Genomic DNA, 57,671 nt, shown 5'->3' on the forward strand with positions numbered 1-57,671 from the left:
AGCCGGTCGGGACGGCAGCGGTGATCTCGGACATGGAGGTCTCCTGGTCAGACGGTCCGTGGTGGTGTCGCAGAGGTAGACCGGCGCTCGCTCCGGAACTCATCGCCGCCGGGAATGCGAGCCGAATCGCTCACCGTGCGCGGCGCTGCCGACCCCACCCCGACCGATCCCGGCCGGTCACGGACAGAGCTGGTGGAGCCTCTCCCTCGGGTAGGGGATCGTCCGGCTCGAGTGCTGGAGGGTGCGGTAGAAGTCGGTCATGACAGCCGCGACCGGGGCGTTGCGGGCGAGGACCTCGGCTGCCCCTGGCGGCGCTCCGGCCGGTGCCCTCCCCTGGGCCCAGGCTTGTATCAGCTCTCCACGATCCTCCCGGTCTCCGCCGTACAGCGCGGTGATCAGCCAGTTGACGAGGTAACTGGCCGTGTAGCAGCGGTCGTAGGCGTCGTGCTCGGCGTAGAAGTCCGCCTCGGCGGGCGCCAGGTCGAAGCGGGTGGACAGGGCCAGGCCGTAGTCGGCGAAGTACAGGCGTCGGCCGTCGGTGAGGATGTTCTCGAAGTGAGCGTCGAAATGGAGCAGCCCACGGCTGTTCATGAAGGACGTGCTGGACGTCAGTTCCCGCTCCACGAGGGCACACGCCCGGTCGAGTGCCTCGTCACCGGCTCGCACCTGCTCCGTGAGCCAGGCGTGCAGGGTCCTGGGGATGTACTCCAGGAAGAGCGCGACGCTCGCCGCCGACCGCTGCAGGGCCTCGACCCGCCGCCTCACCGCCGCACTCCCTCCCCAGTAGGCCACGACCTTCTCCACGTCGGCGAACTCCTCCGCCTGCTGGGGTGCATCGTCCGGCAACACCCGCCAGTGGTACATCAGCGGAGAGCCCTGGAACTGTCCCGACAGCGCCCAGTTCGTGGTCATGGTGTGGGCGGCGACCTCCCGCCACGCCCCGAACGCGGGCCCGCCGATGCCGTACTGGCAGACCATGGGCAGCCCGAACACGTTGGCCGTCGAGCGGTGGTGTTCCGGCCGCTGCTCCAGGTCCGTGAGGGGAACGCGCTTCACGAAGACCGGTGTACCGGACACGTCGAGCCGGGCCGACTTCCCGCCGATGCCGGTGCCCAACGGCTGCGCTGTGTCCACCAGTTCGCGCAGTTCGGCGTCCCCGAGGAGCGCCAGGGAGGTCGCGACCGTGTCGTACCGGCTCAGGCGAACTGGTTCCACTCCCCCGAGCCGGCTTTCACGCACCCCCGCTGCCCTCGCCTGTCGGCACCGCCCGCACCCATATGCGGTCCTCCGTCAGATAGCGGTCCACCTTCAGCCCCGCTTCCGCCAGCGCCTCCTCGAACTGCTCCTGGGTCAGGGGGCGCGCGCGGAACGTCTGGGTCCAGACCGCGTCCGGGAACTCGTACTCCGCGCGCACCGAATTGACTCCGTCGCCGACCGGCTCCGACGACGTGATCCGCACGGTGAAGCCGCTGGGGTCCCTGCGCTCGCGCGGCACGTTCTCGTGGTAGTCCTCGCCCTCCCGCTGGATCAGCACGCAGCCGCCCTTCGCCACGTGGCGCACGCAGGTGCGCAGCAGGCCGCGCCGCACCTCGACATCTCCCGCGTGCACGAGGAACGACGCCAGCAGCACCACGTCGAACGTCTCGCCCAGAGCCAGCTCCTCGATCGGGGCGCATATCGTCCGCGCGCCGCGCACGCGCTCCAGCATGGGGGCGGACTCGTCCACCGCTGTGACCGTGAATCCCCGCTCCAGCAGTGCGTGGGTCATGCGTCCCACCCCGCTGCCGAGCTCCAGAATGCCGGCGCCGGCAGGGACCGCCGCCGCGATGACCTCCGGTTCGTCCCCGGCGGGCAGCCGGGAGTACAGCTCCACCGCGCAGCCGTCGGGGGTGATGGCCCCGGGTCCCGTCCCCTCGTACCCCTCACGCATTTTCATCTCCATGCCCGCACAACGGACCGCGTCCGCACACCCGTTCCCGCCGACCTCCACCTTCACCTGACCGAGTGAACGAGACGGCGGAGGCGTGGAGTTGGGGCCAGGGCGTGGAGCTGTGGTGCCGGGTCACGGCGGTGAGGCCTGAACGGTGCAGCAAGGGCCTGAACGCGGATGGTCCCCGAGCGCCGGGCAACTCCGGCGTCAGCAGCGTGGCCGCCCTGACCCGGCGCAGCCCCGCCGCCTTGCCCGCTCCACCGATGCACGCCTCGTCAGACCGGCCACCGGAAGGCCCTCGTCGACCGCCGCTCGACCTTGTCGACCTTGGTGGACCGTCTTCACGAGGAGTACGTTGCAAGCAGGAGTGGTGATCGACCATGCGTACAGGCAGTGAACCGAGAACCGCACGCAGTGCCCTGCGGGCCCGCTTCTGGCTGAGCCTGTGGGGGCTGGTCTGGGCGCTCTTCGGCACGGCGGCGTTCGCCATCGCCGGGCGGACCGGGTGGGCGATCGCCTGCGGGGTGCTGCTGCTGATCGTCACGATCGATCTGGCCGTCGTCCTGCGGCACATCCGCCAGGGCCCCCACTATCAGCCGGGCCCCGACATCCCGCCCTACCAGCCGCCGGACGAGCGCCCCTGAGTCGGACGGCGGACGGCACAAGGTCCACTCCGAACACCCCTGAGGCGCACGAGGCAGGCCCCTCACGAGTCGAAGCGCGCGGCCTTCAGGAACTCCGGGTTCGGGTCGAGCGCCGCCGCCAGGCGGAAGTGGCGCTTCGCCTGGTCGGGACGCCCCTGGCGCTCATACGTACGGGCGAGCGCGAAGTGCGCGAAGGCGTTGTCCGGCTCCCGCTCCAGAACGATCTGGAACTCCAGCTCCGCCGGCCTCAGCTGCGCCGCCGCGAAGAAGGCGCGAGCACGCAGCAGTCGTGCCGCGGTGTTCTCCGGGTGTGTGGCGATGACACCGTCGAGCAGCTTCACCGCGCCCCTGGGGTCCCGCGCGGCGAGCAGTTGCTCGGCGGCACGGAAGTCGATGACATGCGTCTCCGGGGTACGTCCGGTCGAACCGCTGGTCTCGGGCACGGCTGAGTCCTTCCCTCACTGCACGGGTTCAACGCCCCCGCCGGGTGCAGCTATTCCGTGGGAGACGGCCGGGGCGTCCGCGACCTGCGCACCAGCTCGGCCCACACGTCCCGCACGCGCTGCTCCAGCCGCTCCAGCGGGATGTCGTTGTCGATCACGATGTCGGCGATCTCGCGGCGCTGCTCGCGCGTCGCCTGGGCGGCCATCCGCGCGCGGGCGTCCTCCTCGGTCATGCCGCGCAGGCGTACGAGCCGGTCGAGCTGGGTCTCGGGGGCCGCGTCGACGACGATCACCAGGTCGTACAGCGGCGCCAGGCCGTTCTCCGTGAGGAGCGGGACGTCGTGGAGGACGACCGCGTCCTCGGCGGCGGCCTCCTCGAGCTCGCGTGAGCGGGCACCCACCAGGGGGTGCACGATCGAGTTCAGAACGGCGAGCTTCTCCGGGTCGGCGAAGACGATGGCGCCGAGGCGGGGCCGGTCCAGGCTGCCGTCGGCCGTGAGGATCTCCTCCCCGAAGGCCTCGACGACCGAGGCGAGCCCCGGTGTCCCCGGGGCGACGACCTCCCGCGCGATGCGGTCCGCGTCGATCAGCACGGCCCCGCATGCGACGAGCAGCCGTGACACCTCACTCTTGCCGGCGCCGATTCCGCCGGTCAGCCCCACCTTCAGCATGCCCCGCAGCTTAGGCCCTGCCACTGACACGCCCCTCCCCCGGGCCGGACCCGCCCCGAACCGAGCTCTCGCCTTCTCGCTCCACCAGGAACTTGCAGCTGTCGCCTTCTCGCTCCGCCCCGAACCGAGCTCTCGCCTTCTCGCTCCGCCGGGAACTTTCAGCTGTCGCCTTCTCGCTCCGCCAGGAACTTCTCGAACTCCTGGCCGATCTCGTCCGCCGACGGGATGTCCACCGGCTCGGCGAGCATGTTGCCCCGGGTCTCAGCGCCTGCGACGGCGTCGTACTGGTGCTCGAGACCCTCGATGAGCGCGGTGAGTTCCTCGTCGCCCTCGCGGATCTGCCGGTCGATCTCCGTCTGGGTGCGGTGGGCACCCGAGCGCAGGGCGTGGGCGATACCGGGCAGGACCAGTCCGGTCGCCGCCGTGATGGCCTCCAGGACCGTCAGGGCCGCGTCCGGGTACGGGGAGCGGGCGATGTAGTGCGGGACGTGCGCGGCGACTCCCAGGACGTCGTGCCCGGCCTGGAGCAGACGGTACTCGATGAGGGATTCGGCGCTGCCGGGCACCTGTGCCTCCTCGAAGGGGCTGGCGTGGCCCGGGACGAGGTCGGTGCGGTTGCCGTGCGGGGTGAGGCCGACGGGCCGGGTGTGCGGGACGCCCATGGGAATGCCGTGGAAGTTCACGGAGAGGCGGACGCCGAGCCGTTCCACGATCTGCGTCACGGCGGCGGCGAAGCGCTCCCACTCCACGTCCGGTTCGGGACCGGACAGCAGCAGGAAGGGCGCACCGGTGGCGTCCTGCACTAGCCGCACCTCGAGAGCGGGGTCCTCGTAGTCGCTCCAGCGGTCGCGCTTGAACGTCAGCAGCGGGCGGCGGGCGCGGTAGTCGACGAGCCGGTCGTGGTCGAAGCGGGCGACGACCTGATGCGGCAGGGAGTCGAGCACCCGGTCGACGATCTGGTCGCCCGTCTCGCCCGCGTCGATGTATCCGTCGAAGTGGTAGAGCATGACAAGTCCGGCCGACTCCTGGGCCAGCGCCATGTCGACGACAGCCAGCCCCTTCGGCTCCCAGGCGTACAAATCCTGCGGATCAAGCACAGTGACCGCTCCTCCTCGTGTTCACACTCCACAACGCCGTTGCGGGCGCGGGCATTCCCGCAGAGGAGAACTTCGATCTTGGCAGCGGGGGCGACGCCCTGCCTGAGGGGCGCGGGGAACTGCGCGACAAGCCCTCACGGCCCGCAGGCGGCCGACGGGCCTGCTCACAGCGACACCAAGGGGCCGCACCTCGAAAGGTACGGCCCCTCAGCTATCGGCTATGCCTCAGCAGCGAGCGTTCAGCTCTGACCGCCGGCCAGCTTCTCGCGCAGCGCGGCCAGCGCCTCGTCCGAGGCCAGCGCGCCGGAGTTGTCCGGGCCCTCGGAGGAGTACGAACCGCCACCACCGGACGCGGCCGGAGCGGCAGCCTCGCCACCCTCGGCAGCGGCCTTCTCGTCCGCCTCGCGGGACTTGATGACCTGCGCCTGGTGCTGCTCGAAGCGGGTCTGCGCCTCGGCGTACTGGGTCTCCCACGCCTCGCGCTGGGTCTCGTAGCCCTCGAGCCAGTCGTTGGTCTCGGGGTCGAAGCCCTCGGGGTAGATGTAGTTGCCCTGGTCGTCGTAGGACGCGGCCATGCCGTACAGGGTCGGGTCGAACTCGACCGCGGCCGGGTCGGCACCGAAGGACTCGTTGGCCTGCTTCAGCGAGAGGCTGATGCGGCGGCGCTCGAGGTCGATGTCGATGACCTTGACGAAGATCTCGTCGTTGACCTGGACGACCTGCTCCGGGATCTCCACGTGGCGCTCGGCCAGCTCGGAGATGTGGACCAGACCCTCGATGCCCTCGTCCACGCGGACGAACGCACCGAACGGAACCAGCTTCGTGACCTTGCCGGGCACGACCTGGCCGATCTGGTGGGTGCGGGCGAACTGCTGCCACGGGTCTTCCTGGGTCGCCTTCAGCGACAGGGAGACACGCTCGCGGTCCATGTCGACGTCGAGGACCTCGACGGTGACTTCCTGGCCGACCTCGACAACCTCGGAGGGGTGGTCGATGTGCTTCCAGGAGAGCTCGGAGACGTGGACCAGACCGTCGACGCCACCCAGGTCCACGAAGGCACCGAAGTTGACGATCGAGGAGACGACGCCGGAACGGACCTGACCCTTCTGGAGGGTGGTGAGGAACGTCTGGCGGACCTCGGACTGGGTCTGCTCCAGCCAGGCACGGCGGGACAGGACCACGTTGTTGCGGTTCTTGTCCAGCTCGATGATCTTGGCCTCGAGCTCCTTGCCCACGTAGGGCTGGAGGTCGCGGACGCGGCGCATCTCGACCAGGGAGGCCGGGAGGAAGCCACGGAGGCCGATGTCGAGGATGAGACCACCCTTGACGACCTCGATGACGGTACCGGTGACGATCCCGTCCTCTTCCTTGATCTTCTCGATGGTGCCCCAGGCACGCTCGTACTGGGCGCGCTTCTTCGAGAGGATCAGGCGGCCTTCCTTGTCCTCCTTCTGGAGAACAAGGGCCTCGATCTCGTCACCGACGGCGACGACCTCGTTGGGGTCGACGTCGTGCTTGATCGAGAGTTCGCGGCTCGGGATCACGCCTTCGGTCTTGTAACCGATGTCGAGCAGGACCTCGTCCCGGTCGACCTTCACGATGACGCCGTCGACGATGTCGCCGTCGTTGAAGTACTTGATCGTCTCGTCGATCGCGGCGAGGAAGGCTTCCTCGTTACCGATGTCGTTGACCGCTACCTGCGGGGTGGTGGCGGTGGTCTCGGTGCTGCTCGTCATGTGGGAAAGGGCTCCGGTACGGACATTGAAGTCGTAGGTACTGCTACGCCGGGAGCCCGTTTCGCTCTGCAGAAGCCGGACAGCCAAGGAAGCGCCACTCAAAAACGGTGACGCCTCGACAACCGAGGGGACATACATACAGATGCGAGCGCAGCCTGCTACGTCTGAGGTGCGCAGGCCCGCAGCGCAACTTGTAGCATACGGGGGCAGCCGGGCAGGGTCAATGCGCGAAGCCGCCCACGCGGGGCGAACGCCGCATATCCGGCACAAGTCGTGTCGTCCGAGGCCACGCGCGGCGCGCGACGCCCCCCTTTACGACACAGCCGGGACCGGCCGGACAGCAGTGCCCGCACACTAGTACGAGGGAGCCGATCATCCAAGAGTCCGAAGCGTCCGAACCCGAGGCCACCCGGCGCGATGCCGATGTCACGGAAAGCTCCCGGGCCAATCGTGGCTGGTGGGACCGCAACGCGGACGAGTACCAGGTCGAGCACGGCACCTTCCTCGGCGACGACCGCTTCGTGTGGGGTCCCGAGGGTCTGGACGAGGTGGAGGCCGAACTGCTCGGCCCGCCGGAGGAGCTGAAGGGCCGGGACGTCCTGGAGATCGGCGCCGGCGCAGCCCAGTGCTCGCGCTGGCTGACCGCCCAGGGAGCGCGCCCGGTCGCCCTGGACATCTCGCACCGGCAGCTTCAGCACGCGCTGCGCATCGGGGCTTCCTTCCCCCTGGTGTGCGCCGACGCAGGCGCGCTCCCCTTCGCCGACGGCTCCTTCGACCTGGCCTGCTCGGCGTACGGGGCGCTGCCCTTCGTCGCCGACCCCCGTCAGGTCCTGCGCGAGGTGCGCCGGGTGCTGCGGCCGGGGGGACGTCTCGTCTTCTCGGTGACGCACCCGATCCGCTGGGCCTTCCCGGACGAGCCGGGTCCCGAGGGGCTGTCGGTGTCGGCCTCGTACTTCGACCGCACGCCCTACGTCGAGCAGGACGAGGAGGGCCGGGCGGTCTACGTCGAGCACCACCGCACCCTCGGCGACCGCGTCCGGGACGTCGTCGCGTCGGGCTTGCGGCTGGTCGACCTGGTGGAGCCGGAGTGGCCCGCCTGGAACACCTCGGAGTGGGGCGGCTGGTCGCCGTTGCGCGGGAACCTGATCCCCGGCACCGCGATCTTCGTCTGCGAGCGGGACTGAGCAGGACTGAGGCACGCGCGCGTGGGACCTCCACGCCGGGCGTACGACACTGAGGGCGTGATCCGTTACGACGCCCTGGAAGCCCTGCCCGTCCGCGGTGCCCTGCCCGCGCTGGCCGACGCCTTGGAGGGGCACGGCACCGCCGTCCTCGTGGCGCCGCCCGGCACCGGCAAGACGACGCTGGTGCCCCTGGCGCTCGCGGGACTGCTCGGGGAGGGGCCCGGGCGGCGGGTGATCGTCGCCGAGCCGCGGCGGATCGCCGCCCGGGCGGCGGCGCGGCGGATGGCGTGGCTGCTGGGCCAGAAGCCCGGAGAGAGCGTCGGCTACACGGTGCGCGGGGAACGCGTCGTCGGGCGGCACACGCGCGTGGAGGTCGTCACGACCGGTGTACTGGTGCAGCGCCTGCAACGGGACCAGGAGCTGGCCGGTGTCGACGTGGTGCTGCTCGACGAGTGCCACGAACGCCACCTGGACGCGGACACGGCGGCGGCGTTCCTGTGGGACGTACGGCAGACGCTGCGGCCGGATCTGCGGCTGGTGGCCGCCTCGGCCACGACCGACGCGCAGGGGTGGGCGCAGCTGCTGGGCGGGGCGCCGGTGGTCGAGGCGCACGGGACCGCGCACCCGGTGGAGACCGTGTGGGCGCCTCCGGCACGGCCCGTACGCCCGCCGCACGGGATGCGGGTCGATGCGGCGTTGCTGACGCATGTGGCGTCCGTGGTACGGCGTGCGCTGGCGGAGCGGGACGGGGACGTGCTGTGTTTCCTGCCGGGCGTGGGCGAGATCTCCCGGGTCGCCGGGCAGCTCGGGGGACTCGGGGACGTAGAGGTGCTCCAGGTGCACGGAAGGGCGTCGGCGGCCGTGCAGGACGCTGTGCTGGCACCCGGGGAGCGGCGGCGGGTCGTGCTGGCCACGTCGGTCGCCGAGTCGTCGCTGACGGTGCCCGGGGTGCGGGTGGTGGTGGATTCGGGACTGGCGCGCGAGCCGCGAGTGGACCACGCGCGCGGGTTGAGCGCGCTGACGACCGTACGGGCGTCGCAGGCCGCCGGGCGGCAGCGGGCGGGGCGGGCCGGGCGTGAGGCTCCGGGCGCGGTGTACCGCTGCTGGGCGGAAGCCGAGGACGTGCGTCTGCCGCGGTATCCGTCGCCGGAGATCAAGGTGGCGGACCTGACGGCGTTCGCGCTGCAGGTCGCGTGCTGGGGGGATCCGGACGCGTCCGGGCTGGCGCTGCTGGACGGGCCGCCGGGCGGGGCTATGGCGGCGGCGCGTGAGGTGCTGGCGGCGGTGGGGGCGGTCGACTCCGCCGGGCGGGCCACGGAGCGGGGGGTCGCTCTGTCCCGGCTGGGACTGCATCCCCGGCTGGGGCGGGCGCTGCTGGACGGGTCCGGCCCGGTGGGGGCGGAGCGGGCCGCCGAGGTCATCGCGCTGCTCAGCGAGGAGGCTCCGCGGGAGTACGGGGACGACCTGGCGGGCGCGTTGCGTCGTGCTCGGCGTGGGGGTGACGCCTACGCGTCGCGGTGGCGGAGCGAGGTTCGGCGGCTGCGGGCCGTCGTGTCCGGTGCGTCCCACGCCGCGGCGGCGGAAGCGGAGACTCCGGCGAGTCTCTCCGAGGAGCAGCAGGCCGGGCTCGTCGCCGCTCTCGCCTATCCCGAGCGGATCGCCAAGGCCGACGGCGGGTCCTGCCTCATGGTGTCCGGGACCCGTGCCGAGGTCGGGGCCGGCAGCGCGCTGCACGGTTCCCCCTGGATCGCCGTCGCCATGGCCGACCGGCCCGTCGGCCGGGGGCACGCGCGGGTGCAGCTCGGAGCGGTCGTCGACGAGGAGACGGCCCGGCTCGCCGCGGGAGCCCTGTGGGAGGAGCGGGACGAGGTCCGCTGGGACGGCGGGGACGTCGTGGCGCGGCGGGTGGAGCGGCTGGGGGCAGTGGAGCTCGCGGTGCGGGCGCTCGAGCACGCCGATCCGGACCTGGTGCGTGCCGCGTTGCTCGACGGGCTGCGGCGGGAGGGGTTCGGGCTGCTGCGATGGTCGGCGGAGGCCGGCGTTCTGCGGCAGCGGCTCGCGTTCCTGCGGTTGCACATCGGTGAGCCCTGGCCTGACGTGTCCGACGAGGCGCTGCACGCGCGCGTGGAGGAGTGGCTGGAGCCGGAGCTCGGCCGGGCCCGGCGGCGGGCCGATCTGGGGCGGATCGACGCCGGGGAGGGGCTCGCTCGGCTGCTGCCCTGGGCCTCCGGTCAGGCGGGGCGGCTCGACGAGCTGGCCCCGGAGCGGTTGACGGTGCCGAGCGGGTCGAGGATCCGGATCGACTGGTCCCGGCCCGAGCAGCCCGTGCTGGCGGTGAAGTTGCAGGAGATGTTCGGGCTGCAGGAGTCGCCCCGGGTCGCGGGGGTGCCGCTGCTGGTGCATCTGCTCTCCCCGGCCGGACGGCCGGCCGCCCTCACCGCCGACCTCGCCTCGTTCTGGAGGGACGGCTACAAGGGGGTACGGGCGGAGCTGCGGGGGCGGTATCCGAAGCATCCGTGGCCCGAGGACCCGGCGGGGGCCGAGCCGACGCGGCACACCAACGCGCGGCTCAGGCGCTGACCGACGACGGTTCCTCGGCCGCCGTGGACGCCGGGCCCGAGGGGCGGCGGCCGCGGGCCTCCAGGTACAGCGCGAGGGCCAGCAGGAGGACGCCGAGGGTCAGGAAGCCCCAGGGCAGGTAGGACGTCATCAGCAGGATGAGCAGGCGCTGGGACTTCACCAGGTCGACGGTGTGCGTGAGGTAGTCCTCGCGCATCTTCACATGGCCGGCGAAGGCGGTCACCTTGTCGCGGTCGCCGAGGAGGGCGCCGCCGCGCAGTTCCTCCCGGTGGATCTCCTCTCCGTACACGGGGGCGCCGGTGAGGGGTTCGACCCAGAACTTGCGGACCGTGGTGTACCAGCGGGTCGTGCCGGTCTGCGCCACCGCCTCCGGGGTGAGGCCCTCGACGGGCAGGGTCTTGGGGATCTTCACCTTGGTCCAGGGGATGGTCTGCTCGAAGTAGTAGACCTCCAGGCCGCGGAAGTCGCGGGTGCCCTTGTAGGCGATGGGGGCGGTGACGCGGGCCTGGGCGTCGAAGTACTCGTAGTCCCGTTTCTCGGTCAGGAAGGGCCACTTGAACTCGATGCCCTGGCGGCGCACCGGGTCGCCGTCGACCATCTCGCCGGTGGCGTGGACGGGCTCCTGGGTGTGGGCGTCGAAGATGTAGCGCTCGGGGATCTTGGAGACCATCTTGCCGTCGGGGCCGACGACGTAGGACAGGCCGTCCCAGACGACGACGTCCCGGCCCGCCGACTCCTCGATCCGCTCGGAGGCCTCCACGTCGCCCTTGAGGGTCTGGACGATGGTGACCTTGGAGACCTTCTTCGCCTTCATGGTGCCGTAGTCGAGGAGGGTGGCGTTCTTCGCCTCCAGGACCATGTCCTGGTACTGGTTCGCGGGGACCTTGGCCAGGCGTGGGAAGGCGTACCAGCGCAGCAGTGGGGACAGCGCCGCGAAGAACACGGCGAGGGCGAGCAGGACCAGGCCGGCCTTGCGGCGCATCTCGGCCTCCCTCCCGGGCGGGCGGTCAGGGGTGTGCGGGCACGGTCGTCAGCAGCGGTTTCGGGGACGTCCCGCCCGACGGGGAGCCGAGGGCGGTGAGCGTCAGGGCCACGGCGAACGCGAGGGCCAGACCGGTGGCGGCGGCGATGAGAGCGCGCATGCGGAACCTCCCCACGGGTCGCGACGGGCAGAACTGATACCCCGTCAGGTTCTTCGGCACCGTAGCAACGCGCGACGGAGATGAGAACACGTTGCACACACAACGACGCCCCTCCTTACAAGAGGGGCGTCGTCCGTCGTACTCGAGAGCTACGCGCTCGGGGAGGCCGACGGGCTCGGCGAGGACGTCTCGGCCGCGGCCACGGTCAGTTCCACCGTGAGCGTCGCCCCGCCTGCCGTGGTGATGCGGAGCAGGAACGTGCCGGTCGTGTCGTCGGCGTACAGCTCGGGCAGCTTCAGCAGGCCCTTGGCGTCCGTCTTCAGACCCGTGAGGGTGCGGACGGTCTTGCCGTCGGCGTCCTTGAAGTAGGGGCCCTTGGCGTTGGCGGTCGGGTCGTCCGCCGACTTGATCAGCGTGGCGGTGGCCGCGACGCCGTCGGCGACGGCGCCCTTGTAGGTGGCCTTCACCTCGACCCGGTCGGCGAACTCGCCGCCGGGGGCACAGGCCAGCGCGGCGTCCCCGGTACGGACGAGGGCGTCGGCCGCGCGCTCGGTCACGGTGGCCTTGTAGTCGAGCCCCGGGAGGGCACGTCCCACCACGGTGGCCCGGACGGTGACGGTGCCGGTCTTCTCGCCCGCATCGAGGGCGGGCGCCACGGCCACGCCGGAGCTGTTGGTGGCGACCGTGGCCACGCTCTCGCCGCCTGTGAACGTGGTGTCCGTGTCACCGACGATGGTGAAGCGCACCCTGACCTTGGCGACGGCCTTGCCCGCCTCGGTCTCGGCGCGGGTGCTGATCCGCCGGTCGAACGCGTCCCCGGCCATGGCGGTGAGTTTTCCGGTGCCGGCGTCCTCCAGGTGGTCCACCGTGTCGGTGGGGGTGGGGGGTGCCGTGGGCGGCGTCGACGGGGGCTCGGCGGGCGGCGTGGTGGGCGGCTTCGGGGTCGTCGCACCGCCACCGCCCGGCTTCTGGGGCCCCTCGGGTTTCGGACTGGGCTTGGGCGCCGGGCTGCCTGGAGTGGTGGTGCCCGGTGCGGTGACGCCCGGCGTGGTGGGCGTCGGGCTCGCGCCGGCGCCGTCGTCGCTGCGGTTGCCGGGCAGCGTGCCCGTGCCGTCCGGGACCTCGTGGGTGCCCTTGCGGTAGTACTCCAGCCACCTCATGACCAGGTTGAGGTAGTCCCGCGAGTTGTTGTAGCTGAGGATCGCCCGGTCGAGGTCGCCCTGCTGGGACAGGTCCCAGTCGTTGCGGCACAGGTAGTGGCCGGCGGCGAGCGCGGCGTCGTAGACGTTGTTGGGGTCCTTCTTGCCGTCGGCGTTGCCGTCGCGACCGGCCCAGGCCCAGGTGGAGGGGATGAACTGCATGGGGCCGACGGCCTGGTCGTACTTGCTGTTGCCGTCGTACGCGCCGTCGTCGGTGTCCTTGATGAGGGCGAAGCCGTTGCCGTCGAGCTCCGGGCCCAGGATCTTCTTGATGGTGGTGCCGCCGGCGTCGACGCGGCCGCCGCGCGCCTGCCCCGACTCCACCCGGCCGATCGCCGCGAGGAGTTGCCAGGGCAGGTTGCAGCCGGGCTTGGCCTCGCGCAGCGCGGCCTCCGCCTTCTTGTAGGCGTCGAGGACGGTCGCGGGAATGCCGGCTTCCGTCGTGCCCGTGCCGCCGGGGCCGGGGCCCGTGGTCGGTGACGGGTTCGGGCTCTTCAGCGGGGGCAGGTCCGTGTAGTACGGCGAGTTGCCGGTGGCGCTGCCGTGGGAGGCACTCGCTTCGGGGGAGGGCAGGGCGTCGGCGGCGGTCTGTCTGCCGTGGTCGTTCACGCCCGGAGCCTGGGAGGCGGACAGAGCCGCGACCGCCACCGCGGCCACGGCCGTCGTCGCGGCCCCCTTGCGCAGCCTCCTGCCGAATTGCGCCGCCATAGAGGAACCCCTCCCGTGGACGCCCGAGCGTCCGTCTACGTCTGCAGTGTTCGCCCTGTTGTGACGATCCAACCGCCCGAGGGGTTGCCCTCCGACGGTCACAACTCTGTTCTCGTGCGCGCTCTGTTCTTTACCGCCGTCTCGCATTCGACGCGCTCCCCGCGCGACGACTCTGGCGACCCTACGACAACTTCTTTTGCCCGGGCACCCGTTCGTGACCGTTTTTCACCAGTTGGTCATGTGCACTCGTGACGTCGTCGGCAGAGCGGCGTCCCGCATACTGGGCCACCCACCACCGGGCGCCCCGTACCTTGGTGCAACGACCTTCGCGAGGAGCCGAGTTGCCGTTCACGCTGAGCCATGCGGCAGCCGTCCTGCCCGCCGTCCGCACCGACGGCACCGGCCGGGGCCCGCTCGTGCCCGCCGTGCTCGTGGCGGGATCCTTCGCGCCCGACATGACCTATTACGCGGCAAGTGTGTTCTCCGGGGCGATGGAGTTCGGTGACGTCACGCACGGGTTCCCGGGTGTGTTCACGGTCGATGTGCTCATCGCCTGGGCGCTGGTGGGGTTGTGGGTGCTGGTGCGTGAGCCGCTCGTCGCGTTGCTGCCGCGGGCCCGGCAGGGGCGGGTGGCGGCCCTGCTGCGGTGCGGGGCGCCACGCGCGCGGGTGCGGCCGTCGCTCGTGGCGCGGTGGTACGGGTCCGCGGTGCTCGGCGCGGCGACCCATGTGGTGTGGGACGCGTTCACGCATCTCGACCGGTGGGGGATGCGGCTGCTCCCGGTGCTGGGCCGGGAGGTGGCGGGCTCACCGCTGTACTGGTACCTGCAGTACGGCGGTTCGGCGGTGGCCGCGGTCGTGATCGCCGTGTTCGTGGCGCACGCGCTGCGGCGGGCGCCGGTGGGCGAGCCGGTGGGGGTCCCTGTGCTGGCGGTGCGGGACAAGTGGGCTGCCGCCGCCGTGATCTGCGGCTTCGCGGTGGTGGGTGCGGTGCAGCGGGCGTCGCGGTGGTGGGCGTACTGGGGCTCGGCCGCGAAGCCGTGGGAGATCATTCCGACGGTGTGCTTCGGTGCGGGCGCGGGACTCGTCCCGGCGCTGCTGCTCTACGCCGTGGGGGTTCGTGTGCGGCGTCCGGCCGCGGTCCCTGTCGATCCCGCCCCTGCAGCGGCTACGGAGCCGAGCCGCCCGGCCGCTCGCTGACGACGCCGTCGGTCGTCGTGATGTACACGGTGATGGTGGTGTGCGCGGGGCGAGGACGTGGGAGCAGCGTGAGGACGAGGGTCAGGCAGTCGCGGGCCAACCGGGCCCAGGGCCGGGAGGCGTTGCCCTGAGTGCCGGGTGTGCCGGGGAGCCGGACCTCGTCGACGCCGGCGAGGGCAGGAGCGGCGCTCAGTCCGCCTTCCCCCGGGAGAGCAGTGGTGGCGGCAAGGTCGGCGGAGGAGCCGGAGGGAACGGAAGGTACGGAGATGGCGGACCGTCGTCCGCCGGCTGCCAGGCGCTGCCGGAGGCCGGCCGTCGCGTGGCGCAGGGCCGAGCCGAAGGTGGCGGGGACGCGAACCGTACTCGCGGCGGCCTCGAACGCCGGGACCGGCTGCGGTGCCATGTCCGGGCCCGTGCGACTGAGGAACGTGCGTATACCCATGCCCCGCATCTTTGCGACCGGCGGGGGCGGGGGCGCCTTCTCGGGGGCCACGCGAGTGACGGTTTCCGTGGGAGAGGCTCGGCGGGCGGGCTGGGCCGGTGGGCTGGGCCGGTGGGCTGAGCAGGCGGGTGGCCGGACCCCCGGGCACCCGCCTCGGGACGGACCCCGCGAAGCCCCGCCCAGGACGGCCTCGCGAGCCCCTGCCCAAGCAGCACCCCGGGCGCCCCGGCCGAGGCAGGACCTGACAGACGGGTGACTGTCCGAGGCAGGACCTGACAGACGGGTGACTGTCCGAGGCAGGACCTGACAGACGGGTGACTGCCGAGGCAGGACCTGACGGGTGGGTTACCGTCCGGCCGCCCTGTCCCGTCATCCCCTCGGATCCTGCCCGGGCCCCTCGCACCTCCCCCGGCCGAGCCGCGCAGCGCCTAGTGTGCTGCCGACTCCCAGTCCGCACCGGAGCCCACCGAGACGCCCAGGGGCACGCGGAGGCCGACGGCGTTCGCCATTTCCCTGCGGACCAGTTCCTCGGCGGCGGGCCGCTCCCCGGGGGCGATCTCCAGCACGATTTCGTCGTGGACCTGGAGGAGCATGCGAGAGGCGAGACCGGCGTCCTTCAGGGCGTCGCCGACCTTGAGCATGGCGATCTTGACGATGTCGGCCGCGGTGCCCTGGATGGGCGCGTTGAGGGCCATCCGCTCGGCGGCCTCACGGCGCTGGCGGTTGTCGCTGTTGAGGTCGGGGAGGTAGCGGCGGCGTCCGAAGAGCGTCGCCGTGTAGCCCGTCGCCCGGGCCTCGTCGACCGCCCGCCGCAGGTAGTCCCGTACGCCGCCGAACCGCTCGAAGTACGCGTCCATCAGGGCGCGGGCCTCGGCCGCCTCGATGTTCAGCTGCTGGGAGAGGCCGAAGGCGGACAGTCCGTAGGCCAGGCCGTACGACATGGCCTTGATCTTGCGGCGCATCTCGGCGTCCACCGCGGTCGGCTCGACCGCGAAGACCTGGGCGGCGGCCGTGGTGTGCAGGTCCTCGCCGGAGGTGAACGCCTCGATCAGGCCCTCGTCCTCGGAGAGGTGGGCCATCACGCGCAGCTCGATCTGGCTGTAGTCGGCCGTCATCAGCGACTCGAACCCCTCGCCGACGACGAAGCCGCGGCGAATGGCACGGCCCTCGTCGGTGCGGACCGGGATGTTCTGCAGGTTCGGGTCGGTCGAGGACAGGCGGCCGGTCGCGGCGACGGTCTGGTTGAACGTGGTGTGGATGCGGCCGTCCGCGGCGATCGTCTTGATCAGGCCCTCGACGGTCACGCGGAGCTTGGCCTGCTCGCGGTGTCGGAGCATGATCACCGGGAGCTCGTTGTCCGTCTGCGTGGCGAGCCAGGCGAGGGCGTCGGCGTCCGTGGTGTAGCCGGTCTTGGTGCGCTTGGTCTTGGGCAGGGCCAGCTCGCCGAAGAGGACCTCCTGGAGCTGCTTGGGCGAGCCCAGGTTGAACTCGTGCCCGGCAGCCGCGTGGGCCTCCTTGACCGCCTGCTGGACGGCACCGGCGAACATCTGCTCCATGGCCTCCAGGTGGGACCGGTCGGCCGCGATGCCGTGCCGCTCCATGCGGGCGAGCAGCGCGGACGTGGGCAGCTCCATGTCGCGCAGCAGGTCGGCGGCGCCGACCTCCTCCAGACGGTTCTCGAAGGCCTGGCCCAGGTCGAGCACGGCCCGGGCCTGGATCATCAGGGCCTCGGCCTCGGCGGCGTCGTCCGCACCGAAGGCGAGCTGGCCGTCCGCCGCGGCGGCGGGGGTCAGCTCGCGGTGCAGGTACTCCAGGGACAGCGCGTCCAGGTCGAAGGAGCGGCGGCCCGGCTTGACCAGGTACGCGGCCAGGGCCGTGTCCATGGTGACGCCCTCGACGCTCCAGCCGTGCTCGGCGAAGACGCGCATGGCGCCCTTGGCGTTGTGGAAGACCTTGGGCCGCCCGGCGTCGGCGAGCCAGGCCGCGAAGGCCTGCTCGTCGGCCTCGTCCAGCTGGGAGGGGTCGAACCAGGCAGCGGGCCCTCCGGACGCGGCGAGGGCGACCTCGGCGACTGAGCCGGTGCCGAGGGCCCACGTGTCGACCGTGGCGATGCCGAGGGGCCGGGTGCCGTGCTCGGTGAGCCAGGCGGGCAGCTCGCCGGTGCCGAGCACCGCGCCGTCCAGCTCCACGCCCTCGGCGCTGACCGGGGTGGTCTCGGCCTCCTCGGCGCCCGGGTCGACGGCGAAGAGCCGCTCGCGCAGCGACGGGTTACGGATCTCCAGGGTGTCCAGGAGCATCGCGACGGCCTTGCGGTCGTAGGCCGGGCGCTCCAGGTCGGTGACCCCCTTGGGCAGCTCCACCTGCCGCTCCAGCTCGGTGAGCCGGCGGTTGAGCTTCACGGACTCCAGGTGGTCGCGGAGGTTCTGGCCGGCCTTGCCCTTGACCTCCTCGACCCGCTCGACGAGCTCGGCGAACGAGCCGAACTGGTTGATCCACTTCGCGGCGGTCTTCTCACCGACGCCGGGGATGCCGGGGAGGTTGTCGGAGGGGTCGCCGCGCAGGGCCGCGAAGTCGGGGTACTGCGCGGGCGTCAACCCGTACTTCTCGAACACCTTCTCCGGGGTGAAGCGGGTCAGCTCGGAGACGCCCTTGGTCGGGTACAGCACCGTGGTGTGCTCGCTGACCAGCTGGAAGCTGTCCCGGTCGCCGGTGACGATCAGCACCTCGAAGCCCTCGGCCTCGGCCTGGGTGGCGAGCGTGGCGATGACGTCGTCCGCCTCGAAGCCGTCCACCGCGAAGCGCTGGGCGCCCATCGCGTCCAGGAGCTCGCCGATCAGCTCGACCTGGCCCTTGAACTCGTCGGGGGTCTTGGAGCGGTTCGCCTTGTACTCCGTGAACTCCTGGGAGCGCCAGGTCTTGCGGGAGACGTCGAAGGCGACCGCGAAGTGCGTGGGCGCCTCGTCGCGCAGCGTGTTGGCGAGCATCGACGCGAAGCCGTAGATCGCGTTGGTCGGCTGGCCCGTCGCGGTGGTGAAGTTCTCCGCGGGCAGCGCGAAGAACGCGCGGTAGGCCAGCGAGTGCCCGTCCATGAGCATCAGTCGCGGCCGGCTGCCGCCGGAGGTCTGGTCGGTCGTCTTCGCTGCTGTCTCTGCCACGCCCTCGATCCTGCCACGCCCCACTGACACTCCGCCCCGGCCCCGCGGGTGGCGGGCTCGGGCGTACCGGGCGGGGACACCGCGCTTGGCCCTACGGGCGGCCGGGGGGGGGAGGCGTACCGGGCGGGGACAGCGCGCCCCCGCCGTCGGCCCCCGTGCCGCCGACGCCCCCGCGCCCCGTACCGCCGACGCCCCGCCCGCCCCGTGCCTGCGGGGTCCCCGCCCGGCATGCCCACGACTGCCGTCCGCACCCGCCCCGCCCGTCCGCACCCGCCCGGCCCGCCCGCAACCGCTGTCACCCCCGCGTGCGAGGATTCGGAGGCTTACCTCACAGCGCAGTCGAAGGGGAGTGTGCGATGGCGTCGAAGCCGCCCAAGGGTGATCCGGTCCAGGACGCGCCGCAGGTCGCCGGGCCGAAGCACGCGGCCGCCGGGCTCCCGGCGATCGGGCACACGCTGCGGATCGCCCAGCAGCAGATGGGCGTGAAGCGCACCGCGCTGACACTGCTGAGCGTGAACCAGAAGGACGGCTTCGACTGCCCCGGCTGCGCCTGGCCCGAGCCGGAGCACCGGCACCGGGCGGAGTTCTGCGAGAACGGCGCGAAGGCCGTGGCGGAGGAGGCCACCCTGCGCCGGGTCACGCCCGAGTTCTTCGCCGCGCACCCGGTCGCCGACCTGGCCGGCCGCAGCGGCTACTGGCTGGGACAGCAGGGCCGGCTCACCCACCCCATGTACCTCCCCGAGGGGGGCTCGCACTACGAGCCGGTCACCTGGGAGCGGGCCTTCGACATCATCGGCGAGGAGATCGACGCGCTCGCCTCTGCGGACGAGGCCGTCTTCTACACCTCCGGCCGCACCAGCAACGAGGCCGCGTTCCTCTACCAGCTGTTCGCGCGCGAGCTCGGCACGAACAACCTGCCCGACTGCTCCAACATGTGCCACGAGTCGTCCGGTTCGGCCCTGGCGGAGACGATCGGCATCGGCAAGGGCAGCGTCCTGCTGGAGGACCTCTACAAGGCCGACCTGATCATCGTCGCCGGGCAGAACCCGGGGACGAACCACCCGCGCATGCTGTCGGCGCTGGAGAAGGCCAAGGACAACGGCGCTCAGATCATCAGCGTCAACCCGCTGCCGGAGGCGGGGCTGGAGCGCTTCAAGAACCCGCAGACCCCGCAGGGCATGGTCAAGGGCGCCGCGCTCACGGACCTGTTCCTGCAGATCCGCATCGGCGGCGACCAGGCCCTGTTCCGCCTGCTGAACAAGCTGATCCTGGAGACGGACGGCGCGGTCGACGAGGCGTTCGTGCGGGAGCACACGCACGGCTACGAGGAGTTCGCCGAGACCGCCCGCGCCGCCGACTGGGACGAGACGCTCACGGCGACCGGCCTGACCCGGGGGGAGATCGAGAAGGCCCTGGGGATGGTTCTCGGCTCGCAGCGCACCATCGTGTGCTGGGCGATGGGCCTCACCCAGCACAAGCACTCCGTCCCCACGATCCGGGAGGTCGTCAACTTCCTGCTGCTGCGCGGCAACATCGGCCGCCCGGGCGCGGGCGTGTGCCCCGTGCGCGGCCATTCGAACGTGCAGGGCGACCGCACGATGGGCATCTTCGAGCGGCCCGCCCCGGCGTTCCTGGACGCCCTGGAGAAGGAGTTCGGCTTCGCGCCCCCGCGTGAGCACGGCTACGACGTCGTGCGCGCCATCGGCGCCCTGCGCGACGGCGAGGCGAAGGTCTTCTTCGCCATGGGCGGCAACTTCGTCTCGGCGTCCCCCGACACGGACGTCACCGAGGCGGCCATGCGACGGGCCCGGCTGACCGTGCACGTGTCGACGAAGCTGAACCGCTCGCACGTGGTCACGGGCGCGCGTGCCCTGATCCTGCCGACACTGGGCCGCACCGAGCGCGATCTGCAGGGCGGCGGCGAGCAGTTCGTGACGGTCGAGGACTCGATGGGCATGGTGCACGCCTCCCGGGGGCGACTGGAGCCCGCGAGCCGGCATCTGCTGTCGGAGCCGGCCATCGTCAGCCGGCTGGCCCGCCGCGTGCTGGGCGAGGACAGCCGCACCCCGTGGGAGGAGTTCGAGAAGGACTACGCGACGATCCGGGACCGCATCGCGCGCGTGATCCCGGGCTTCGAGGACTTCAACGCCCGCGTGGCCCGCCCCGGAGGCTTCGCGCTCCCCCATGCCCCGCGCGACGAGCGCCGCTTCCCCACGGCCACCGGCAAGGCCAACTTCACCGCCGCGCCCGTGGAGTACCCGGAGCTGCCCGAGGGCCGCCTGCTGCTGCAGACGCTGCGCTCGCACGACCAGTACAACACCACGATCTACGGCCTCGACGACCGTTACCGGGGTATCAGGAACGGCCGCCGGGTGGTGCTGGTCCACCCCGAGGACGCGCTGACCCTGAAGCTGGCGGACGGGTCGTACGTCGACCTGGTCGGCGAGTGGAAGGACGGCGTGGAGCGCCGGGCACCCGGTTTCCGTGTCGTGCACTATCCGACGGCCCGGGGCTGTGCGGCCGCGTACTACCCGGAGACCAACGTGCTGGTGCCGCTGGACGCCACGGCGGACACCAGCAACACCCCGGCCAGCAAGTCCGTGGTGGTGCGTCTGGAACAATCGGCGACCGACTGAGCGTTCGCTCAGTGAAACAGGCAGCCGAGTGACGAGGACGAACGGAGCAGGGCCCGATGGGTGAGCAGCAGCATGTGAAGTTCCCGCAAGAGGTCATCGACGAGTACGCCGCGCTCGGCGTGGACCTCCTGGCCCTGTTCTCCGCGGGCCACCTCGGGAACCGGATGGGGGTCCAGATCTCCGAGGCGTCGGCGGACCGGGTCGTCGGGACCATGCCGGTGGAGGGCAACACCCAGCCCTACGGGCTGCTGCACGGCGGGGCCTCCGCGGTGCTGGCCGAGACCCTGGGCTCGATCGGGTCGATGCTGCACGGCGGCAGCTCCAAGATCGCCGTGGGTGTCGACCTGAACTGCACCCACCACCGCGGGGTGCGCTCCGGGCTGGTCACCGGTGTGGCCACGCCCGTGCACCGAGGGCGGTCGACCGCCACGTACGAAATCGTCATCACGGACGAAAACGGCAAAAGGGTGTGCACGGCGCGGCTCACCTGCCTTCTGCGCGACGTCAAGCCGGGCGACGAGGAACTCATCCGCGGCGCGAACTGACCCGCACACGGACCCGCGCACGGACCGGCACATCGACCGACGCATCTACCGGCGTCCTCACCGACGTCTCACCGACGTCCTCACCGACGTCCTCACCGACGCAGCGAAACCCTGAGGGGGCGGGCGCGCTCTCGCCGCGACCGCCCTCCGGGTAATGCGCTTGCCCCCACGGCCGGGTCCGCGCCGAGGGCCGGCCGGGCACGGGCGGCCCTCCAACCCCCCACTCGGACAACACCGTCCCCGCCGAGCCGCTCAACCCGCGGCGCCTGCGGGCGGGTTCGACTCCGGCGCCTCAACCGCCACCTCACCGTCCCCCGCAGCGTGTCACGCGCGGTCCCGGTCCGGTGAGCGACTCGTCGCATCCCGTGGAAATTCGCGGATTCCGAAAGCGCTCGAGTTTCCCGTGTATAGACCACGCAATTCCCGTCGTGACACTCCGTAACGCGCGCGCAATACAACGCCGCGGCCTCGCCCTGGGCCGGCTCAACTCCCCGGAACCTTTCCGATCTTGTTGGGCGCGCATGCATTCCGGCAACCGCGCGATCTCAGCCATGGCCAACCGGAAGTGCGGGTTCTCAGAATGCGGACCTCGGCGAAAATCGACCAAACCCGCCGAGAGGGTCCGCCACGGAGACCGGACATCCACCCCGTCATAACAAGAAAGTCACAAGCGAGCCCGCGCCGCTGACCCTGCCCTTACCCCGGGCTTAGAGTCACGGCCAGTCACCGCTCCATCGGGAGTTCGGTACCAGCGCGGCACTCACCCCCCGACCAGGGCGGGGCCTGCCTGTGAAAGGACTGATTGTGCGACAGCGTTCCTTGGTGATTCTTACCTCCGTTCTCACGACCGGGGCTCTGACTCTCACCGCCTGCGGTTCCCGAGACGACAGCGGTGACAAGGGCGGAGACAACGGGAGCGGCACCACGCTGACCATCGGCGTCGACGCCCCCCTCTCCGGTGAGAACTCCACCACCGGCCTCGGCATCCAGTACGGCGCCCAGATCGCCGTCGACGACGCCAACAAGAACAACTGGGTCCCGGGCGTGAAGTTCAAGCTCACGGCCCTGGACGACAAGGCGCAGCCCGCCACCGGCCAGTCCAACGCCACCAGCATCGTCGGCGACAAGACCGCCGTCGGCGCCGTCGGCCCGCTGAACTCCGGCGTCGCCCAGACGATGCAGCAGGTCTTCGCCTCGGCCAACATGGTCCAGATCTCCCCGGCGAACACCGCCCCCGAGCTCACCCAGGGCAAGAACTGGCAGACGGACAAGAAGCGTCCCTTCAAGACCTACTTCCGTACCGCCACCACGGACGAACTGCAGGGCAGCTTCGCCGCCGGCTACGCGTACAACGGCCTCAAGAAGAAGAAGGCCTTCGTCGTCGACGACAAGCAGACCTACGGCGCCGGCCTCGCGAAGATCTTCAACGAGCAGTACAAGAAGCTCGGCGGCAAGGTCGTCGGCAGCGACCACGTCAACACCGGTGACAAGGACTTCGGCTCCCTCGTCACGAAGATCAAGAACTCCGGTGCCGACCTGCTCTACTACGGCGGCCAGTACGACGAGTCCGCGCTGATCACCAAGCAGCTCAAGGACGCCGGCGTCAAGATCCCGCTGTTCGGCGGCGACGGCATGTTCGCCTCGACCTACATCGAGGCCGCCGGCAAGTCCTCCGAGGGTGACCTCGCCACCGCCATCGGTGTCCCCGCCGACACCCTGCCCGCGGCCAAGACGTTCATCCAGACGTACAAGGACAAGGGTTACAAGGGCGACTACGGCGCGTACGGCGCCTACGCCTACGACGCCACCACCGCCATCATCAAGGCCGTCAAGGCCGCGGCCGACGCCAACGGCGGCAAGGTGCCCACCGACATCAACGACCTGCGCTCCAAGGTCGTCGACGGTGTCCAGAAGTCCGACTTCGAAGGCCTCACCGGCAAGATCTCCTTCGACCAGTACGGCGACACCACCAACAAGCAGCTGACGGTCTACCAGGTCGAAAAGGGTGCCTGGAAGGACGTGGAGACCGGCACCGCCGACCTGAAGTAACACGGCCCGCCACAACGCCGCACCACGGGCCGCGCGGAAGGAGGACCCCGACCGCGCGGCCCGTTTCCACACCCCCACAGCACCTGACCACGCACACATCCAGTGCACACGACCACCAGCGACATGGAGGCCATGCGGTGAACACCCTGCCGCAGCAGCTGGCCAACGGGCTGCTTCTCGGCTCGATGTACGGGCTGATTGCCATCGGCTACACGATGGTGTACGGCATCGTCCAGCTCATCAACTTCGCGCACGGCGAGATCTTCATGACCGGGGCCTTCGGCGCCCTCACGGTCTACTTCTACATCCTCCCCGACGGCACCTCGATGGCCATCGCCGTACCGATGATGCTCATCGGCGGCGCCCTCGTGGCCATCCTCATCGCCGTCGGAGCGGAACGGTTCGCCTACCGCCCCCTGCGCGGAGCCCCACGCCTGGCGCCCCTCATCACAGCCATCGGCCTCTCCCTGGCCCTCCAGGAGGTCGTGCGCAACTTCTACCCCGGCGCCGACCGCGCCCGCGCCTTCCCCGGCCTCGACGCCACCCACGACATCGGCTCCGTCACCATCAAGGACGCCGACATCTTCCTCATCCTCGCCGCCGTCATCTGCATGGCAGCCCTCGCCCTCTTCGTGCGCCGCAGCCGCACCGGCCGCGCCATGCAGGCCACCGCGCAGGACCCCGACACCGCGCAGCTGATGGGCATCGACACCAACCGCATCATCGTCATCGCCTTCGCCATCGGCGGCTTCTTCGCCGCCGTCGCCGCCGTCGCCTACGGACTCAAGTACGGCAACGTCGACTACCGCATGGGCTTCCTGATGGGCCTCAAGGCCTTCACCGCGGCCGTCCTCGGCGGCATCGGCAACATCTACGGCGCCATGCTCGGCGGCATCGTCCTCGGCATCGCCGAAACCCTCGCCTCCGCCTACATCGACGAGATCCCCGGCATGCAGCAGCTCGGCGGCCAGAGCTGGGCCAACGTGTGGGCCTTCTGCCTCCTCATCCTCGTGCTCCTCTTCAGGCCACAGGGCCTGCTCGGCGAGCGCGTCGCGGACAGGGCGTGATCACATGACCGAGACGACCAAAACGCCCGTGCCGGACGCCGCCCCCACCCCGACGCCCGCACCGCGTGGACTCATACCCCTGCCCGCATCGGCCGCCCGCGGCCTGCTGCTCGCCGGCGGCATCGCCACCGCCGCCTCCGCGTTCCTCGCCTGGACCTGGACCGCCGAGTTCCCCGGCGACCTCACCTTCAACGGCTACCCCGGTGGCCTGCAGTGGCTGACCTTCACCGCCGGTGTCCTCACCGCCCTGTTCGCGCTCGCCTCCTACGGCGTCCCCGGACTCGGCTGGCTGCTGCCCGCCCGCAACAACGCACCCCTGGTGCTCAACGCACTCGGCGGATTCACCGTCACCTGGTTCACCGTCATCGCCATCAGCGCCCAGCTCGGCGGCGTCGTCAACCTCGAACCCGGTGGCTGGATCGCGGCCGTCGCCTCCCTGCTGCCCGTCCTCGGCGCCTTCGCCCTCCCCCAGGAGCGCACCGGCACCGACGGCACCAAGGAAGCCCTCAAGGCCTACATCGCCAAGCCCGACCGCATCCCCGCCGCCCAGGCCACCGCGCCCTGGATCCAGCGGGCCGTCATCACCGTGGTCACCATCATCGGCCTCGGCGTCTTCACCTACGGCATCGACACCGAGTACGGCGAACTCTTCATCGGCTACCTCTTCGTCGTCACCTTCGCCATGTGGGCGCTGCACACCGCCGGCCTCATGGACCGCTTCTCGGCCCTCGTCGCCGCCAACCGCAGCTTCACCCTCGCCATGGGCTTCGCCGCGGCCATCGCCTTCCCCTTCACCCAGACCGACGACCACTACGCCAACATCGGCGTCAACATCCTGATCTTCGGCACCGTCGCCCTCGGCCTCAACATCGTCGTCGGCCTCGCCGGACTCCTCGACCTCGGATACGTCGCCTTCCTCGGCGTCGGCGCCTACACCGCCGCGCTCGTCTCCGGCTCCGAGTTCTCCACCATCTCCGGCGTCCACCTGCCCTTCTGGGCCTCCGCCCTGGCCGGCGCCGCCGCCTCCCTCGTCTTCGGCGTCCTCATCGGCGCCCCGACCCTGCGACTGCGCGGCGACTACCTCGCCATCGTCACCCTCGGCTTCGGAGAGATCTTCCGCATCGCCGTCAACAACATGGACGGCGACTCCGGACCCGACGTCACCAACGGCCCGAACGGCATCGCCAACATCCCCGACCTGAACTTCTTCGGCTTCAACTTCGGCCAGGCCCACGACATCGGCGGATTCACCCTCGGCCGCTTCGCCAACTACTACCTGCTGATGGTCCTCATCATGGCCATCGTGGTCCTGGTCTACACGCGTGCAGCGGACTCCCGCATCGGCCGCTCCTGGATCGCCATCCGCGAGGACGAGACCGCCGCCACCGCCATGGGCATCAACGGCTTCCGCGTCAAACTCGTCGCCTTCGCCCTCGGCGCCTCCCTCGCCGGCCTCGCCGGCACCGTCAGCGCCCACGTCACCTACAGCGTCGTCCCCACGCCGTACCAGTTCGCCGGCTCCACCCCGCCCAACTCCGCGTTCCTCCTGGCCGCGGTCGTCCTCGGCGGCATGGGCACCGTGGCCGGACCGCTCCTCGGCGCGGCCCTGCTCTACCTGCTCCCCGAGAAGCTCGTCTTCCTCCAGGACAAGTCGCTCCTCGCCTTCGGCATCGCACTCATCCTCCTGATGCGCTTCCGCCCCGAAGGCATCATCGCCAACCGCCGGCGCCAGCTCGAATTCCACGAGACCGGCCAACTCGACGTACCCAAACAGACCACGCTGACCGACGAACCGGCCGTCACCAAGGCGGGGGCGTAAGAACATGACCACACCTGTACTCGAAGCACGCGACGTCACCATGCGCTTCGGCGGCCTCACCGCCGTACGCTCCGTCGACTTCACGGTCAACGCCGGCGAGATCGTCGGTCTCATCGGCCCCAACGGCGCCGGCAAGACCACCTTCTTCAACTGCCTGACCGGCCTGTACGTCCCCACCGAGGGCACCGTCTCCTACAAGGGCACCGTCCTCCCCCCGAAGCCCCACCTGGTCACCCAGGCCGGCATCGCCCGCACCTTCCAGAACATCCGCCTGTTCGCCAACATGACGGTCCTGGAGAACGTCCTCGTCGGACGCCACACCCGCACCAAGGAAGGCCTCTGGTCCGCCCTCCTGCGCGGCCCCGGCTTCAAGAAGGCCGAACGCGCCAGCGAGGAACGCGCCATGGAACTCCTCGAGTTCATCGGCCTCGCCCACAAGCGCGACCACCTCGCCCGCAACCTCCCCTACGGCGAACAGCGCAAGCTCGAGATCGCCCGCGCCATGGCCTCCGAACCCGGCCTGCTGCTCCTCGACGAGCCCACCGCCGGCATGAACCCCCAGGAGACACGGGCCACCGAGGAACTCGTCTTCGCCATCCGCGACCGCGGCATCGCCGTCCTGCTCATCGAGCACGACATGCGCTTCGTCTTCAACCTCTCCGACCGCGTCGCCGTCCTCGTCCAGGGCGAAAAGCTCGTCGAAGGCACCTCCGACGTCGTCCAGGCCGACGAGCGCGTCATCGCCGCCTACCTCGGCGAACCCTTCGAAGGCGACCCCGGCCAAGCCGAAGCCGCCGAGGTCGAGGCCGCCGAAGCCGCCGCCGACGCGACCAGCACCACCAGCAGCACCAAGGGAGAGGCCAAGTGACCGCACTGCTCGAGGTCGAAGACCTCAGGGTCTCCTACGGCAAGATCGAAGCCGTCAAGGGCATCTCCTTCAGCGTCGAAGCCGGCCAGGTCGTCACCCTCATCGGCACCAACGGCGCCGGCAAGACCACCACCCTGCGCACCCTGTCGGGCCTCCTCAAGCCCACCGCAGGAAAGATCCTCTTCGACGGCAAGCCGTTGAGCGGGGTCCCCGCCCACAAGATCGTCGCCCTCGGCCTCGCCCACTCCCCCGAAGGCCGGCACATCTTCCCCCGCCTCACCATCGCCGAGAACCTCCAGCTCGGAGCGTTCCTCCGCAAGGACAAGGACGGCATCGAGAAGGACATCCAGCGCGCCTACGACCTCTTCCCCATCCTCGGGGAACGCCGCAAGCAGGCCGCCGGAACCCTCTCGGGCGGTGAGCAGCAGATGCTCGCCATGGGACGCGCCCTCATGTCCCAGCCCAAGCTGCTCATGCTCGACGAGCCCTCCATGGGACTCTCCCCGATCATGATGCAGAAGATCATGGCGACGATCTCGGAGCTCAAGTCCCAGGGCACGACCATCCTGCTCGTCGAGCAGAACGCCCAGGCGGCACTCTCCCTCGCCGACCAGGGACACGTCATGGAGGTCGGCAACATCGTCCTCTCCGGGACGGGGCAGGACCTGCTGCACGACGAGTCGGTACGCAAGGCGTACCTGGGCGAGGACTGAGGTCCCGGCCCCTGCGCCAAGAGGCCCGCTCCCCCTCCGGTCCGGAAGGGAAGCGGGCCTCTCGCATCGGGGCTTCAGCCCTTGTTGGCCTTCTTCTCGTCGGCGTCCTGAATGACCGCCTCCGCGACCTGCTGCATCGACATCCGCCGGTCCATCGACGTCTTCTGGATCCACCGGAACGCCGCCGGCTCCGACAGCCCGTACTCCGTCTGCAGAATCGACTTCGCCCGGTCCACCAGCTTGCGCGTCTCCAGCCGGAGCGTGAGGTCGGCGACCTCCTTCTCCAGCTCCTTCAGCTCCGTGAACCGCGAGACGGCCATCTCGATCGCCGGCACGACGTCGGTCTTGCTGAAAGGCTTCACGAGATACGCCATCGCGCCCGCGTCCCGGGCCCGCTCCACCAGGTCGCGCTGCGAGAACGCGGTCAGCATCAGCACCGGCGCGATGCTCTCCTCCGCGATCTTCTCCGCCGCCGAGATGCCGTCCAGCTTCGGCATCTTCACATCGAGGATGACGAGGTCGGGGCGGTGCTCGCGCGCCAGCTCCACCGCCTGCTCACCGTCACCGGCCTCACCGACGACGGTGTACCCCTCCTCCTCCAGCATCTCTTTGAGATCGAGCCGGATCAGCGCCTCGTCCTCGGCGATGACGACCCGCGTCGTCATCGGGGGCACGTGCGACTTGTCCTCATCAGGCACGTCAACAGGCTGGGGCGACTCGGGGGCACTCACGTGGGCTCCTTGGTAGGGGCAGGCCGGTACTGCTCCCAAGAGCGTACCTAGCTGCGGTATGGTGGTCAGGCAGTGGGTCGAGGTCAACCTTGGATTCACCGGGCCCCGGTAGCCCAATTGGCAGCAGGCAATGGATTCAAAACCCATACAGTGTCGGTTCGAGTCCGACCCGGGGCACTTTTCCTTGGTTTCCAAGGTCACCACTTCGAAGCGGATGTCCACGTTCTCGTGAACATCCGCTTTTTGCTGCGTGGCGACGCGATCACAGTTCCACAGTGACTCCTATGTACGACCTCAGCACACGCAAGCGAGCGCTCGCATTGGTGGCCCAGGGCCGCAGCCTGAATTCGGTGAGCCGCGAGACGGGTATCTCACGCGCCGCCCTCCGCTCCTGGCATCAGCGTCTCGAACCATTGCCCCGCGAGGCGCCTGCGGCTCCCGGACCACCGGCCGACGGACCCGCCTACGGCTATCTGCTGGGCCTCTACCTCGGGGACGGTTGCATCAGTGCTCACCCGCGTGGCGGCTACTACCTGAGGATCGCTTGCGCCGACGCCTGGCCAGGGCTCATCGAGCAGTGCCGGCAGGCCATCGCGAAGGTGCGTCCCGGCGTAGGCGTCTACCTCGCCAAAAAGGAGGGGTACGTGATGGTGACCAGCTACTACCGGAGTTGGCCGGCCCTCTTCCCCCAGCACGGTAAAGGCAAGAAGCACGAACGGCTGATCACTCTCGAATCCTGGCAACAGGATCTCGTCGACGCGCATCCGTGGGAGTTCATCCGCGGGCTCATCCACTCCGACGGCTGCCGGATCACCAACTGGACGACCCGGCTCGTCGGCGGAGAGCAGAAGCGCTACGAATATCCCCGGTACTTCTTCACCAACCTCTCGGCCGACATCATCCGTCTCTTCACCACAGCACTCGCCCAGGTGGGCGTCGAATGGAAGATGGCGAACGCGCGCAATGTCTCCGTCGCCCGCAAAGCCTCAGTCGCCCTCATGGACGCCCACGTGGGCCCCAAGTACTGACGCACCTACTCCGCGATGTGGTGGACCCTGACCATGTTCGTCGAGCCGGAGACGCCGGGCGGGGAGCCGGACGTGATGACGACCGTGTCGCCGGGGCGGCAGCGGCCGTAGCGGAGGAGGAGCTCGTCGACCTGGTCGACCATCGCGTCCGTGGTGTCGACGCACGGGCCGAGAAAGGTCTCGACGCCCCAGGTGAGGCTGAGCTGGGAGCGGGTCGCCTGGTCGGGGGTGAAGGCGAGGAGGGGGATCGGGGAGCGGTAGCGGGAGAGACGGCGGGCGGTGTCGCCGGACTGGGTGAAGGCGACGAGGAAGCGGGCGCCCAGGAAGTCGCCCATCTCGGCGGCCGCGCGGGCGACCGCGCCGCCCTGGGTGCGGGGTTTGTTGTGTTCGGTCAGGGGCGGGAGGCCTTTCGCCAGGATGTCCTCCTCCGCCGCTTCGACGATGCGGGCCATCGTGCGGACCGTTTCGACGGGGTGTTTGCCGACGCTCGTCTCGCCGGAGAGCATCACCGCGTCGGTGCCGTCGATGACGGCGTTGGCGACGTCGGAGGCTTCGGCGCGGGTCGGGCGGGCGTTGTCGATCATCGAGTCGAGCATCTGGGTGGCGACGATGACCGGCTTGGCGTTGCGTTTGGCGAGTTTGATGGCGCGTTTCTGGACGATCGGAACCTGTTCGAGTGGCATTTCGACGCCGAGGTCTCCGCGGGCGACCATGATGCCGTCGAAGGCGGCGACGATGTCGTCGATGGTTTCGACGGCCTGGGGTTTTTCGATTTTGGCGATGACGGGGAGGCGGCGGCCTTCCTCGTCCATGATGCGGTGGACGTCCTGGATGTCGCGGCCGGAGCGGACGAAGGACAGGGCGATGACGTCGAAGCCGGTGCGCAGGGCCCAGCGGAGGTCGTCCTCGTCCTTTTTGGAGAGGGCGGGGACGGAGACGGCGACGCCGGGGAGGTTGAGGCCCTTGTGGTCGCTGATCACGCCGCCTTCGAGGACGGTGGTGTGGACGCGGGGGCCGTCGACGGAGGTGACCCTGAGGCAGACCTTGCCGTCGTCGACGAGGATGCGTTCGCCGGTGGTGACGTCGGCGGCGAGGCCGGCGTAGGTGGTGCCGCAGATGTGGCCGTCGCCTTCGACGCCTTCTTCGACGGTGATGGTGAAGGTGTCGCCGCGTTCGAGGAGTACGGGGCCTTCGGTGAAGTGGCCGAGCCTGATCTTGGGGCCTTGGAGGTCGGCGAGGAGGCCGACGCTGCGGCCGGTCTCGTCGGCTGCTTTGCGGACCCGGTGGTAGCGCTCCTCGTGTTCGGCATGGCCGCCGTGGCTGAGGTTGAAGCGGGCTACGTCCATTCCGGCGTCGACCAGGTCTTTGATCCGGTCGTACGAGTCGGTGGCGGGTCCTAGGGTGCAGACGATTTTTGCTCGGCGCATGAAAGGAGCCTATGAGCTACCGGCCGGTAGTGAATTGGTCGGGCATGGCCGCTCAACAGACTTTGCGTGAAGCGTTATTGACAAGTGTTGAATTGTGCGGCAGGGCGCTCCGATGAGCGCATGGGGAATTCGGCCGGATTTTCGGTAACAGGCCTGCGGGAAGGCCTACAGCCGTGGCGGCACCATGGTGAAGCGGGCGTTGATCTGGGCCTGGACGCGTTGGCGCTGGGGTTCGAGGTCGAGGGGGGCGGGGGTGTCCTCGGCGGCGCCTCCGTAGGCCGCTGAGCGCATGCGGCCGGGGGCCTGGGGGTAGGCCGGTGGGGCGCTTTCGGCGCCGATGTCGGCGAGTTCGACGAGGGCGGAGAGGCGGGTGCCGAGGGCTTCGGCGTACTCGCGGGCGCGTTGGACGGCTTCGTGCACGGCCTTCTTGCGGGCTTCGCGGTGGGCGGGCGAGTCGGGGCGCAGGGCCCACCAGGGGCCGTCGACGCGGGTGAGGTCGAGGTCGGCGAGGCGGGTGGTGAGTTCACCCAGGGCGGTGAAGTCGGTGAGCTCGGCGGTGACGCGGACGCTGCCGTGGTAGGTGCGGACGCGTTCGCCGCGGCCGTGTTTGGTGAGTTCCGGCGTGATGGAGATGGCTCCGGTCTCCAGGCGTTCGACGGCGTCGCCGTAGGACTTGACGAGGTCGAGGACGCCGGCGTTGCGGCGGGTGAGGTCGTCGAGTGCGGAGCGGCGGTCGCGGCCGCGGGCGGCGACGGTGATGCCGATGCGGGCGATCTCGGGGTCGACTTCGAGGCGGGCTTCGCCGCGGACGGCGATGCGGGGGGCCTCGGGTGTGCCGTAGGGGACGGCGGGCGGGGAGGCGTCTGGGGTGGCCGCGGTCATACGCCCCACTCTGTCATGTCTGGGCTGGTTGGCGGCCGGGGATCGCGGGGTCGAGTCATCAGATCGCAACCTGCCGGGTCTGTTGCGGCCGGTCATGGACGGGTCAGAATCTACGCGCGTTATCTACGCGCGTCGTTCACAGATTCCGCAGGGGAGCCAGACATGCCGTTGAACCGCCGGAAGTTCCTGGAGAAGTCCGCCGTGACCGGGGCGGGGGTGGCGCTGGCCGGTGCGGTCTCGGCGCCGGGTGCGCAGGCGGCCGAGGCGAAGCGGGGCGCGAAGCGGTACGCGTTCACGGTGCTGGGGACGACGGACCTGCACGGCAACGTCTTCAACTGGGACTACTTCACGGACAAGGAGTTCGACGACAAGGACCACAACGACGTGGGCCTCGCCAAGGTCTCCACCCTCGTCAACCGGGTCCGTGCGGAGAAGGGCCGCCGCAACACGCTGCTGATCGACGCGGGTGACACCATCCAGGGCACGCAGCTGTCGTACTACTACGCCAAGGTGGACCCGATCACCGCCAAGGGCGGCCCGGTGCACCCGATGGCGCAGGCGATGAACGCCATGGGCTACGACGCGGCGGCGCTCGGCAACCACGAGTTCAACTACGGCATCCCGGTGCTGCGCAAGTTCGAGCAGCAGTGCGACTTCCCGCTGCTGGGCGCGAACGCGCTGGACGCGAAGACGCTGCGGCCGGCGTTCGCGCCGTACAGCATGCACCGGCTGCGCACGCCGCACGGGCGGGACGTGAAGGTGGCGGTGCTGGGGCTGACCAATCCGGGCATCGCGATCTGGGACAAGGCGAACGTGCAGGGCAAGATGACGTTCCCGGGTCTGGAGGAGCAGGCGGCGAAGTGGGTGCCTAAGCTGCGCTCGATGGGTGCGGACGTCGTGATCGTGTCGGCGCACAGTGGTTCGTCGGGGACGTCGTCCTACGGTGACCAGCTGCCGTACATCGAGAACGCGGCGGCTCTGGTGGCCGAGCAGGTGCCGGGCATCGACGCGATCCTGGTCGGGCACGCGCACACGGAGATCCCCGAGTACTTCGTCGCGAACAAGAAGACCGGCAAGAAGGTCGTGCTGTCGGAGCCGCTGAAGTGGGGACAGCGGCTGACGCTGTTCGACTTCGAGCTGGTCTTCGACAAGGGCTGCTGGAAGGTCGAGAAGGTCGGCGCGAAGGTCCTGAACTCCAACACAGTGGAGGAGGACCCGAAGATCACGAAGCTGCTCACGGACGAGCACGAGAAGGTCGTGGCGTACGTCAACCAGGTCATCGGCACCAACGCGGCGGAGATGACGTCGGCCGAGGCGCCGTACAGGGACGTGCCGATCATCGACCTGATCAACCACATCCAGGCGGACACGGTGAAGCAGGCGCTGGCGGGCACGGAGTACGCCGCGCTGCCGGTGCTGTCGCAGGCGGCGTGTTTCTCGCGCAGCGCGCGGATCCCGGCGGGGCAGGTGACGATCCGGGACGTGGCGGGTCTGTACGTCTTCGAGAACACGCTGGAAGCGCGTTTGATGACGGGCGCGCAGATGAAGGCGTACCTGGAGTTCTCGGCGAACTACTACGTGCAGACCGCGCCGGACGCCCCGGTGGATCCGGCGAAGCTGACGAATGCGAACGGCACGCCGGACTACAACTACGACGTGGTGAGCGGTCTGTCGTACGAGATCGACATCGCGAAGCCGGCCGGGTCGCGGGTGACGAACGTGCGGTTCGGGGGGCAGCCGCTCGCGGACGACGCGAAGTTCGTGTTCGCGGTGAACAACTACCGGGCCAACGGCGGTGGTAACTTCCCGCATGTCGCCGCGGCCCAGGTGCTGTGGTCGAACTCGGAGGAGATCCGCAACACCATGATCGCCTGGGTGAAGGCGAAGGGGTCGATCGACCCGGCCGCGTTCGCGGGGGTGGACTGGAAGCTCACGCGGAACGGCACGCCCGTGTTCTGAGCCGCGTGCTTCGTCACCTTCGGTCGTCGACGAGTGGGGTCAGTGCCGGTGCCTCGCGGGGCGGCGGGACGTGGGCCCGCTGGGTGAGGCCGAAGGTGGTGAAGGCGGTGCGGCGCGGGAGTGCGTAGGCTTCCCTGCCCGTCAGGGAGTTGAGGATGATCGCGCTGCGCCAGGCGGCGAGGCCGAGGTCGGGGGCGCCGACGCCGTGGGTGTGGGTCTCGGCGTTCTGGACGTGGACCGTGCCGGTGACGGAGGGGTCGAGGACGAGCCGGTGGTCCTCGTCGATGCGTGGCCGCTCCTTGTTGTCGCGGCGCATGTAGGGGTCGAGGCCGGCGAGGATCCGGTCGAGGGGGCGTTCGCGGTAGCCGGTGGCGAGGACGACGGCGTCGGTGGTGAGGCGGGAGCGGCTGTTCTGCAGGTCGTGCTCCAGGTGGAGTTCCACTTTGGTCGTGGCGACGCGTCCGGCTGTGCGGACCCGTACGCCGGGGGTGAGGACGGCGTCGGGCCAGCCGCCGTGCAGGGTGCGGCGGTAGAGCTCGTCGTGGACGGCGGCGATGGTGGCGGCGTCGATGCCCTTGTGCAGCTGCCACTGGCCCGCGACGAGCCGGTCGCGGGTGGATTCGGGCAGGGCGTGGAAGTAGCGGGTGTGGTCGGGGGTGAAGTGCTCCAGGCCGAGCTTGGAGTACTCCATGGGCGCGAAGGCCTCGGTGCGGCCCAGCCAGTGCAGTTTCTCGCGTCCGGCGGGCCGGTTGCGCAGCAGGTCGAGGAAGACCTCGGCGCCGGACTGTCCGATGCCGACGACGGTGACGTGTTCGGCGGCGAGCAGGGCGGCACGGTGGTCGAGGTAGTCGGCGGCGTGCACTACGGGCACGCCGGGGGCCTCGACGAGGGGCTTGAGGGGGTCGGGGACGTAGGGCTCGGTTCCGATGCCGAGGACGACGTCGCGGGTGTAGGTCCGGCCGAGGGCTTCTGCTTCTCCGTCGCTGTCGAGCTGGGTGAAGTCGACTTCGAAGACGTCGCGTTCGGGGTTCCAGCGGACGGCGTCGACCTGGTGGCCGAAGTGGAGCCCGGGGAGGTTCTCGCTGACCCAGCGGCAGTAGGCGTCGTACTCGGCGCGGTGGATGTGGAAGCGCTCGGCGAAGTAGAAGGGGAAGAGCCGCTCGCGGGACCTGAGGTAGTTGAGGAAGGTCCAGGGGCTGGTGGGGTCGGCGAGGGAGACCAGGTCGGCGAGGAACGGGACCTGGAGGGTGGCGCCCTCGATGAGCAGGCCGGGGTGCCAGCCGAAGGCGGGGTTCTGGTCGTAGAAGACGGTGTCGAGGCCGCCGAGGGGGTGGGCGAGGGCTGCGAGGGAGAGGTTGGCGGGGCCGATGCCGATGCCGACGAGGTCGCGGGGGGCGTCGGGGTCGGGGGTCGGTGCGGGGTTCATCGGGGGGTGTGTCCTTCCACGAGGGTGGCTCGGCTCGCTGCCGCGAGGTGCAGCAGGGCGGCCAGGTCGTCGGGCCCGGTGGCGGGGTTGAGGAGGGTGGCCTTGAGCCAGAGCCGGCCGTCGAGGCGGGCCCGGCCGAGGACGGCGCGGCCGTCGGTGAGCAGCGCGCGGCGTACGGCGGCCACGGTGGCGTCGGTGGCGCCCGTGGGCCGGAACAGCACGGTGCTGATGACGGGCGGGGCGTGCAGTTCGAAGCCGGGGTGGGCGTCGACGAGGGCGGCGAATTCCCGGGCGTGGGCGCAGACCTGGTCGACGAGCGCGCCGAGGCCGCTGCGTCCGAGGGTCTTGAGGGTGACGGCGAGCTTGAGGACGTCGGGGCGGCGGGTGGTGCGCAGGGACCGGGCGAGGAGGTCGGGCAGGCCTGCTTCGGTGTCGTCGTCGGCGTTGAGGTAGTCGGTGTGCTGCCGCAGGGCGGTGAGGTCGCGGGGGTCGCGGACGGCCAGGAGGCCGGCGGCGACCGGTTGCCAGCCGAGTTTGTGCAGGTCGAGGGTGACGGTATGGGCGGCGTCGAGTCCGGTGAGGTGTGCGCGGTGCCGGTCGCTGAAGAGGAGGCCTCCGCCGTAGGCGGCGTCGATGTGCAGTCGGGTGCCGTGGGCGGCGCAGCGGGCGGCGATCTCGGGCAGCGGGTCGATGCGTCCGGCGTCGGTGGTGCCGGCGGTGGCGGCGACGAGCAGCGGGCCGGGCAGGCCGGTGAGGGTCTCGTCGAGCGCGTCGGGGTCGAGTGTGCCGCCCGGGGCGGGTACGAGGACGGGTTCGGGCAGTCCGAGCAGCCAGGCGGCGCGGGGCAGGGAGTGGTGGGCGTTGGTCCCGCACACGAGCCGGACGGATCCGCCGTGCGCTTCCCGGGCGAGGAGCAGGGCGAGTTGGTTGGCTTCGGTGCCGCCGGTGGTGACGAGGGCGTCGGCGGTGTCGGTGTCCGGGTAGATCTCTCTGGCCAGCGCGACCGTTGTCAGGGCTTCCAGCTCCGAGGCCGCCGGGGCCTGGTCCCAGGAGTCGAGGGAGGGGTTGAGGGCCGAGGCGGCGAGGTCGGCGGCGGTGGCGACGGCGAGGGGCGGGCAGTGCAGGTGGGCCGCGCACAGGGGGTGGGCGGGGTCGGCGGCGCCTTCGGCGAAGGCTCGGACCAGGGTGTGCAGCGCGTGGGGGTCGCCCTGCTCGGGGAGGAGCTCCCCCACCGCTTCCCGCAGGCGGGCGGCGACCGCGCCGGGTCCGCCCGTCGGCAGCGGCCCGCCCCGGGCCCGGGCGCCGGTGTCCAGCGCTTGGAGGACGGTGTCGAGCAACGTCCGCAGGGCGCGGGGGCCTTCGGGGCCTGAGGCGAGGGGCGGCGTGCTCATGGGGCTGACCTCCGGGGCGCGGGGCGATGCGCCCGTACGGCTCAACGACACGACCCGGGTGGAGGTATCTCCCGTAACCGAAACCGGCTGAAGCGGCACGGCCGTCGGGCTTCGGTTCCCGAGGCTGACCGTGTGGCCCCGGCCAGGGGGCGGGGCGGCGGCCCGGCGTCCAGGCCAGGGGGCGGGGCGGCGGCCCGGCGTCCAGGCCAGGGGGCAGGGCGGCGGCCCGGCGTCCAGGCCAGGGGGCTGCAACTGCCGCCGGCCGCAGCCCTGCCTCCCCTACTTCTCCTCGGCCCGCTGAACCCGCAGCGCCCGAGCCAGGTCGTCCAGTTGGTCCACCAGCTTGCGCCGGAGCGCCGGGATGGGGGCGGCGGCGTGCAGGCATTCCTCGCCGAGGCGGAGGGTGTCCGTGTCGACGGCGTGCGCGGGGAAGGCCCAGCGGCCGGCGGCGTCGGCGATGGCGGGGCCCCGGCGGTCGGCGACGGCTACCGCGTCGGCGTAGTAGCGGCCGACGTACTCGCGCACCAGGTCGGCCTGTTCGGGCTGCCAGAAGCCGCGGGCGGTGGCGGTGAAGAGGTAGTTGGACAGGCCGTCGGAGCCGAACATGGCCTCCCAGGCGCGGGCCTTGGCCTCGGGGTCGGGCAGGGCGGCGCGGCAGTGGGCGGCGCCCTCCTGGCCGGTGGCGCTCGGGTCGCGTTCCAGTTCGGCGGCAATGGTGGCCTCGTCGGTCGCGCCGAGGACGGCCAGCCGGGCGAGCACGCGCCAGCGCAGCTCGGGGTCGAGTTCGGGGCCGCCGGGTACGGTGCCGTCGGCGAGCCAGGCGGCGATGGTGTCGGGGTGGACGGCCACGTCGATGCGGTGGCGTACGGCGATCAGGCGAAGGCCGGGGTTGTCGCCGTCCTCGGTGCGGCGGATGAGGTCGCGGCACAGTTCGGAGAGGGTGGCGAGGGCGGCGGGCCGCTCCTCGGGGGTGAGGTAGCGGTCGGCGATGTATGTGGCGGCGAAGGCGAGCACGCCCTGGACGATGGCGAGGTCCGTCTCCAGCGGGAGGTGGGCGCGGGCGGTCTCCAGGTAGGCGGCGGGGGCGAGTTCCCCGTCGCGGACGGCGTCCCGCAGGGCGTTCCAGACGACGGCGCGGGTGAGCGGTTCGGGCAGTCCGGACAGGTCCTTGCGGATGGTCTCGAAGGATTCGGGGTCGAAGCGGACCTTGGCGTAGGTGAGGTCGCCGTCGTTGAGCAGGAGCAGGGCGGGCCGCTTGCCGATGGGGTGGGCCTCGGTGTGCGGGAGGTCGAGGTGGAGGCGTTCGCGCAGGACGAGCTGGCCGCCGTCGTCGCCGAGGTCGCGGTCGTAGAGGCCGGCGGCGATGCGGTGCGGGCGGCTGCCGGCGCGGTCGACGGTGAGGGCGCAGGTGCCGTGCTCGCCGGGTGTGACGCGCGGGGTGAGGGTGTCGACGCCGGTGGTGCGCAGCCAGGCGTCGGCCCAGGCGTGGACGTCGCGGTCGGTGGCGCCGGCGAGGTTGTCGATGAAGTCGGCGAGGGTGGCGTTTGAGTACTTGTGCCGGGCGAAGTGGGCGTTGATGCCGGCGAGGAAGTCCTTCTCGCCGAGCCAGGCGACCAGTTGCCGCAGTGCGCTGGCGCCCTTGGCGTAGGAGATGCCGTCGAAGTTGAGCAGTGCGGAGGCGGTGTCGTCGACGGCCTCGGGGGCGACGGGGTGGGTGGAGGGGCGCTGGTCGGCGTCGTAGCCCCAGGACTTGCGGGTGACGCCGAAGTCGGTCCAGGTGTCCGTGAAGCGGGTGGCTTCGGTGAGGGTCTGGTAGCCCATGTACTCGGCGAAGGACTCGTTCAGCCAGATGTCGTCCCACCACTTGAGGGTGACGAGGTCGCCGAACCACATGTGGGCCATCTCGTGGGCGATGACCATGGCGCGGGTCTGGCGTTCGGTGTCGGTGACGGCGGAGCGGTAGACGAACTCGTCGCGGAAGGTGACCAGGCCCGGGTTCTCCATGGCGCCGGCGTTGAACTCGGGGACGAACGCCTGGTCGTAGGAGTCGAAGGGGTAGGGCTCGTCGAACTTCTCGTGGTAGCGGTCGAAGCAGGCGCGGGTGACGTCGAAAAGTTCGTCGGTGTCGGCGTCCAGGTAGGGGGCGAGGGAGCGGCGGCAGTGCAGGCCGAAGGGCAGGCCGCGGTGTTCGGTGCGCACGGAGTGCCAGGGGCCGGCGGCGACGGCGACCAGGTAGGTGGAGATGAGCGGTGTGGGGGCCGCGGTCCATACGCCGTCGGCCTGTTCGGTGATGCCGTTGGCGAGGACGGTCCAGTTCTGCGGGGCCGTCACGGACAGTTCGAAGGTAGCTTTGAGGTCGGGCTGGTCGAAGGCGGCGAAGACGCGCTGGACGTCGTCCATGAACAGCTGGGTGTAGACGTAGGTCTCGCCGTCGGTGGGGTCGGTGAAGCGGTGCATGCCCTCGCCGGTGCGGGAGTAGCGCATCGCCGCGTCGACGTGCAGTTCGTGCTCGCCGGCGGTGAGGCCCGGCAGGGCGAGGCGGTTGCCGTCGAGGGCCTCCGGGTCCAGGGGGTGTCCGTCGAGGGTGACGGAGCGCAGCTCGGCGGGCTTGAGCTCGACGAAGGTGTCCCCGTCCACGCGGGCAGCGAACCTGATCAGGGTGCGGGAGCCGAAGGTCTCGTCGCCGCCGGTCAGGTCGAGTTCGATCGTGTAGTGGTGGACGTCGAGGAGCTCTGCTCGGGTCTGCGCTTCGTCGCGCGTCAGTACGGACATGCGAGACATGCTGCCTGATGGCGTCGTCACGGCACAGAGGCGGATCGGTACGTGCCCAATGTCCGGTCTAGGTGCGGTCCTTTTCGAGCTCCCCGGCGTGCGCCCCCATGGGGCGCTGGGTGGGCACGTGCGCGTCGGGATGCGGTAGCGCGGGGTGTGCGGAGGTCTCGGTGTGCTCCCCCGCGAGGGCGCGCAGGCGCTGCACCTCCCTCTGCAGGGCGAGATGGCGCCGGTGGGCGTCGTAGAGGTAGCGGACCTTGGTGCGCAGGGCCCACGGGTCGACGGGTTTCATGACGAGGTCGGCGACGCCGAGCCGGAAGGCGGTGGTGGTCAGTTCGTGGTCGGCGCCGAAGCCGGTGAGCAGGATCACGGGGATGTGCTGGGTCTGCTCGACGCGCCGCATGTAGCGCACGACCTCCAGTCCGCTGACGCCGGGCATGCGCACGTCGAGCAGCAGCAGGCCGACCTGGCCGCGGAGCACCTCCTTGAGTGCCTCGTCGCCGCTGGTGGCCCGGCTGAGCCGGTGGCCCAGCGGGGCCAGGGCGCTTTCGAGCGCGTACAGCGTGTCCTCGTGGTCGTCGACGATCAGGATCCTGGTATCCGGCGGCATGGCCCCACGCCCCTCCCTCGTGGAGGACCAGAGTAGTCCGGGACGCTGACGCGCAGTGCTCGTCAGCTGACATGCTGTGTACAGCGCAGCATGCCCCGAGCGGGCCGCCGTGTCACTCCCCCGGGGCGTGCGCGACGTCAGTTGCCGCCCGGGGCGGCGCCGTTGAGCGCTTCGTCGGCGATGCGCTCGTGGTGGCGGATGACCTCGGCGACGATGAAGTTCAGGAACTTCTCGGCGAAGGCGGGGTCGAGTTTGGCGTTCTCGGCGAGGGCGCGCAGCCGGGCGATCTGGCGGGCCTCGCGGGCCGGGTCGGCGGGCGGCAGCTGGTGCCGGGCCTTGAGGTGGCCGACCTGCTGGGTGCACTTGAAGCGCTCGGCGAGCATGTGGACGACGGCGGCGTCGATGTTGTCGATGCTGTCGCGCAGCCGGGCGAGCTCTTCGCGGACGGCGGGGTCGGCGTCACGGGAACCGGTGTTGCTGGTGGTCATGGGGCGTCAGCCTACGGGGATCACACCGGCCGGCCGAAGGCCGTCTCATCCCTCGGCGGTAAGAGTTCGCTGTGGAAGCGGATGCCGCCGTGGCCGCCGGCGGCGCCCGGAGGGGGCGCGTCCTCGTACAGTGGAACCGGGTTCAGGGCGTCCTGGGGGTGTGGCGTGGCGAACGACGGGCCGGTCGAGCACGGCTACCCGCATCTGGAGACGGTGCGGGCCGCCGTCACGGCGCTGTACAGGCGGCTGTCGTACGACACCGTCCGGACGTTCGCGACGAGTGTGCTCCCCGTCGACGTGGCGTTCTGCGACACCGACGATCTGTATCTGGGGGTGCAGCGGGTGGCGCACGAGCTGGTGCGGCACTACCGGCTGCCGGATGCCCGGCTGGTGGTGAGCTTCCGGGAGATGCGGCACGCGGCGAATGTGGAGCTCGCGGCCGGGCCGGAGTACTTCGTGGAGCTGAACGACCGGTTCCGTACGCATCGGCGGGACATCGGGGCGGCCCTCGCGCACGAGGTGACGCACGTGTACCTGCACCGCCTGGACCTGTCCTTCCCGGGCGTGCGGGACAACGAGATCCTCACGGACACGGTGACGACGTACCTGGGGGCGGGGTGGCTGCTGCTGGACGCGTACCGGGAGGACGGGGCGTCGTCGCAGAAGCTGGGGTATCTCACACCGGAGGAGTTCGGGTACGTGCTGGCCAAGCGGGCGCTGGCCTTCGGGGAGGACCCGGCGGTGTGGTTCACCAGTGCGCAGGCGTACACGGCGTACGCGAAGGGGATGGAGCTGGCTCGCCGTGACGAGCGGCAGCCCCCGTTGACGGCGGCGGGATGGGCGGGCCGGCGGCGGTACGCCCGGGACCGGCGGCAGGCTGTGGCGGGCCCGCAGCAGCCGGGGGTGCCGTACGCGTTCTCGCCCGACGGGGGCGGGCGGTTGCGGGTGTCGTTCCCCTGCCCCACGTGCCATCAGCGGATCAGGGTGCCGGTGCGGGGGCGGGTGAGGGCGCGGTGCGCGCTGTGCCGGAGCGTGCTGGAGTGCGATACGTAGGGGCGCGTGAAACCGGCCCCGGCCGCCGTCAGTGGGGGTGGTCGCCGCCGGTGATCTGCCGGTACTGCTCCACGGTCGGTTTCTCGATCCGCGCGTCGGGGCCGTACATGGCCTTCGCGAGCCGGGCGCGCAGCCGCTCGGACCGCTTGACCTTGCGGCGGACTCCCCCTGCGTCGACCTCGCGCCCGATCTCGTAGGGCGGGTTCTGCTCGTGCTGGGTGAGCGTGAACAGCTCGCCCTGGGTGAGGGGCTCGTGGACCTCGGTGTACTCGCCGGTCGGCAGCCGTTTGACGGTGCCGGTCTCCCTGCCGTGCAGCACTTTGGCGCGGTCGCGGCGCTGCAGGCCCATGCAGATCTTCTTGGTGACGACGAAGGCGGCGACCGGCAGCACGAAGACGCCGATCCGCACGAACCAGGTGATCACGTTGATGGACAGGTGCAGATGGGTGGCGACGATGTCGTTGCCGCCGCCGATCAGCAGCACCGCGTACAGCGTCAGCCAGGCCACGCCGAGGCCGGTGCGCACGGGCGCGTTGCGCGGCCGGTCCAGGATGTGGTGCTCGCGTCTGTCGCCGGTGATCCACGCCTCGAGGAAGGGGTAGAGGCCGAGGGCGAGCAGGATCAGCGGGAAGAGCGTGAAGGGGATGAACACGCCTAGGACGAGGGTGTGCCCCCAGAGGTTGATCTCCCATCCCGGCATCACCCGGATCAGGCCTTCGGAGAAGCCCAGGTACCAGTCGGGCTGGGCGCCGGTGGTGACCAGGTCGGGGCGGTAGGGGCCGAAGGCCCACACGGGGTTGATCTGGGCGACCGCGCCCATCACCGCCAGCACGCCGAAGACGAGGAAGAAGAAGCCGCCGGCCTTGGCCATGTAGACCGGCAGGAAGGGCATCCCGACGACCGAGCGCTCCTTGCGTCCGGGGCCGGGGAACTGGGTGTGCTTGTGGTAGAAGACCAGGATCAGATGGGCGGTGACCAGGCCCAGCATGATCCCGGGCAGCAGCAGGATGTGGACGGGATAGAGCCGCGAGATGATGTCCTCGCCCGGGAACTCCCCGCCGAACAGGAAGAACGACAGGTACGTCCCGACGATCGGGATCGACAGGATCGCGCCCTGCGCGAAGCGGATGCCGGTGCCGGAGAGCAGGTCGTCGGGGAGGGAGTAGCCGGTCAGGCCGGTGATGATGCCGAGCAGCAGCAGGGTCCAGCCGAAGAGCCAGTTCAGTTCGCGGGGCTTGCGGAAGGCTCCGGTGAAGAACACCCGCATCATGTGCACCAGCATGCCGGTGATGAAGACCAGCGCAGCCCAGTGGTGGATCTGCCGGATCAGCAGCCCGCCGCGTACGTCGAAGCTGATGTCCAGCGTGGACTCGAACGCCTTGCTCATGAGGACGCCGTTGAGCTTGGTGTAGGAGCCGTTGTAGGCGACCTCCTGCATGCTGGGCTCGAAGAACAGGGTGAGGTAGACGCCGGTGAGGATCAGTACGACGAAGCTGTAGAGGGTGACCTCGCCCAGCATGAAGGACCAGTGGTCCGGAAAGACCTTGCGCATGTTGGCCCTGGCCAGGGCGAAGAGCCCGAGCCGTCCGTCGGCCCAGTCGGCGAGCTTCTCGCCCTTGCCGGCCGGAGGCCTCCTGCGAGCGGAGTCGGTCCCGTACACCGGTCGTGCGCCGTCGTCGCCCATACGTCGTCGCCTCCCCGTCGGATCCTTCCCAGCGTGGCACGGCGTGGCAGCCGTGCAAACGGGGCGTGCGAGCGGTTGGGCCAGAGGGGCCAGGGGCCGGTCAGCCGCTGCCGGGGTCCCTGACGATGCCCTGCGCCCGGGCGGCCACGAGCCACTTCGGGAACTCGCCCACCAGCCGGTCGTACAGCTCGGCGTCCGGGACCGTCCGGGGGTCCTGTCCCGCGTGGAAGAACCCGGCGTTGTCGACGACCCGCTTGCCCGGCACGGCCAGCTCGTCCAGCTTGCGCAGGAAGTCGAACTGCTTGCTGCCGGGGTCGCCGAACCCGATGAACTGCCAGAACAGCGGCAGCTTCGCCGCCTTGCACAGGTAGCGTTCCGCGGCGAGCTTGTTGATGGGCCCGCCGTCGGTCTGGAACACCACCAGGGCGGGCGCCGTCGAGCCGCTGTCGAGGTAGTGGTCGATCACGGCGTCCATCGCCAGGTGATAGCTGGTCTTGCCCATGTGCCCGAGCCCGGCCACGATCCGCTCGATCCGCCCCTGGTGGCCGGCCAGGGCGATCTCGGTCTCGGCGTCGACATCGGTGGAGAAGAACACGACCGGCACGGTGCCGTCGTCGTCCAGGTGCGCCGAGAGCCCGAGCACCCGGTCGGCCAGCGCCTGCACACTGCCGTCCTTGTAGTACGGCTTCATCGAGCCGGAGTGGTCGACCACGAGGTAGACCGCGGCCCGCAGCCCGTCCAGCCCGTGTTTCGCGAGGGACACCCCGGCGCTCTTGTAGAGGTTCACCAGCGCGGGAGCGGTCTCCTGGACCTTGCTCAGACTGATCGCGACCATGGGCCGCATCCTCTCACTGCTCGACGACCACTCCGTCGCTCAGTTCCAGCACCCGGTCGGCCAGGCCGAGGAGCTGGGGGTCGTGGGTGGCGACGAGGGCCGTGACGCCCTCGCTGCGGACCACGGCGCGCAGCAGCTCCATCACCGTCAGGCCGGTGGCCGCGTCGAGCTGGCCGGTCGGCTCGTCGGCGAGCAGCAGGGCGGGGCGGTTGGCGAGGGCCCGGGCGATGGCGACCCGCTGCTGCTGTCCGCCGGAGAGCTCGGCGGGCCGCTGTGTCTCGTGTCCGGCCAGTCCCACCAGGGCCAGCAGCATCGCCACCCGCTCCTCCCGTTCGCGCGGTGCGGTCCGGCGCAGCCGCAGCGGCACGCCCACGTTCTCGGCGGCGGTGAGGATGGGGATGAGGCCGAAGGACTGGAAGACGAAACCGATCCGGTCCCGGCGCAGTTCCAGCAGCGCGTTCTCGCCGAGCGCCGAAAGGTCCGTGCCGGCCACGACGATCCGGCCGCGCTGCGGGGTGTCGAGACCGCCGATCAGATGGAGCAGCGTCGACTTTCCGGAGCCCGAGCGGCCTTTGAGCGCGACCAGTTCGCCGCGCCGGGCGGTGAAGGAGGCCCCGCGCAGTGCGTGTACGGCCGCGGCCCCGGTGCCGTAGGAGTGGTGCAGGTCCGCCACCCGCAGCATGGGTTCTCCGGCCGCGTCGTCGGCGAGGGCGGCACCGGACCCCGGGCTGGTGTTCTCGGTCATCACCGCATCCCATACGGGACGGGCCCGGACGGTCAAGGGCCGGACACGGCGGCTTCGCACTCATGTGCCGGGCCGGTAACTCCGTGATATGCATGCCGGGTTGGGGGAAAAGCGGCTCGCGCATCGGTGGGGGAAGAGTGACGGGCTTACTGCTGCTGCGCCTGCGCGCGCACCGGCTGCTGCTCACGGCCGCCCTGCTCGCCGCCCTGCTGACCACCTCGGTGCTCGCCGCCCTCACGGCCTTCTCCAGCTCTGTCGGGGACGCGGCGCTGCGCGGCACCCTGGCCGGCAGGTCCGCGCTCTCCGCCTCCCTCTTCGTCGAGGCGGACGTGCCCCGGGAGCGGCGGGACGCGGCGCACCGGGCGGTGGTGCGCGGGGCGCGGGAGGTCTTCGGCGGGCTGCCGGTGACCGTGCGGAGGCTGGAGCGGTCCGGGCCGTACGCGCTGCCCCGGTCCCTGCGGGACGCCGACGCCCGGGCCGGGCAGCCCGACCTGACGCACCTCGCCGCCCTGGACCGGTCCCGGATCCGGCTGGTCTCGGGCGCGCTGCCCGGCCCGGCACCGGCGGGCCGGGCAGCCGCCGTGCCCGTCGCCCTGCCCGAGGCGGCCGCCGACCGGCTGAAGCTGCGGCCCGGGGCCCGCCTGAAGCTCACCGACCGGCTGGGCGGCGCACCGCTGCGGGTGCGGGTGACCGGGGTGTACCGGGCGGCCGACAGCACCGATCCCTACTGGCAGGCGGACACGGTGGGCGGGCAGGGCGTACGCACCGTGTCCTTCACCACCTACGGTCCGCTGCTGGCCGAGGCCTCGGTGCTCACCTCCGGCCGCGCCTCCGCGGACACCACCGGCTGGGTGGCGACGGCCGACTACCGCACCCTCACCACCGGCGGCATCGGCGCGCTCCGCGCGGACGCCCTGCGCGCGGCCGCGGCGCTGCGCACGAGCCCGGCGCTCGGGGGCGAGGCGAGCGTGCGCAACGGGCTGCCGGAGGTACTGGAGCGGACCGAGCGGACCCTGCTGGTGGCCCGGTCCACCCTGGCGATCGTCTCCGTGCAGCTGGTCCTGCTGGCCGGGTACGCGCTGCTGCTGGTGGCCCGGCTGCTCGACGGTGAGCGCGCGGGTGAGACCGAACTGCTGCGCGCCCGGGGCGGCTCGCGTGGCCGGATCGCGGGGCTCGCCGCGCTGGAGGCGCTGCTGCTGGCGGTGCCGGCCGCGGTCTGTGCCGCGTTGCTGTCCGGTCCGCTGACCCGGCTGCCGGCGCGCTGGTCCTCGCTCGACCGGATCGGGCTGCGGCTGGACACCGCCCCGTCGGGCCGGGTCTGGCTGGTGGCGGGCGGTGTGGCGCTGGGGTGCGCGGTGGCGGTCGTGGCGCCCGCGCTGGCGGCGACGGCCGGCACGCCGGTGCGGCTGCGCCGGCTGCGCGCCGCCACGACGGCCGCGCCCTTGCGCGCCGGAGCCGATGTCGCGCTGCTGCTGATCGCGGCAGTGGCGTACTGGCAGCTGCAACGGCAGACCGACGCGACCGGCGGCGGGGTGCTCAGCCTCGACCGCGCGGGCCGGCTGGGCATCGATCCGCTGCTGGTCGCGGCGCCCGCGCTGGCGTTGCTGGCGGGCACCGTGCTGACGCTGCGTCTGCTGCCGCTCGCCGCCCGGCTCGCCGAGCGGCGTTCCTCGCGCGGGCGGGGCTTGCCGGCGGCGCTGGCGGGCTGGCAGTTCAGCCGGCGTCCGCTGCGTGGGGCGGGTCCGGTGCTGCTGCTGGTCATCGCCGTGGCGACCGGGATGCTGGCCATCGGGCACGGCGCGTCCTGGGACCGGTCGCAGGACGACCAGGCCGACTTCCGGGCGGGTGCCTCGGTACGGGTCCTCGATCAGAGGCCGGGCAGTCCCGGGCAGACCGGCCTGTACACCGGGCTGCCCGGGGCCGGGGACGCCGCTCCCGCGCACCGCACCTCGCTGAGCCTGTCCGGCGACCGGGACGCGACGGTCCTCGCCCTGGACACGGCCCGAGCCGGGGCCGGAATGCTCATGCGCGGCGATCTCGCCGAGGAGTCCCCGGCGAGGCTGCTGCGGTCCCTGGCTCCTCCCGCGCGGAAGGAGGACCGGGCCGTCCGGCTGCCCGACGGCACCCGGCGGCTCGGTCTCGACGTGCGGATCACCGACCTGCGGGCCCGGACGGGTCGCTCCCCCTCCGGTCGTGCGCCGCAGCTCACGGCGGTCGTCGAGGACCGGTACGGCATCGCGTACCGGATGGGCGCCGGGGAGGTTCCGGTGGACGGGCGGGTGCACCGGATCTCGCTCGACCTGGACGTGACGGCGACCGGCCGCCGCGCCGCCCCGGCCGGGCCACTGCGGCTGACCGGGGTCCAGCTCGACGACACCTCTCCCGTCGGCCGCCCCGAACAGCACCGGTTCACTGTCGAACGACTGCTCGCCACCGGCTCCGACGGTGCCGCGCGGCCCGTCCCCGCGCCCGCCGCGACGCGCTGGCGGGGCAGCCGGATCCTGACGGAGAACGGCACCGCCCTGGCCCGTGGGAGCGTGCGGCCCGCCGTGTCCGGCAGCGCGCTGCTGACCGTGTCGTACGGCACGGGCGCCGACCCCGACGAGAACGTCAACACGCCCCCGCTGTACTCCGTCCGTGTCGCCACCGTCGGGGCCGGGGCACCGGGCACGCTCACCGCCGTGGCCACCCGGGACTTCCTGCGGGCAGCGGGGGCCGGGCCGGGCGACACCATCGACGTACCACTGTCCGGGGAGCAGCTGCGGGTGCGGATCGTCGGGGCGGTGGAGGCGCTGCCGACCACCGCCGCCGGGCCGAACGGGGAGGCCGTGGGCGGCGGGGCGCTGCTGCTCGACCTGCGGGCCGTCGACGCCGTGCTGGACCGGCGGGCCGCCACGCCGCTCGCCCCCACCGAGTGGTGGGTGAGCGCCGCCCCCGGCAAGGCCGCCGAGGTCGCCGTCGCGCTGCGGGCGCGCCCCGACCTGGAGGACCAGCAGGTGCTGGTACGGGACGAGACCGCCGAGGAGCTGTTGCGGGACCCGCTGGGCGCGGGCCCGCGCTCGGCGCTGACGGCGGTGGCGGTGGCCGCCGCTGCCCTGGCCGCCGGGGGCTTCGCGGTGAGCGCGGCGGGTGCGCGGCGGGAGCGGTCCGCGGAGTTCGCGGTGCTGCGCGCCCTGGGCACGCCCCGCCGGGATCTGGCCCGGCTGGTGGCGACGGAACAGAGCCTGCTGATCGGCGCCGGGCTGCTCGCCGGTCTCGGTCTCGGCACCGTCCTGACCCGGGCCGTCGTCCCGCTGATCGTGCTGACCTCCGACGCGGCACGGCCGGTCCCGCCCGTCCTCGTGGAACTCCCGGTGGCGCGGGTGGCCCTGCTCCTCGCGGGGGTGGCCGCCCCGCTGCTGCTGATCATCGTCGTGTCGGCGCTGCGCCGCGCCGATCCGGCGGTCGCGCTGCGCCACCAGGGGGAGGACTGACATGCCGCGCAACGCGCAGGGCGCGCCCTGGGTGCGGACCCGGCTGCGGGCCGCGCCCGGGTCCACCGTCGCCTTCGGTGTGCTGGTGCTGGTCACGGCGTTCCTCGCGGCGCTCCTGCCCCGGGCCGTCGAGGCGTACGAGACGGACGGGCTGCGCGAGGCCGTCGCCATGGCCGCCCCCGAGTCCACCGTGCTGGAGCTGAAGACCCCGCAGCCCGGTCTCGAACGGCCGGACCGGGCCCGTGCGGACGCGGTCCGGCCGGAGGCGCTCGCGGCGGTCGACGCACAGGCCCGGGCGCTGCTGCCCGCGCCGCTGCGGGCGGACCCGGCCGAGTCGGCGTACGGGGTGCGGACGGGGGAGAGTCTGGAGGCGCTGGACGCGTCGCTGCCGCGGCCGGACGGGGTGCCGCCCCGCTTCACCCTGGCCACCCAGTCGGGACTGGCGGGCCATGCCACCGTGCGGGAGGGCCGGTTGCCCGCCGCCGGCCGGGAGTCCCTGGGCGCCAGGGAGGTGGAGGGCGCCGTGACCACCGAGACGGCCCGCGCGCTGCGGCTGCGCTCCGGCTCCTCGCTCACCCTGGCCGGATTTCCCGACGGGCCGCTGACCGTACGGATCACCGGCATCCTCCAGCCCCGGCACCCGCAGCGCAGCTACTGGTCGGCGGAGCCGGTGCTGCGCACCCCGGCCCTGGCCTCCCTGGGCAGCCGCCCGCCGCAGTTCTACTGGGAGGCGGGCGTCCTGCTGGCGCCCGGGGCCGCACCGGCGCTGCTCGGCGGAACGGGCGAGCCGGAGAAGTACTGGCGGTACGCGCCCGCCACGGGGCGGCTCACCGGGGCGGACACCGCGGCGCTGGTCGCGGCGGTCGCGTCGCTGGAGAACGGGCCCGGGCTGGTGCGGATGCGCGGGGCCGCCGGTCCGCTCGCGCAGGTGTCCACCGGTCTGGAGCAGGTCGTCGGTTCCTTCACGCGGACGCGTGACGCCATCGCCCCCGTGGTGGCCGTGGCGGTCTTCGGCATCGCCGCGGTCGCTTCGGTCGTCCTGGTCATGAGCGGTGGTCTGGCCGCCGCCCGCCGCGACTCCGAACTCGCCCTGCTGCGGGCCCGGGGCGGCTCCCTGCGCGGCATCGCCGGGCGGTTGCTGGCCGAGTGCGCGACGACGGCGCTGCCCGCCGCGGCCTGCGGTCTGCTGCCGGCCGTGCTCGTCGTGGACGGGGGCCGGCTGCTGCCCGCGGTCCTGTGGGCGGGGGCCGTGGCGCTGCTCGCCTGTGTGGCGCTGCCGGTGCGCGCGGCCGTGGCGCACCGCCGGCCGCGGGTGCACCGGGAGCGCGACGATCTGGCCCGCACCAGGCCCGGCGGGCGCCGCACGGTCGTCGAAGTGACCGTGCTGGTGCTGGCCGCCGGCTCGGTGCTGACGCTGCGCCGCCGCGGTGCGGGCGAGCCGGGCGATCTGCTGGTGAGCGCGGCGCCGGTGCTCGTCGGGCTGGTGGCGGCGCTGGTCCTGGTCCGGCTGTATCCGCTGCCCCTGCGGTGGGCGGCCGGCCCGGCCGGGCGGCTGCGCGGTGTGGTCGGGTTCCTGTCGCTGGCCCGGGCGGGCCGCTCACCGGCCGCGGTCGCCGTGCTGCCGCTGCTCGCCCTGCTGACGGCCCTGGCCACGGCCGCGTTCGGGGGGTCCGTGCTGACAGGTGTGTCGGTCGCCCGGGACCGGGCCGCGCTGCTGAAGACGGGTGCGGACGCGGCTGTCCTCACCGACGGCACTGCGCTGCCGGCGGGGCTGGCGCGGGCGGTGGGTGAGGTGGCGGGGGTCCGGGAGGTGACGGCCGTGGGCATCGGGTACGCCTCGGAACGCGCGTCCGACGAGCCGGGGTCGCTGCCCGTGGTGGGGGTCGAGCCGGACTCGTACGCGGGACTGGCCCGGCACGTGGGGCTAGGGGGTTTCGCGGCGGAAGCCCTGCGGAGCCGGGGCGGGGTACTGGACGCGGTCGCCTCCCCGAGCGTCGCCGAGCGGCTGGGGAAGTCGCCGCGCCGGATCGTCACCGACGGCGGGCCCGTGACCGTACGGGTCGTCGCGGTGCGGCCCCGCACCCCTGCCGTCCCCGAGGGCGAGTTCCTGCTGGTCGACGCGGCCGGCCTGAAGGGCTCCCCCGCCCCTTCGGTGCTGCTGGCGGCCGGTGCCGGGCTCGACGGGAAGGCACTGCGGGCGGCCGTGGGCGATGCCGGTCCGGGCCTGGCCGTGACCGTGCGGAGCGAGGAACGCGCGGCGCTGTCCGACTCGCCGTTGCAGGAGGGCGCCGAACGGATCTACGCCTGGGCCGTCGCCGCGGGTGCGGGCTACGCCGTGCTCGCCCTGGTGCTCGGTCTGCTGCGGTCCGCTCCGGAACGGGCCGCCCTGCTGGCCCGGCTGCGCACGCTCGGCATGACGACCCGCCAGGGCAGGCGGCTGCTCGGCCTGGAGGCGTTGCCGCAGACCCTGCTCGCGGCGGGCGGGGGCGCGGCGGCCGGCTGGGCGACGGTGGGGCTGCTCTCCCCCGGCATCGACCTGGACCGGCTGGCCGTGGCCGGCGTCTCGGGCGTGACGGCCCCGGACGCGGTGCTGCGGGCGGATGTGTGGTCGCTGGCCCTGCCGGCCGCGGGCGCGGTGCTGCTGGCGGGAGCGGTGGCGGTCGCGCAGGCCTGGTGGGCGGGGCGCCGGACACCGATCACTCACCTCAGGGCGGGAGACATGCGATGAGCGGTACGACGGAGTCGCTCGAGGAGCTTCAGCGTCGGGTGGAGCGCCGGCGCGACCGGCCCGCCTACGGGCACGACGCCCTGATCGTCTGCGACCGGCTGGTGCGGATCTTCGCCAGGCGCGGGGGCGGGGACGCGGTGGAGGTGCAGGCGCTCCAGGGGCTCGATCTGCTGGTGCGCGAGGGCGAGTTGATGGCCCTGGTGGGCGCGTCCGGCAGCGGCAAGTCGACGTTGATGAACATCCTCGCGGGCCTGGACGTCCCGACGGCGGGCGCCGCGAAGGTCGCGGGCCGTGATCTGCTGACGATGGACGGGAAGGCCCGGCTGCGGTACCGGCGTGAGGTGGTGGGCTTCGTCTGGCAGCAGACGGCACGCAATCTGCTGCCGTACCTGACGGCCGCCCAGAACGTCGCGCTGCCCCTGCAGCTGGCGGGCGGCCCCCGGCGGGGGCGTGCCGGGCGGGTGGACGATCTGCTGTCCCTGCTGGGCGTCGCCGACTGCCGGGACCGGCGTCCGCAGGCGATGTCGGGTGGTCAGCAACAGCGCGTCGCGATCGCGGTCGCCCTCGCCAACGACCCCGCCGTGCTGCTCGCCGACGAGCCGACCGGCGAGCTGGACTCGGCGACCGGACAGCAGGTCTTCGCGGCGTTCCGCCGGGCCAACGAGGAACTGGGCACGACGATCGTCATCGTCACGCACGACCAGGCGGTCGCCGGTGAGGTCCGCCGCACGGTCGCCATCCGGGACGGCCGCACCTCGACGGAGGTGCTGCGCCGCACGGAGGTCGACGAGACGGGCCGGGAGTCCCTCGTGGCACGCGAGTACGCGATGCTCGACCGCGCGGGCCGCCTCCAGCTGCCGGCCGAGTACACGGCCGCCCTGGGCATGGCGGACCGGGTGCTGCTCGAACTGGCCGAGGACCACATCCAGGTACGGCCGGACGCGAACAACGGTGAGGACAGCGGCGAGAACAGGAACGGCGACGACACCGGCGCCGAGACCGACGGCCGGAGCGGCGGGAACGGCTGAGGACATGCGACAGCGCCTGCCCGGGCGTCCGGTCGGGGACTGTGGGGCAGGCGCCGTCAGTGTTCCGTACGCCTTTGTACGGGACGTCTTTTCGATGGACCGTCAGACCATCAGCGCGCGGTCCGTGGGACGGATCGGCGCCGGCAGCTCGCTCGCGCCCGTGAGGGCACGGTCCACTCCGCGCGCCGCCGAACGGCCCTCGGCGATCGCCCAGACGATGAGCGACTGGCCGCGGCCGGCGTCACCGGCGACGTACACGCCCGGCACGTTGGTCCGGAAGTCGGCGTCGCGGGCGATGTTGCCGCGCTCGTCGAGCTCCAGGCCGAACTGCTCGACCAGGCCGTTCTCCCGGTCGGTGCCGGTGAAGCCCATCGCGAGGGTCACCAGCTGCGCGGGGATCTTGCGCTCGGAGCCCGGCTTCGGGGTGAGCTTGCCGTCGAGGAACTCCACCTCGGTGAGGTGCAGCCACTGGACGTTGCCGTCCTCGTCGCCCTCGAAGTGGGTCGTCGAGACGGAGTAGACCCGCTCGCCGCCCTCCTCGTGCGCCGAGGTGACCTTGTACAGCATGGGGAAGGTCGGCCACGGCTGGGAGGCCGCGTTCCGCTCCTCGCCCGGGCGGGGCATGATCTCCAGCTGCGTGACGGAGGCCGCGCCCTGGCGGTGGGCGGTGCCCACGCAGTCCGCGCCGGTGTCGCCGCCGCCGATGACCACGACGTGCTTGCCCTCGGCCGACAGCGGAGTGGTGACGTAGTCGCCCTCCTGGACCTTGTTGGCCAGCGGCAGGTACTCCATGGCCTGGTAGATGCCCTTGAGCTCGCGGCCGGGCACCGGCAGGTCACGGGCCGTGGTGGCGCCGACGGCCAGGACGACCGCGTCGTAGCGCTTCTTCAGGTCCGTGGCCTTCAGGTCGCGGCCGATCTCGATGCCGGTGCGGAAGCGGGTGCCCTCCGCGCGCATCTGCTCGATACGGCGGTTGATGTGCCGCTTCTCCATCTTGAACTCGGGGATGCCGTAGCGGAGGAGGCCTCCGATGCGGTCCGCGCGCTCGTAGACGGCGACGGTGTGGCCGGCGCGGGTCAGCTGCTGGGCGGCGGCGAGACCCGCCGGGCCCGAGCCGATGACGGCGACGGTCTTGCCCGAGAGGCGCTCCGGGATCTGCGGGGCGACGTCCCCGGTCTCCCACGCCTTGTCGATGATCGAGACCTCGACGTTCTTGATGGTGACGGCCGGCTGGTTGATGCCGAGCACGCACGCCGACTCACAGGGAGCGGGGCACAGGCGGCCCGTGAACTCCGGGAAGTTGTTCGTCGCGTGCAGGCGCTCCGAGGCGGCCGCCCAGTCCTCGCGGTAGGCGTAGTCGTTCCACTCGGGGATCAGGTTCCCCAGCGGACAGCCGTTGTGGCAGAACGGGATGCCGCAGTCCATGCAGCGGCTGGCCTGCTTGCTGATGATCGGCAGCAGGGAGCCGGGAACGTAGACCTCGTTCCAGTCCTTGACGCGCTCCTCGACGGGGCGGGACTTGGCGAGCTCGCGCCCGTGGTTCAGGAAGCCCTTCGGGTCAGCCATTGATCGCCGCCTCCATCATCTTCTCGTGGGTCTCGGTCTCGGAGAGACCGGCTCGCTCGGCGGCTTCCTTGGCGGCGAGCACTGCCTTGTACGTGCTGGGGATGATCCTGCTGAAGCGCTCGACGGCGGTGTCCCACTCGCTCAGGAGCTTCTCGGCCACGGTCGAGCCGGTCTCCTCCTGGTGGCGGCGGACCACGTCGTGCAGCCACTGCTTGTCGGTGTCGTCCAGCGCCTCGACGGCGTCCAGGTTGCCGACGTTGACGTTGTCGCGGTCCAGGTCGATCACGTACGCGATACCGCCGGACATGCCGGCCGCGAAGTTGCGGCCGGTCTCGCCGAGCACCACCGCGTGACCGCCGGTCATGTACTCGCAGCCGTGGTCGCCCACGCCCTCGGAGACGACCGTGGCGCCGGAGTTGCGGACGCAGAACCGCTCGCCGACCTTGCCGCGCAGGAACATCTCGCCGCCGGTGGCGCCGTAGCCGATGGTGTTGCCGGCGATGACGCTGTACTCGGCGAGGTGGTCGGCCGCGCGGTCCGGGCGGACCACGATCCGGCCGCCCGAGAGGCCCTTGCCGACGTAGTCGTTGGCGTCGCCCTCCAGGCGCAGCGTGACACCGCTGGGCACGAAGGCGCCGAAGGACTGGCCCGCGGAGCCGGTGAAGGTGATGTCGATGGTGTCGTCGGGCAGGCCCGCGCCACCGAACTTCTTCGTCACCTCGTGGCCGAGCATGGTGCCGACCGTGCGGTTGATGTTGCGGATCTGCACCTGGGCGCGCACCGGCTGGGCCTCGGTGGCGCCGGACGCGGCGAGCGCGTCCGAGGCCAGCTTGATCAGCTGGTTGTCGAGCGCCTTCTCCAGACCGTGGTCCTGGGCGATCAGCTGGTGGCGGACCGCGCCCTCGGGCAGCTCGGGCACGTGGAACAGCGGCTCCAGGTCCAGGCCCTGCGCCTTCCAGTGGTCGACCGCGCGGGTCACGTCGAGCGTCTCGGCGTGGCCGACGGCCTCCTCGATGGAGCGGAAGCCCAGCTCGGCGAGGATCTCGCGGACCTCTTCGGCGATGTACTGGAAGAAGTTCACGACGTACTCGGCCTTGCCGGAGTAGCGCTCGCGCAGGACCGGGTTCTGCGTGGCGATGCCGACCGGGCAGGTGTCCAGGTGGCAGACGCGCATCATGATGCAGCCGGAGACGACGAGCGGCGCGGTCGCGAAGCCGAACTCCTCGGCGCCGAGCAGCGCGGCGATGACCACGTCGCGGCCGGTCTTCAGCTGGCCGTCGGTCTGCACGACGATGCGGTCGCGCAGGCCGTTGAGCAGCAGCGTCTGCTGGGTCTCGGCGAGGCCGAGCTCCCAGGGACCGCCGGCGTGCTTCAGCGAGGTGAGCGGGGAGGCGCCCGTGCCGCCGTCGTGGCCGGAGATCAGGACGACGTCCGCGTGCGCCTTGGAGACACCCGCGGCGACCGTGCCGACGCCGACCTCGGAGACCAGCTTGACGTGAATCCGCGCCTGCGGGTTCGCGTTCTTCAGGTCGTGGATCAGCTGGGCGAGGTCCTCGATGGAGTAGATGTCGTGGTGCGGCGGCGGGGAGATCAGACCGACACCCGGCGTCGAGTGACGGGTCTTGGCGACCCACGGGTAGACCTTGTGGCCGGGCAGCTGGCCGCCCTCGCCGGGCTTGGCGCCCTGGGCCATCTTGATCTGGATGTCGTCGGAGTTGACCAGGTACTCGGAGGTCACACCGAAGCGGCCGGAGGCGACCTGCTTGATGGACGACCGGCGCGCCGGGTCGTACAGGCGCTCCGCGTCCTCGCCGCCCTCACCGGTGTTGGACTTGCCGCCCAGCTGGTTCATGGCGATGGCGAGGGTCTCGTGCGCCTCCTGGGAGATGGAGCCGTACGACATGGCGCCCGTGGAGAAGCGCTTGACGATCTCGGAGACCGGCTCGACCTCGTCGATGGAGATCGGCTGCCGGTCCGACTTGAAGCCGAAGAGCCCGCGGAGCGTCATCAGGCGCTCGGACTGCTCGTTCACGCGCTCGGTGTACTTCTTGAAGATGTCGTACTTGCCGGAGCGCGTGGAGTGCTGGAGGCGGAAGACCGTCTCCGGGTCGAACAGGTGCGGCTCGCCCTCGCGGCGCCACTGGTACTCGCCGCCTATCTCCAGCGCGCGGTGCGCCGGGGCGATGCCGGAGGCCGGGTAGGCCTTGGCGTGCCGGGCGGCGACCTCCTTGGCGACGACGTCGATGCCGACACCGCCGATCTTGGTGGCCGTGCCGTTGAAGTACTTCTCGACGAAGGCGTCGTCGAGACCGACGGCCTCGAAGACCTGGGCGCCGCGGTAGGAGGCGACGGTCGAGATGCCCATCTTGGACATGACCTTCAGCACGCCCTTGCCGAGGGCGTAGATGAGGTTGCGGATGGCCTTCTCGGGCTCGACGCCGGGCAGGAAGGTGCCGGCGCGGACCAGGTCCTCGACGGACTCCATCGCCAGGTACGGGTTGACGGCGGCGGCGCCGTAGCCGATGAGCAGGGCGACGTGGTGGACCTCGCGGACGTCACCGGCCTCGACCAGCAGGCCCACCTGGGTGCGCTGCTTGGTGCGGATGAGGTGGTGGTGGACGGCCGCGGTGAGCAGCAGCGACGGGATCGGCGCGTGCTCGGCGTCCGAGTGGCGGTCCGACAGGACGATCAGACGGGCGCCGTTCTCGATGGCGGCGTCGGCCTCGGCGCAGATCTCCTCGATGCGCGCGGCCAGGCTGTCACCGCCGCCGTGCACCCGGTACAGGCCGGACAGGGTCGCGGCCTTGAAGCCGGGCATGTCGCCGTCGGCGTTGATGTGGATGAGCTTGGCCAGCTCGTCGTTGTCGATCACCGGGAAGGGCAGCAGGACGCTGCGGCAGGAGGCCGCGGTCGGGTCGAGCAGGTTGCCCTGGGGGCCCAGCGACGAGCGCAGGGAGGTGACCAGTTCCTCGCGGATGGCGTCCAGCGGCGGGTTGGTGACCTGCGCGAACAGCTGGGTGAAGTAGTCGAAGAGCAGGCGCGGGCGGTCCGACAGCGCCGCGATCGGCGAGTCGGTGCCCATGGAGCCGATCGGCTCGGCACCGGCCTTGGCCATCGGCGCGAGGAGGACGCGCAGCTCCTCCTCGGTGTAGCCGAAGGTCTGCTGGCGGCGGGTGACCGAGGCGTGCGTGTGCACGATGTGCTCGCGCTCGGGCAGGTCCTCGAGCTCGATCTCACCGGCCTCGAGCCATTCCGCGTAGGGGTTCTCGGCGGCGAGCCCGGCCTTGATCTCGTCGTCCTCGATGATGCGGTGCTCGACGGTGTCGACGAGGAACATGCGGCCCGGCTGGAGGCGGCCCTTGCGGACGACCTTGGAGGGGTCGATGTCCAGGACGCCGACCTCGGAGCCGAGCACGACGAGGCCGTCGTCGGTGACCCAGTAGCGGCCGGGGCGAAGGCCGTTGCGGTCCAGGACCGCGCCGACCTGCTTGCCGTCGGTGAAGGTGACACAGGCCGGGCCGTCCCAGGGCTCCATCATCGTGGAGTGGAACTGGTAGAAGGCGCGCCGGGCCGGGTCCATGGAGTCGTGGTTCTCCCACGCCTCCGGGATCATCATCAGCACGGAGTGCGGCAGGGAACGGCCGCCGAGGTGCAGGAGCTCCAGGACCTCGTCGAAGGAGGCGGAGTCGGAGGCGTCCGGCGTACACACCGGGAAGATCCGGTCGATGGCCTTGTCGTCGGAGCCGAACAGGTCGGAGACCAGCTGCGACTCGCGGGCCACCATCCAGTTGCGGTTGCCCTTGACGGTGTTGATCTCACCGTTGTGCGCGACGAAACGGTAGGGGTGGGCCAGCGGCCACGACGGGAAGGTGTTCGTCGAGAACCGGGAGTGCACGAGCGCGATCGCGGAGGCGAAGCGGCGGTCGGACAGGTCCGGGAAGAAGGGCTCCAGCTGGCCGGTGGTCAGCATGCCCTTGTAGACGATGGTCCGCGCGGACAGCGACGGGAAGTAGACGCC

42 protein-coding genes and 1 tRNA gene (2 of these 43 running past the window's edge) are annotated in these 57,671 nt (G+C 71.4%); 18 read left to right on the top strand and 25 right to left on the bottom strand.

Features of this window, described 5'->3' with window-relative positions:
- The 3 genes from ACFCXS_RS12750 to ACFCXS_RS12760 form a co-directional block, all read right to left on the bottom strand.
- Positions 1 to 34 carry the 5' end (the start) of a DoxX family protein gene (locus tag ACFCXS_RS12750; protein WP_376643267.1) on the bottom strand. It extends 440 nt beyond the left edge of the window, so only the first 34 of its 474 coding nucleotides appear in the window; the start codon lies at positions 32 to 34; its stop codon lies beyond the left edge, outside the window.
- A 143-nt stretch (positions 35 to 177) separates the two neighbouring features.
- On the bottom strand, positions 178 to 1,215 hold the full coding sequence (locus ACFCXS_RS12755; RefSeq protein WP_376643268.1) for a protein kinase family protein: 1,038 nt from the start codon (positions 1,213 to 1,215) through the stop codon (positions 178 to 180).
- 16 nt (positions 1,216 to 1,231) lie between these two features.
- On the bottom strand, positions 1,232 to 1,930 hold the full coding sequence (locus ACFCXS_RS12760; protein ID WP_376643269.1) for a class I SAM-dependent methyltransferase: 699 nt from the start codon (positions 1,928 to 1,930) through the stop codon (positions 1,232 to 1,234).
- Between the two features lie 380 nt (positions 1,931 to 2,310).
- Between ACFCXS_RS12760 and ACFCXS_RS12765 the strand changes: the two genes are divergently transcribed.
- Positions 2,311 to 2,574 (top strand): DUF6343 family protein, encoded by a 264-nt coding sequence (locus tag ACFCXS_RS12765; RefSeq protein ID WP_376643270.1) that lies wholly within the window; start codon positions 2,311 to 2,313, stop codon positions 2,572 to 2,574.
- A gap of 62 nt (positions 2,575 to 2,636) precedes the next feature.
- On the opposite strand, the gene ACFCXS_RS12770 is transcribed toward ACFCXS_RS12765, so the two are convergent.
- The 4 genes from ACFCXS_RS12770 to rpsA all read right to left on the bottom strand — a co-directional run bounded on the left by ACFCXS_RS12770 (position 2,637) and on the right by rpsA (position 6,521).
- Entirely contained in the window at positions 2,637 to 3,017 is a 381-nt protein-coding gene (locus ACFCXS_RS12770; protein ID WP_283969766.1) for a tetratricopeptide repeat protein, read from the bottom strand.
- Positions 3,018 to 3,067: 50 nt separating this feature from the next.
- Positions 3,068 to 3,688: a dephospho-CoA kinase gene (gene coaE / locus ACFCXS_RS12775; protein WP_376643271.1), complete on the bottom strand. Its 621-nt coding sequence runs from the start codon at positions 3,686 to 3,688 to the stop codon at positions 3,068 to 3,070.
- 158 nt (positions 3,689 to 3,846) lie between these two features.
- Positions 3,847 to 4,785: a PAC2 family protein gene (locus ACFCXS_RS12780; RefSeq protein WP_376643272.1), complete on the bottom strand. Its 939-nt coding sequence runs from the start codon at positions 4,783 to 4,785 to the stop codon at positions 3,847 to 3,849.
- Positions 4,786 to 5,024: 239 nt separating this feature from the next.
- Positions 5,025 to 6,521, bottom strand: coding sequence for a 30S ribosomal protein S1 (gene rpsA, locus ACFCXS_RS12785; protein WP_352095276.1), 1,497 nt, complete (start codon positions 6,519 to 6,521; stop codon positions 5,025 to 5,027).
- Positions 6,522 to 6,892: 371 nt separating this feature from the next.
- Here rpsA and ACFCXS_RS12790 point away from each other — a divergent pair, with 371 nt between their 5' ends.
- A complete protein-coding gene (locus tag ACFCXS_RS12790; RefSeq protein WP_376643410.1) occupies positions 6,893 to 7,705 on the top strand; it encodes a class I SAM-dependent methyltransferase in 813 nt (270 codons plus the stop codon).
- Positions 7,706 to 7,762: 57 nt separating this feature from the next.
- The gene (gene hrpB / locus ACFCXS_RS12795) at positions 7,763 to 10,285 is read left to right on the top strand and encodes an ATP-dependent helicase HrpB (protein ID WP_376643273.1); all 2,523 of its coding nucleotides are present in this window, start codon (positions 7,763 to 7,765) and stop codon (positions 10,283 to 10,285) included.
- Here the strand turns inward: hrpB and ACFCXS_RS12800 are convergent.
- The 3 genes from ACFCXS_RS12800 to ACFCXS_RS12810 form a co-directional block, all read right to left on the bottom strand.
- Positions 10,275 to 11,267 carry a DUF3068 domain-containing protein gene (locus ACFCXS_RS12800; RefSeq protein WP_376643274.1) on the bottom strand — a complete coding sequence of 331 codons (993 nt, stop codon included), beginning with the start codon at positions 11,265 to 11,267 and terminating at the stop codon, positions 10,275 to 10,277. The two genes, hrpB and ACFCXS_RS12800, sit on opposite strands and share 11 nt — an antisense overlap.
- A 25-nt stretch (positions 11,268 to 11,292) precedes the next feature.
- Positions 11,293 to 11,427 carry an SPW_0924 family protein gene (locus ACFCXS_RS12805; protein ID WP_358327915.1) on the bottom strand — a complete coding sequence of 45 codons (135 nt, stop codon included), beginning with the start codon at positions 11,425 to 11,427 and terminating at the stop codon, positions 11,293 to 11,295.
- A gap of 149 nt (positions 11,428 to 11,576) precedes the next feature.
- Positions 11,577 to 13,334 carry a lytic transglycosylase domain-containing protein gene (locus ACFCXS_RS12810; RefSeq protein WP_376643275.1) on the bottom strand — a complete coding sequence of 586 codons (1,758 nt, stop codon included), beginning with the start codon at positions 13,332 to 13,334 and terminating at the stop codon, positions 11,577 to 11,579.
- Between the two features lie 341 nt (positions 13,335 to 13,675).
- On the opposite strand from ACFCXS_RS12810, the gene ACFCXS_RS12815 reads away from it, so the two are divergent.
- Positions 13,676 to 14,533 carry a DUF4184 family protein gene (locus tag ACFCXS_RS12815; protein ID WP_376643276.1) on the top strand — a complete coding sequence of 286 codons (858 nt, stop codon included), beginning with the start codon at positions 13,676 to 13,678 and terminating at the stop codon, positions 14,531 to 14,533.
- Here the strand turns inward: ACFCXS_RS12815 and ACFCXS_RS12820 are convergent.
- Both ACFCXS_RS12820 and polA read right to left on the bottom strand, forming a co-directional pair.
- A complete protein-coding gene (locus ACFCXS_RS12820; RefSeq protein WP_376643277.1) occupies positions 14,502 to 14,975 on the bottom strand; it encodes a hypothetical protein in 474 nt (157 codons plus the stop codon). The two genes, ACFCXS_RS12815 and ACFCXS_RS12820, sit on opposite strands and share 32 nt — an antisense overlap.
- A gap of 428 nt (positions 14,976 to 15,403) precedes the next feature.
- A complete protein-coding gene (polA, locus tag ACFCXS_RS12825) occupies positions 15,404 to 18,130 on the bottom strand; it encodes a DNA polymerase I (protein ID WP_376643278.1) in 2,727 nt (908 codons plus the stop codon).
- Between the two features lie 356 nt (positions 18,131 to 18,486).
- Here polA and ACFCXS_RS12830 point away from each other — a divergent pair, with 356 nt between their 5' ends.
- The 7 genes from ACFCXS_RS12830 to ACFCXS_RS12860 all read left to right on the top strand — a co-directional run bounded on the left by ACFCXS_RS12830 (position 18,487) and on the right by ACFCXS_RS12860 (position 27,827).
- On the top strand, positions 18,487 to 20,766 hold the full coding sequence (locus tag ACFCXS_RS12830; RefSeq protein ID WP_376643279.1) for an FdhF/YdeP family oxidoreductase: 2,280 nt from the start codon (positions 18,487 to 18,489) through the stop codon (positions 20,764 to 20,766).
- A 56-nt stretch (positions 20,767 to 20,822) separates the two neighbouring features.
- Positions 20,823 to 21,311, top strand: coding sequence for a hotdog fold thioesterase (locus ACFCXS_RS12835; RefSeq protein WP_358285203.1), 489 nt, complete (start codon positions 20,823 to 20,825; stop codon positions 21,309 to 21,311).
- Positions 21,312 to 22,130: 819 nt separating this feature from the next.
- Positions 22,131 to 23,360, top strand: coding sequence for a branched-chain amino acid ABC transporter substrate-binding protein (locus ACFCXS_RS12840; protein WP_376643411.1), 1,230 nt, complete (start codon positions 22,131 to 22,133; stop codon positions 23,358 to 23,360).
- A gap of 137 nt (positions 23,361 to 23,497) precedes the next feature.
- Entirely contained in the window at positions 23,498 to 24,427 is a 930-nt protein-coding gene (locus ACFCXS_RS12845; RefSeq protein ID WP_376643280.1) for a branched-chain amino acid ABC transporter permease, read from the top strand.
- 4 nt (positions 24,428 to 24,431) lie between these two features.
- Entirely contained in the window at positions 24,432 to 26,246 is a 1,815-nt protein-coding gene (locus ACFCXS_RS12850; protein ID WP_376643281.1) for a branched-chain amino acid ABC transporter permease, read from the top strand.
- A gap of 4 nt (positions 26,247 to 26,250) precedes the next feature.
- Positions 26,251 to 27,114, top strand: a complete 864-nt coding sequence (locus ACFCXS_RS12855; protein ID WP_376643282.1) for an ABC transporter ATP-binding protein — start codon at positions 26,251 to 26,253, stop codon at positions 27,112 to 27,114.
- Entirely contained in the window at positions 27,111 to 27,827 is a 717-nt protein-coding gene (locus ACFCXS_RS12860) for an ABC transporter ATP-binding protein (RefSeq protein ID WP_053671307.1), read from the top strand. Before ACFCXS_RS12855 ends, ACFCXS_RS12860 begins: the two co-directional genes overlap by 4 nt.
- A 74-nt stretch (positions 27,828 to 27,901) precedes the next feature.
- Here the strand turns inward: ACFCXS_RS12860 and ACFCXS_RS12865 are convergent, their stop codons facing one another.
- Entirely contained in the window at positions 27,902 to 28,558 is a 657-nt protein-coding gene (locus ACFCXS_RS12865; RefSeq protein ID WP_362242409.1) for a response regulator, read from the bottom strand.
- A gap of 102 nt (positions 28,559 to 28,660) precedes the next feature.
- On the opposite strand from ACFCXS_RS12865, the gene ACFCXS_RS12870 reads away from it, so the two are divergent.
- Positions 28,661 to 28,735, top strand: a tRNA-Leu gene (locus ACFCXS_RS12870).
- Positions 28,736 to 28,842: 107 nt separating this feature from the next.
- Positions 28,843 to 29,586, top strand: coding sequence for a helix-turn-helix domain-containing protein (locus ACFCXS_RS12875; protein WP_376643283.1), 744 nt, complete (start codon positions 28,843 to 28,845; stop codon positions 29,584 to 29,586).
- A 5-nt stretch (positions 29,587 to 29,591) separates the two neighbouring features.
- Here the strand turns inward: ACFCXS_RS12875 and pyk are convergent, their stop codons facing one another.
- Both pyk and ACFCXS_RS12885 read right to left on the bottom strand, forming a co-directional pair.
- On the bottom strand, positions 29,592 to 31,013 hold the full coding sequence (gene pyk / locus ACFCXS_RS12880; RefSeq protein WP_376643284.1) for a pyruvate kinase: 1,422 nt from the start codon (positions 31,011 to 31,013) through the stop codon (positions 29,592 to 29,594).
- A 165-nt stretch (positions 31,014 to 31,178) separates the two neighbouring features.
- Complete coding sequence (locus tag ACFCXS_RS12885) at positions 31,179 to 31,895, bottom strand: SIMPL domain-containing protein (RefSeq protein ID WP_376643285.1); 717 nt, start codon at positions 31,893 to 31,895, stop codon at positions 31,179 to 31,181.
- Positions 31,896 to 32,057: 162 nt separating this feature from the next.
- Between ACFCXS_RS12885 and ACFCXS_RS12890 the strand changes: the two genes are divergently transcribed.
- Positions 32,058 to 33,854, top strand: a complete 1,797-nt coding sequence (locus ACFCXS_RS12890) for a bifunctional metallophosphatase/5'-nucleotidase (RefSeq protein ID WP_376643286.1) — start codon at positions 32,058 to 32,060, stop codon at positions 33,852 to 33,854.
- A gap of 13 nt (positions 33,855 to 33,867) precedes the next feature.
- Here ACFCXS_RS12890 and ACFCXS_RS12895 read toward each other — a convergent pair whose 3' ends face one another.
- The 5 genes from ACFCXS_RS12895 to ACFCXS_RS12915 form a co-directional block, all read right to left on the bottom strand.
- A complete protein-coding gene (locus tag ACFCXS_RS12895) occupies positions 33,868 to 35,280 on the bottom strand; it encodes a lysine N(6)-hydroxylase/L-ornithine N(5)-oxygenase family protein (protein WP_376643287.1) in 1,413 nt (470 codons plus the stop codon).
- The gene (locus ACFCXS_RS12900) at positions 35,277 to 36,671 is read right to left on the bottom strand and encodes a pyridoxal phosphate-dependent decarboxylase family protein (protein WP_376643288.1); all 1,395 of its coding nucleotides are present in this window, start codon (positions 36,669 to 36,671) and stop codon (positions 35,277 to 35,279) included. Before ACFCXS_RS12900 ends, ACFCXS_RS12895 begins: the two co-directional genes overlap by 4 nt.
- A 279-nt stretch (positions 36,672 to 36,950) precedes the next feature.
- A complete protein-coding gene (gene pepN / locus ACFCXS_RS12905) occupies positions 36,951 to 39,443 on the bottom strand; it encodes an aminopeptidase N (RefSeq protein WP_376643289.1) in 2,493 nt (830 codons plus the stop codon).
- Positions 39,444 to 39,510: 67 nt separating this feature from the next.
- The gene (locus ACFCXS_RS12910) at positions 39,511 to 40,053 is read right to left on the bottom strand and encodes a two-component system response regulator (protein WP_376643290.1); all 543 of its coding nucleotides are present in this window, start codon (positions 40,051 to 40,053) and stop codon (positions 39,511 to 39,513) included.
- Positions 40,054 to 40,190: 137 nt separating this feature from the next.
- The gene (locus ACFCXS_RS12915) at positions 40,191 to 40,541 is read right to left on the bottom strand and encodes a chorismate mutase (RefSeq protein ID WP_376643291.1); all 351 of its coding nucleotides are present in this window, start codon (positions 40,539 to 40,541) and stop codon (positions 40,191 to 40,193) included.
- Between the two features lie 165 nt (positions 40,542 to 40,706).
- Between ACFCXS_RS12915 and ACFCXS_RS12920 the strand changes: the two genes are divergently transcribed.
- On the top strand, positions 40,707 to 41,594 hold the full coding sequence (locus ACFCXS_RS12920; protein ID WP_376643292.1) for a hypothetical protein: 888 nt from the start codon (positions 40,707 to 40,709) through the stop codon (positions 41,592 to 41,594).
- A gap of 28 nt (positions 41,595 to 41,622) precedes the next feature.
- Here ACFCXS_RS12920 and ACFCXS_RS12925 read toward each other — a convergent pair whose 3' ends face one another.
- The 3 genes from ACFCXS_RS12925 to ACFCXS_RS12935 all read right to left on the bottom strand — a co-directional run bounded on the left by ACFCXS_RS12925 (position 41,623) and on the right by ACFCXS_RS12935 (position 44,858).
- Complete coding sequence (locus tag ACFCXS_RS12925; protein ID WP_376643293.1) at positions 41,623 to 43,278, bottom strand: cytochrome bc complex cytochrome b subunit; 1,656 nt, start codon at positions 43,276 to 43,278, stop codon at positions 41,623 to 41,625.
- 100 nt (positions 43,279 to 43,378) lie between these two features.
- The gene (locus ACFCXS_RS12930; protein ID WP_376643294.1) at positions 43,379 to 44,113 is read right to left on the bottom strand and encodes a VWA domain-containing protein; all 735 of its coding nucleotides are present in this window, start codon (positions 44,111 to 44,113) and stop codon (positions 43,379 to 43,381) included.
- Between the two features lie 13 nt (positions 44,114 to 44,126).
- Complete coding sequence (locus ACFCXS_RS12935) at positions 44,127 to 44,858, bottom strand: ABC transporter ATP-binding protein (RefSeq protein WP_376643295.1); 732 nt, start codon at positions 44,856 to 44,858, stop codon at positions 44,127 to 44,129.
- Between the two features lie 137 nt (positions 44,859 to 44,995).
- Between ACFCXS_RS12935 and ACFCXS_RS12940 the strand changes: the two genes are divergently transcribed.
- Genes ACFCXS_RS12940 through ACFCXS_RS12950 form a run of 3 tightly spaced genes read left to right on the top strand, consistent with a single transcriptional unit; the run spans position 44,996 to position 52,087 of the window.
- Entirely contained in the window at positions 44,996 to 48,331 is a 3,336-nt protein-coding gene (locus ACFCXS_RS12940) for an FtsX-like permease family protein (RefSeq protein ID WP_376643296.1), read from the top strand.
- A 1-nt stretch (position 48,332) separates the two neighbouring features.
- Complete coding sequence (locus tag ACFCXS_RS12945) at positions 48,333 to 51,059, top strand: ABC transporter permease (protein WP_376643297.1); 2,727 nt, start codon at positions 48,333 to 48,335, stop codon at positions 51,057 to 51,059.
- On the top strand, positions 51,056 to 52,087 hold the full coding sequence (locus ACFCXS_RS12950) for an ABC transporter ATP-binding protein (protein ID WP_376643298.1): 1,032 nt from the start codon (positions 51,056 to 51,058) through the stop codon (positions 52,085 to 52,087). The genes ACFCXS_RS12945 and ACFCXS_RS12950 overlap by 4 nt, the downstream gene beginning before the upstream one ends.
- A 102-nt stretch (positions 52,088 to 52,189) precedes the next feature.
- On the opposite strand, the gene ACFCXS_RS12955 is transcribed toward ACFCXS_RS12950, so the two are convergent.
- A complete protein-coding gene (locus ACFCXS_RS12955; RefSeq protein ID WP_376643299.1) occupies positions 52,190 to 53,653 on the bottom strand; it encodes a glutamate synthase subunit beta in 1,464 nt (487 codons plus the stop codon).
- Positions 53,646 to 57,671, bottom strand: the 3' portion of a protein-coding gene (gene gltB / locus ACFCXS_RS12960) for a glutamate synthase large subunit (RefSeq protein ID WP_376643300.1). The gene runs 582 nt beyond the window's last position; 4,026 of the gene's 4,608 nt are visible here — the last part of the coding sequence; its start codon lies off the right edge, out of view; it ends in the stop codon at positions 53,646 to 53,648. The genes ACFCXS_RS12955 and gltB overlap by 8 nt, the downstream gene beginning before the upstream one ends.

The organism is Streptomyces sp. NPDC056373 (assembly GCF_042262425.1).
In the GTDB taxonomy this organism is placed as follows: domain Bacteria; phylum Actinomycetota; class Actinomycetes; order Streptomycetales; family Streptomycetaceae; genus Streptomyces.

Coding starts and splice junctions, on each gene's coding strand:
- ACFCXS_RS12850 (WP_376643281.1), top strand. CDS start 24,432: ATGACCGAGACGACCAAAACGCCCGTGCCGGACGCCGCCCCCACCCCG.
- ACFCXS_RS12945 (WP_376643297.1), top strand. CDS start 48,333: ATGCCGCGCAACGCGCAGGGCGCGCCCTGGGTGCGGACCCGGCTGCGG.
- ACFCXS_RS12805 (WP_358327915.1), bottom strand. CDS start 11,427: ATGCGCGCTCTCATCGCCGCCGCCACCGGTCTGGCCCTCGCGTTCGCC.
- ACFCXS_RS12765 (WP_376643270.1), top strand. CDS start 2,311: ATGCGTACAGGCAGTGAACCGAGAACCGCACGCAGTGCCCTGCGGGCC.
- coaE (WP_376643271.1), bottom strand. CDS start 3,688: ATGCTGAAGGTGGGGCTGACCGGCGGAATCGGCGCCGGCAAGAGTGAG.
- ACFCXS_RS12915 (WP_376643291.1), bottom strand. CDS start 40,541: ATGACCACCAGCAACACCGGTTCCCGTGACGCCGACCCCGCCGTCCGC.
- ACFCXS_RS12835 (WP_358285203.1), top strand. CDS start 20,823: ATGGGTGAGCAGCAGCATGTGAAGTTCCCGCAAGAGGTCATCGACGAG.
- ACFCXS_RS12760 (WP_376643269.1), bottom strand. CDS start 1,930: ATGCGTGAGGGGTACGAGGGGACGGGACCCGGGGCCATCACCCCCGAC.
- ACFCXS_RS12900 (WP_376643288.1), bottom strand. CDS start 36,671: ATGAGCACGCCGCCCCTCGCCTCAGGCCCCGAAGGCCCCCGCGCCCTG.
- ACFCXS_RS12875 (WP_376643283.1), top strand. CDS start 28,843: ATGTACGACCTCAGCACACGCAAGCGAGCGCTCGCATTGGTGGCCCAG.
- ACFCXS_RS12820 (WP_376643277.1), bottom strand. CDS start 14,975: ATGGGTATACGCACGTTCCTCAGTCGCACGGGCCCGGACATGGCACCG.
- ACFCXS_RS12800 (WP_376643274.1), bottom strand. CDS start 11,267: ATGCGCCGCAAGGCCGGCCTGGTCCTGCTCGCCCTCGCCGTGTTCTTC.
- ACFCXS_RS12925 (WP_376643293.1), bottom strand. CDS start 43,278: ATGGGCGACGACGGCGCACGACCGGTGTACGGGACCGACTCCGCTCGC.
- ACFCXS_RS12910 (WP_376643290.1), bottom strand. CDS start 40,053: ATGCCGCCGGATACCAGGATCCTGATCGTCGACGACCACGAGGACACG.
- pepN (WP_376643289.1), bottom strand. CDS start 39,443: ATGTCCGTACTGACGCGCGACGAAGCGCAGACCCGAGCAGAGCTCCTC.
- ACFCXS_RS12935 (WP_376643295.1), bottom strand. CDS start 44,858: ATGACCGAGAACACCAGCCCGGGGTCCGGTGCCGCCCTCGCCGACGAC.
- ACFCXS_RS12855 (WP_376643282.1), top strand. CDS start 26,251: ATGACCACACCTGTACTCGAAGCACGCGACGTCACCATGCGCTTCGGC.
- pyk (WP_376643284.1), bottom strand. CDS start 31,013: ATGCGCCGAGCAAAAATCGTCTGCACCCTAGGACCCGCCACCGACTCG.
- ACFCXS_RS12890 (WP_376643286.1), top strand. CDS start 32,058: ATGCCGTTGAACCGCCGGAAGTTCCTGGAGAAGTCCGCCGTGACCGGG.
- ACFCXS_RS12895 (WP_376643287.1), bottom strand. CDS start 35,280: ATGAACCCCGCACCGACCCCCGACCCCGACGCCCCCCGCGACCTCGTC.
- ACFCXS_RS12830 (WP_376643279.1), top strand. CDS start 18,487: ATGGCGTCGAAGCCGCCCAAGGGTGATCCGGTCCAGGACGCGCCGCAG.
- ACFCXS_RS12950 (WP_376643298.1), top strand. CDS start 51,056: ATGAGCGGTACGACGGAGTCGCTCGAGGAGCTTCAGCGTCGGGTGGAG.
- ACFCXS_RS12955 (WP_376643299.1), bottom strand. CDS start 53,653: ATGGCTGACCCGAAGGGCTTCCTGAACCACGGGCGCGAGCTCGCCAAG.
- ACFCXS_RS12885 (WP_376643285.1), bottom strand. CDS start 31,895: ATGACCGCGGCCACCCCAGACGCCTCCCCGCCCGCCGTCCCCTACGGC.
- ACFCXS_RS12810 (WP_376643275.1), bottom strand. CDS start 13,334: ATGGCGGCGCAATTCGGCAGGAGGCTGCGCAAGGGGGCCGCGACGACG.
- rpsA (WP_352095276.1), bottom strand. CDS start 6,521: ATGACGAGCAGCACCGAGACCACCGCCACCACCCCGCAGGTAGCGGTC.
- ACFCXS_RS12930 (WP_376643294.1), bottom strand. CDS start 44,113: ATGGTCGCGATCAGTCTGAGCAAGGTCCAGGAGACCGCTCCCGCGCTG.